Raw genomic sequence first — 53,747 nt, 5'->3', positions numbered from 1 at the left:
GATCCCCGCCATTACCGCTTGCTGGAAGCCCTCGGCACCCGGCCGCGCACCAGTTACCTGGCGCGCATCGAGGAGGAGGGCGCCGGCGATGAAGGCTGAGCCGCTGCTGCACGCCACCGGGCATTTCCTGCCAAAGGATTTGAGCGACCAGCAGGTGTCGCGGCAGGTGTTCGGGCCATTGCAGCAGTTCCCCCGGCGCGTTGCCTGGCGCTGGATGTTCGGTGTCGGCCTGGTGTTGTTGCTGGTGTACCTGGGCTCGGTCGTCGTGCTGCTGGGCAATGGCGTGGGCATGTGGGGCAATAATCAGCCGGTGCATTGGGGATTTGGCATCCTCAACTACATCTGGTGGCTGGGGATCGGCCACGCGGGCACCTTTATCTCGGCCTTGCTGTTGCTGATCGAGCGGCCCTGGCGTCATACCCTCAACCGGCTGGCGGAGCTGATGACGCTGATGGCGGTGATCTGCGCCGCGCTATACCCGATCCTGCACCTGGGCCGTCCCTGGCTGTTCTACTGGACCATGCCCTACCCGAATGAAATGGGCTTATGGCCGCAATTCAAAAGCCCGACGGCCTGGGACATGTTTGCGATCCTGTCGTACCTCACGGTGTCGGTGCTGTTCCTGATGGTGGGCGCCATTCCGGATTTTGCTAGCGCCCGTGACCGGGCCAGCACGCCGCTGCGCCAGACGGTCTATGGCTTGCTGGCGCTCGGCTGGCGTGGGTCGCAACGGCATTGGGCGCTGTGGCGGCGCACCACGCGGGTGCTGGCGATCCTCGCGATACCGCTGGTGTTTGCGGTGTCGAGCGGCTATTCGTTTTTGCTGACCATGGGCACTCAGAGCGGTTGGCATTCAACCCTGTTTCCCGCCTATTTTGTGGCCGGGGCGGTGTTTTCCGGGTTCGCCCTGGTGGCGCTGCTGGCGATTGCCGTGCGCTGGTTGCTGTGCATCCAAAGCCTGATCACCCCACGCCATCTGGACATGCTCGGGCGCCTGTTGCTGGCCACCGGCTGGATGACCACCTATGGGTACCTGGCCGATCTGTTCATGCCGTTCTACAGCGGTGACGCTCATGAAATCGAGGTATTGCTTGCGCGCATCAGCGGCGCGCATGCCTGGAGTTTCTGGTTGGCGATCGTCTGCAATGTCGGGGTGCTCCAGGCGCTCTGGTGGCGAAACGTGCGCCAAAGCCCGCCGCGATTGGCACTGGTGGCGCTGGCCGTACTGGTGGGGATGTGGGCCGAGCGTTTCATGCTGCTGATCCCGCCGCAGATGCGTGATCTGCTGGTTTCCAGCTGGGGCGATTTCACGCCGTCCCTGTGGGACTGGACGCTGTTTATCGGCAGCTTCGGGGTGTTTCTGGTGCCCTATAGCCTGTTTCTGCGCTATGTGCCGATGGTCTCCGCGTTCGAGGTCAAGCAGGCGCTGCATCAGGAGCGCGGCGATGGCTGAGTGCCTGGGTTTACTCGCGCGGTTCCCGGCGCCCCAGCCCCTGGTGGATGCCGCCGTGTGCGCGTGGGACCTGGGTTATCGGCGGCTGGATGCCTTCGCGCCGTTTGCGCTGGAAGCCTTGGAGCCGGTATTGGCGGTCGACGCCAGGCGAGTAGGGCGCATGGCCTGCCTGGGCGCCGGACTGGGCATCGTCCTGGCGCTGGTGATGCAGATCGGTTCGGTGTGGGCCTATCCCTTGAACATCGGCGGGCGACCCTTGGTGGCGTTGCCTTCATTCGCCGTGGTGACGTTTCTGTTTGCCGTGGTGTTTGCAGCTATGGCAGCCGTGTTGACGTTGTTGCTGTGCAGTCGTCTGCCGCGCTTGCATCATCCGTTGTTCGGCGTCGAGGGGTTTGAAGGGGCCAGCGATGATGGGTTCTTCTTGTTTATCGATGCGCGCGACCCGCTGTTTGACGCACACCAGACCCACGCCTGGCTGGCCGAACGCGCGCAGAGCGTGCAGCAAGTGGCGCCATGAATGCCTGGCCATGGGCATTGAGCCTGGTGCTGCTGTGCAGCGGCTGTGATGACATGTCACGCCAGGCCAAGGTACTCGAACAGCGCGCCGGCGCGTTGTTTGGCAATGGCCTCAGCAGTCGCCAGCCTCCCGCCGGCAGTGTGGCGCGCGGGCAACTGCAACGTGAAGCGCTTGCCCGCCAACGGCCGGCCCTGAGTGCGGACTTGCTGACACGTGGCGAGGCGGGCTATCAAACATTCTGCACGCCGTGCCATGGCCTGAGCGGGCTCGGCGATGGGCTGGTGGTGGGCCGTGGTTTTCCGGCACCGCCGTCGTTTATCGAACCGCGGTTGCTGAACGCCTCCGATGACCAATTGATGCAGGTGATTGCCGACGGACGAGGCTTGATGTACGGCTACGCGTCGCGCATTCAGCCCGATGAGCGCTGGGCGATTGTCGCCCACTTGCGTGTGCTGCAGTTGAGCCAGCACGCCAACCTGCAAACGCTGCCGCCGACTGTGCGCCAGGCCTTCGAGGAGTCCGGCCAATGAGCCGGTGGTGGCTACTGGCTGCCGCCATCTGCCTTGGCGTGCTTGGTGTCTGGCAGCCTGCCTGGGTCGGTGCGGGCGTCCTGGCGGCAGCGGTCAATGGCAGCAATGTCGCGCTGGGTTGCCTGCTGCTGGCGTTGTTGACGCGTCTGGTCAGCGGTCGCTGGCAGCCGTTGCTGGATCCCGGCAGCCGCTTGGGTGCAAGCGCCGTGCTGATGATCATCCCGATGCTGTTGCCGGTGCTGGTCACGATGCCCTGGGTGTACCCCTGGTTCGATCAGGCGGCTCCGGGTTTTCGTGGCCTGTGGTTATCGCCGTGGTTTTTTGTGTTACGCACTCTGGTGTACGGCGGGCTTGCCTGGGTGTTGCACGGCTGGGTGGGTAAGCGCAGTGCGGCGGGGTTGATCCTGTACGCGCTGGTGGCGAGCCTGGCCGCCGTGGACTGGCTGATGTCGTTGCAGGCGGGGTTTGTCTCCAGCGTGTTCGGCCTGTTGTTGATTGCCCGGCAACTGCTCGACGGCCTGGCCTTCGCCGGGCTGTGTGTGTTGTGCTGGAACGTGGTGCTGCTGCCCGCACGCCAGTGTGTGCTGTTGCGCGGTCTGCTGGTAAGCGCCTTGGCGTTCTGGATCTACGTGCAGTTCATGCAGTACCTGATTATCTGGTCGGTGGACCTGGCGCATGAAACAGACTGGTACCGCGTGCGCGAGACGGGTGGGTGGGGCGCACTGACGGCGCTGTTGGTCGCCGGGCAACTGGTGTGCCTGGTGGTACTCGCGTCGCCATGGGGCGGGCGAATGAATGTGTTGACGTGGGGCTGTGCGGCGATCTTGTTGTCGGGGGTTGTCGAGTCGATGTGGATCAGCCTGCCGTCGATTTTTCCCGACGCTACCCTTGGCATGCTCCTCACCGCGGTGCTGTGCCAGGGGGTATATGCTGCGGGCTTGTTTGCCGTGTGGCGGCGGCAGTGGCAAAGGAGGCGCCATGACCGCTGAATACCAGCCCAACGATTTTGACGGTAAAAAAGCTGCCCGGGTAATGGTGCTGCTGGGAGTGGCCGTAACCCTGAGCCTGGGCGGCCTGGCCTGGTTGTTGAGCGGCTACCGTCAACAGGTGCAACAACCGCCGATGAGCACACTGGAACACCAGCGCCTATTGCCCCCTGAGCCGCGTCTACAAGCTGATCCCCGGCAGGCGGGTGAGCGGCAACTGGCCCGCCAGCGTCTGCACCTGGACAGTTATGGCTGGGTCGACCGTGAGCATCACATCGTGCACCTGCCCTTGGCACAGGCCCGGCAATTGCTGCTGGAGCGAGGCTGGCCTGATGAGCATTGAGCGCCTGCTGCTGGTCGTCGCACTGGTGTGCTGTTGGCTGCCGCAAGCGGGCGCCGCGCAGCCATTCGACCCCTTTACCGCCGCCGGAATCGACACGGCGCACGTCGGCCGTTCCTTGGCGCTCGACAGTCGCTTCACCGACCAACAGGGCCGCTCGGTGCGTCTGGGCGACCTGCTCAAGGGCCAGCCCACATTGCTGGTGCCGTTGTACTACCGTTGCCCGAATGTCTGCGGGGCGGCGCTCTCGACCCTGTTCAGCCAACTGGTCAACCAGCCTTATCTCCTGGGCCGTGACTTCCAGGTGATCGCCTTCAGTTTCGACCCCCGCGAAGATGTCAGCGCCGCCCGGGAAGAGTTGGCCAAGCTCAGCCAGCACTGGCCAGCACTGGCTGACGAACCTGGCGTGCATCTGCTGACTGGCGATGCGTCGGCCAGCCAGGCCCTGGCGGACTCGATCGGCTTCGGCTATCGCTTCGACCCGCAACAGCAGCAATACGCCCACAGCTCGACAGTCGCGGTGGTAACGGGTGACGGGCGCCTGTCGCGCTGGCTCTACGGCCTGGGCTATCAGCCCAGCGACCTGCGCCTGGCATTGACCGAGGCCGGGCAGGGCAAGTTGGGGGCCATCAAGGAACAACTGTTATTGCTGTGCTACCACTACGACCCGCAGAGCGGCACCTACAGCAGCCGGATCATTCTGCTGCTGCAAGTGGCAGGCGTGGCCACGGTGCTGGTGCTCGGCCTGCTGATTTTGCGGGCGGTGCGGCGCGAACGTCGGGAGGCGCGATGAACGAACACTTTCTGCGCCTTTGGCCGGCACAAGCCTCGGACTACGCGGTGTCGGTTGATTGGCTGGTGATCGGCTTCGCCGCCATGATGGCGCTGTTCGTGGTGCCGGTGTTCGTCGCGCTCTGGGTGTTTATCTGGCGCTATCGGCGGGGCCGTCCCGCCGACCGCGACCATCGCCCGCAAAGTAATCTGCCTATCGAGCTGGCCTGGATCATCCTGCCGTTCATAGGTTCGCTGGTGGTCTTCCTGTTGTCGGCGCGGCTGTTTTTCATCGCCCGCACGCCGCCGGAGGATGCGCTGGAAGTGCAGGTCACCGCGCGCCAATGGATGTGGAAATTCCAGCACCAGGGCGGTCAGCGGGAGATCAACACCCTGCACGTGCCGGCCCGGCGCCCGGTGAAGTTGACCATGATTTCCGAAGACGTGATCCACAGCCTGTTTTTTCCCAGTCTGCGTATCAAGCAAGACGTGTTGCCGGGGCGCTACAGCATGTTGTGGTTCCAGGCCGAACACAGCGGCACCTACGAGGTGTATTGCGCCGAATACTGCGGCACCGACCACGCGGCAATGCTGGCGCGCCTGGTGGTGCTTAACCCCGCCGATTACGAGCACTGGCTGGCAGACAACGGCAGCAGCGCCGACCTTGCCCGTCAGGGCGAGACCCTGTATCGCCAATACGGTTGCGCCAGTTGCCACGACTCAGGCAACGCGCCGCCGCTGGCCGGTGTGTTCAACCGTTCGGTGCAACTGGCCGACGGCAGCCAGGTAAAAGCTGATGAAGCCTACCTGCGCGACAGCATCCTTTTACCGCAAAAACAGTTGGTAGCCGGCTATCTGCCGATCATGCCGACCTACAGCAATCTGTTGGATGAAGAGGCCGTGCAGCGGCTTGTCGCTTACCTGCGCGAACTTCCGGAGAAACACCAATGAGCCAACCCAGCTATTTGCATGCACAGGGCCTGCGGTCATGGTTGCTGACCCGCGATCACAAACGTATTGCGGTGCTGTACATGCTCACCGTGACCTTCTTTTTCTTTGCCGGGGGGCTGGCGGCGAGTCTGATCCGCATCGAACTGGTCACGCCGGAAGGGGATTTGCTCACCGCCGATGGGTACAACCGCGCGTTTACCCTGCACGGGGTGATCATGGTGTGGTTTTTCCTGATTCCGTCGATTCCGAGCGTGTTCGGCAACTTCCTGGTACCGATCATGATCGGCGCCAAAGACATGGCCTTTCCGCGCCTGAACCTGTTCAGTTGGTACTTGCTGCTGGGTGGCGGCCTGTTCACCTTGCTGGCGCTGCTGCTCGGCGGGGTGGACACCGGCTGGACCTTCTACACGCCGTTGTCGACGATGTTCAGCAACGGCCATGTGGTGGCGGTGATCTGCGGCGTATTCATTGCCGGGTTTTCGTCGATCTTCACCGGCGTCAATATCATCGCCACCGTGAATACCCTGCGTGCGCCGGGCATGACGTGGATGCGCTTGCCGCTGTTCATCTGGTCGATGTACGCCACCTCGATCATTCTGGTGCTGGCCACGCCCGTGCTGGCGATCACCCTGGTGCTGGTGGCCGCCGAGCACCTGTTCAACATCGGTGTGTTCGACCCGAAACTGGGCGGCGACCCGCTGTTGTTCCAGCATCTGTTCTGGTTCTACAGCCACCCGGCGGTGTACATCATGATTCTGCCGGCCATGGGGGTGGTCAGCGAGTTGATCACGGCGGCAGGGCACAAGCGCATTTTCGGCTACCGCTTTATCGCCTGGTCCAGCGTGGCGATTGCGGTGATCGGCTTTCTAGTGTGGGGCCATCATATGTTTGTCGCCGGGCAGTCGATGTATGCCAGCCTGGTGTTCTCATTGTTGAGTTTTCTGGTGGCGATTCCGTCGGCGATCAAGGCCTATAACTGGAGTGCCACGCTGTACAAGAGCGACTTGACCCTGCATGCGCCGTTTCTGTTTGCGCTGACGTTTATCGGGTTATTTATCGTCGGCGGCGTCACCGGGCTGTTCCTCGCGCTGCTGGCCGCCGACCTGCATGCGCATGACACCTATTTTGTGGTCGCGCACTTCCACTACATCATGGTCGGCGCCGCCGTGGCCGGGTACTTCGGGGCCTTGCATTTTTGGTGGCCGAAGATCACCGGCCGTCTTTACTCGCAACTGTGGGGCAAGGTCACCGCGATCCTGATTTTCTGCGGCTTCAACCTGACGTTTTTCCCCCAATTCCTTTTGGGTTACCTGGGCATGCCGCGTCGCTACCACAGTTACGACCCGGACTTTCAGTTCCTCAACGTGATGTCATCGGCCGGCGCATCGATCCTGGCGCTGGCCTACGTGTTGCCGTTTTTCTACCTGCTCGGCTCCCTGCGCTGGGGCGAGCGGGCGCCGATCAATCCCTGGGAGGCGGCCGGGCTGGAGTGGCGCGTGGCTTCGCCGCCGCCGCTGCACAACTTCGAAGCGCCGGTGACGGTGGATTTCGAGGCCTACGATTATTCCCCAGGGGCCCGCCGTGATCCGCTCTGACGAGAGGCCCGCCGACCCGTTCGTGGCCTGGGCCCAGCAACGCGAGGCCGCCCGCCTGGGCATGTGGCTGTTCCTGGCCAGCGAAGCGATGATGTTCGGCAGCCTGATCATGGTGGCGTGGTTCTTTCGGCTGCGTCATCCGAGCGGGGTGGCGGAGGCCGTAGCGGGCCTGCATTACCTGTTGGCGACGGGCAATACAGTCCTGTTGTTGACCAGCAGTTTGTTGATGACCCTGGCCGTCAGCGAGCCGCGCCGGGTGCGCTGGTGTCTGCTGGGTGCGGCCGTATTGGGCGTGTTGTTCCTGGGCTGCAAGGGTGTTGAATACGGCCTGGAGATCCACGAAGGCGTGCTGCCCGGCTTTAGCGATCACTCAACCTGGCAGACGCCGTCGGCGCAGTTGTTCATGAACCTGTACTTCATCACCACGGCGTTGCACGGGCTACATGTGTTGATCGCCGTTGGCCTGGCCCTGTGGCTGTACAGCGCGTTGAAACGCGACCGGTTGGCACCTCATCAGGGCGCGATGCGCCTGGAAATGATCAGCCTGTATTGGCACCTGGTGGACGGGATCTGGATCCTGTTGTTTCCCACTCTCTACCTGGTGGGGCGTTGAGATGAGCAAGGCGGGCGCGTTGAAAGTCTATGGGGCGCTGCTGCTGTTGCTGGCCGTGCAGATACTGTGCGTTCGCTATCAGCCCCGGTTCGGCAGCGTGATCATGCTCGCCGCCGCCGGCCAGTTCCTGCTGTTGTTGCTGTTCTATTTAGGGCTTTACCGGCACCGCGGCTGGGTACGCCTGTTTGGATGGGTGTACCTGCTGTGGTTGCTGGTAATGGTGGTGTTCATCCTGGGTGAGTCGGCGACGCGCTGAGCCGCACCGGCACCGATTTGGCGGCCGGCACCTTGCTGCGTTCAGCGTGGTGCCAGAGCGGCACCAGCGGGTTGCATTCGGGGTAGTACGCCGCGGCGCAGCCTTCGGGAATGTCGTAGGCGATGATTTCGAATGGCCCGACCTGGCGCTTGACCTCCGGTTCGATGGCAGTGGTCAACATCACCTGCGCGCCGGGCATGAAGCCCAGGCGCACGATGTCGTTGCAGTGCATGAAAATCACCTCGCGCGTGCCGCTGACCCCGCGAAAGCGATCGTCATAACCGTAAATGGTGGTGTTGAACTGATCGTTGCTGCGCAGCGTCATCAGTTGCAGGACATCCCGTGCCGGTTGTGCAAGGTTTACGTCGTCATCTTCGGCCAGGGTCACGGGCTTGACGAACTGCGCCTTGCCGCTCGGAGTCAGCCACTCGCGCTGCGCGGCGGCAATTGGGCGATGGAAACCGCCAGGCTCGGCCATACGGCTTTCCATGTCGTGGAAGATCTGCGGGTAGATCTGCCCGATAGCCGTGCGGACCTTGGCGTAGTCGGTGCTCCAGGCCTGCCAATCGATGTTGCAGGGGTGGGAGAGGGTGGCGATGGCCAGCCCGGCGACGATGTTGGCTTCAGCGCGCACGTGTGGGCCGACCGGCTCGCTGCTGCCTCGCCAGCTGTGGATGCATCCGGTGCTGTCTTCGGTGGTGTAGGTTTGCACCACGCCGTCCTGCCGGTCTATTTCGATGCGACCCAGGCATGGCAGCAGCCACTGGTGACGCGCCGGCAGCAAGTGCGTGCGGTTGAGCTTGGTGGCGACTTGTACGTTCAGGTGCAACCCTTGCCAGGCGGGCTCCATGCGTGAGGTGTCCGGAATTGCCCGCAGAAAGTTGCCGCCCAGGCCGACAAAACCGCGCACCTGGCCGCTGAGAATTCCTTCGCACGCATCCACCGTGCACACGCCCATTTTCTCTGGCACCTTGAAGCCGAAGTGCTGCTCGATCAACTCCGCCGGTACTTTTTTCGGGTCTTCGGTAATGCCCACCGTGCGCTGGCCTTGCACATTGGAGTGGCCGCGCACCGGGCAGATCCCGGCACCGGCCTTGCCGATATTGCCGCGCAGCAGCAGCAGGTTGACCAGCATCTGCACGTTGGCCACGCCGTGTCGATGTTGGGTCAGCCCCATGCCGTAGACGAACATCACGCGTTGGCTGTGGGCATACACGGTCGCGGCGGCTTCCAGTGCGCCGCGCGTCAGCCCGCTCTGATGCTCCAGGTGTGCCCAAGTACAGCCACGGACATAGGTGGTGAAAGTTTCGAAGCCTTCGGTGTGGCCGGCGATGAAGTCATAATCGATTACGGCCGGGCTGCCTTGTTCGGTAGCGAGGTCATCCATTTCCAGCAACGCCTTGGCGATACCGGTGATCGCTGCCGTGTCACCGCCGATTGCCACCTGATGGTACTGGGTGCTGATCAAGGTCGAGTCGGGCGTAAGCATTTCCGTGGGGGACTGCGGGTTGACGAAACGCTCCAGGCCGCGTTCGCGCAGGGGGTTGAAGGTGATGATGGGCACATCGCGGCGACGCACGTCCTGCAGTTGATGCAGCATGCGCGGGCTATTGCTGCCGACATTCTGGCCAAAGAAAAACAGGCAATCGGTGTGCTCGAAGTCTGCCAGGGTCACGGTGCCTACCGGCACGCCGATGCTTTCCTGCAACCCTACCGAGGTACTCTCGTGGCACATGTTGGAGCTGTCGGGCAGGTTGTTGGTGCCGTAGGCGCGCGCGAACAACTGGTACATAAACGAGGTTTCCAGCGACGCCCGCCCGGAGGCATAGAACACCACGCTGTCGGGGTCCATGGCTTTGAGTTGGGCGCCGATTTCACGGTAGGCCTCTTCCCAGGAGGTTTCCCGGTAATGATCAGTGTCGGGGTCGTAGCGTAGCGGGTGGGTCAGGCGGCCATGCTGCTCCAGCGCATAGTCGGGCCAGGTACGCAGGTCGCTGAGGCTGTGTTCGGCAAAGAACGCCGGGTCTGTCTTGAGAGACGTTAGTTCCCAGGCGGTGGCCTTGGCGCCGTTCTCACAGAACTCCAGCGCATGGGGATGGCCGGGCTTGGCCCAGGCGCAACTGACGCACGCAAACCCGTCGGGCTTGTTCTGTTTGAACAGCGCGGCGGGCGCCTTGGCCAGCGCTTGTTCGCGCCACAGGATCTGCATCACCGACTTGGCCGAACCCCAACCGCCACAGGCATTGGTATAAGGCTGGAAATGGCTTTTGGGGTAGATAAGCATCAGGCACTCCCGGGTCTTGGCTGAATACAGTTGGGACGGGCCGGTAGACGCAAAGGTTCGAGTGGATTCGTGGGTGGAAGATGCCGTTTGTCAGTGTTGCTCGATATCAAGTGAACCCACGGACATCGGCGGTCCTCCACACCCCTGTGTGCTTTGAACAGACAGCGAGGTGGGTAACATGAAAGCAATCAGGATTGAGCAGTTTGGCGGCCCCGAGGTCATGCGGTTTTGTGACGTCGAGGTGCCGGAGCCTCTGGCAGGCGAGGTGCTGGTCAAGAATTTTTTCGTGGGCATCAACCCTGTGGACTACAAGATTGCGAAGGTCAATACCCGGAGGTCAAGCAGGACAAACTTCCGCTGACCCTCGGTCGTGAAGTCGCCGGCCTGGTAGAAAAAGTCGGGCAGGGCGTCAGCGATTTCAAGAAGGGCGATCGGGTGTTTGCGATGATTGGCGCCGACGGTGGCTATGCCGAGTATTCGCGGGTACCGGCGGTGCATCTGGCGCGTATTCCCCAGTCACTGGATTGGCCGGTTGCGGCCGGCGTACCGCTGGCGGGCCCTGGTGGAGCACGGACAGATCGAGCAGGGGCAGAAGGTGCTGATCCATGGCGGGACCGGCGGGGTGGGCCACTTTGCCGTGCAGTTTGCCAAGGTCAAGGGTGCCGAGGTATACGCCACCGCGTCCACCGAAAGCCTGCCGTTCTTGCGCGAGCTGGGCGTAGACCACGTCATCGACTACAAGACCGAGCGTTTTGAGGACATTTGCAAGGGGTTTGACCTGGTGATTGATTTGATCGGCGGCGATACCCAGGCGTGTTCGTGGCAAGTGCTGGGGGAGGGGGGGCGGCTGGTGTCGACCCTGACGACGCCCGACGCCAGCCACCCGCAGGCTACCGGCAAGACTGGCGCACGGTTTACCGCTGCGCCACGTGGCGAGGAGCTGACAGAGATTGCCGGATTGATCGATGCCGGCAATGTGCAGGTCTATATCGCCAAGGTCTTCGAGCTGGAGGCTGCGGTGCAGGCCCTGGTTTATCTGGCCAATGACCATGTGCACGGCAAGGTCGTGCTGCCTATCAGTGATTGAGGAGGCGTCATGAACGAACCATCCAAACCCCGTACGTCGGGGGATGCCGGGCAAAAGGTGCGTCCCGATACGGCAAAGCGCAACGACAAATCGGAGGACCCGACGGTCGACCGCCCTTGGGAGGCGGACGTCGATCAAGGTGGCGTCGCCCCTGGCGGGCCTTCAAAAGACCCTGAGTCAGGGGCGTGATACCTGGCCGGGCGTCAGCCCTGTTTTCGACAGGGCTGGCAGCTACTTTCGCTTGGCGCGGTGAATGCGCATCCACTCTTGGTAAGCGGCGGTGCGTTGCGCATCTGCGACTTTCTTAGCTTCGATAAAGCGCGCCCACGTCTGCGCATCGCCGCTGTAGGACTCGATGATGTTGTACGCTCGCGCATCCAGTCGGTCGGCTTCGAAAAACATCTCGTTATTTCGCGCGACTTCATCATCCCGTGCTTGCTTATTGGTATAACCAAGTGCCTGGCTGTTCATCATGTAAGACCCTCCGCCCATTGAACCTGTGTCGCGCCGCTCCAGCGAACATGGGTAATGCCGTATTTTTCCGCCATAGGTTTAGAGACTCGCTTGAGGGTGTGTTGGCCAAATCTGGGTATGACGGCGACACCTGCATCGCAGCTGGCCCAATGCCAAGCCTCGGCATTGTTCATTTGCGATGCGCGCACGATGAAGGACTTCGGTTCACCGTGAAGCTGATACTCGATAGTAAATAGATTGTTTTGTTTCATGAGGCCTCCCTATGCTCATGAATTACAGATATTTGACGTCAAGGAAAATTCAGAAAAGTTGTCCGACAATTCGATGGGTGAGCGCCGGCGCTTATCACCCCTCAATCATCTACTGTAAACGTAACCCACCCGGGCGCATTCGTGGGCCGCTCTATATCGACGATGACGCCACTCACGGTGGAGCCATCGGGCAAATTGACCGCGACAAAGTTGGGATTGCCCGGACAATCCAGGGGCTTGTCGAAGTCCAAGCGCGCAATGGTCGGTTTTCCACTGCTGCTCATTTGGATGTTTACTGAATCATTCAAGCGTTCATCTGATAGTGTTCCCAAATGGCGCGAAGCAGTAATCACACTGGCAATACCTTGGAAGTCGTAAGACATGCTGATTTACCTCATTTAAACGGGGCGGCTGCCCCCGATTTCAGTTATGCGGCTTGTTGTTTGCCGATTGCTTGCGCGCAATGACCACACCGGCGAGTAACAGCACTGCGCTTGCTGCAACCAACCAATAAGGCGAACGGCGTGTTTGCCGCCACCCGCCTTCAATGCGGCGCTCACCGCTGGCGGGTGTAAACAGGTTGCCCGACGAAGTCGCTGAGTGAGGAGCCCGTTGCAAGGCGGTGCGGGTGAGCCAGCCTGATACCTGGGGAAAGGCTGGCAGCAACAAATGCGCGATTCGAGCGATGGTTGCGGCGGCCCCCACAGTCGTGCTGTTCCTCGGTTGCAGCGCGCAAGCGACCATCGCCCGCGCCACCTGACGCGGATCATAGACGGGTGGCGGCGGCGTCAATGCGTGGCCGGTAAAATTTGCGCCATCGCGAAAGCCCGGTGTATCCATCACGGCGGGATAGATGTCGCACACGTGGATATTCGGGTAGCCGACCAATTCGCCGCGCAGTGCTTCGGTCAAGCCACGCAGGCCATATTTACTGGCTGAATACGCGGCAGCAAAAGGCTGGGCGACCCAGCTTCCCAGCGAGAGTGTATTGATCAGAATCCCGCTTTTTTGAGCTTTGAAATAGGGCCACGCCACGTGGGCGCCACGCAAGTAACCGAGCAGGTCCGTTTGCAGCACTTGTTCGTGTGCTTCCAAGGGCGTGTTTTCGAAGCTGCCGACGGCCCCTACACCGGCGTTATTGATCCAGATATCGATACGCCCATTTCCGAAGGCTGCAGCCTTTTCCGCCAATGCGTGCATTTGGTCGCCATGTGTCACATCGGTTTTAACCGCGATCGCCTGCGCGCCGCGCACAGCACATTCCTCGACCACTTCTGCCAGCGCCTTTTCATCACGAGCCGCCAAGACCAACCGGGTACTTTGTTCTGCGAATGCGTGAGCAGCAGCACGACCTATGCCGCTTGAGGCGCCGGTGATCACCACCGTTTTGCCGTGTAACTGGCCATTGTTTTTTTCCATTGCAGGTGCGTGTGCAGGCAAATCCTCGGGCACATGAACAGGTATCGGATGGAGTTTCAAACGGGCACCGTCGGCCAGTACGAGGGTAAGGTTTTCGACGGTGCCAGCGACACGGTCCGGGAATACCGGCTCGCCTAAGGCGTCGAGCTCGTCGTAAATAAATGTCTGGCCCTCAAGCCACCCGACAGCCGTCAACAGTTCAGTACCGAGGTAATATTTCCCATCCAGGAAAAAACCGCAAAAGCTCCTTGTTCGCTCCAGGCTCTCTACTGCGTATCGTTCGCCAGGACTCATTCCGGTTGCTGAATCAATCATCATGACATCCTCCTATCTCTGGTCTTGCGATAGAGAAGGGCCAGCAAATGATCGTTCAATCCAAATGACTGAGTGGTGCGTTCAGTGCTGATGGGCCGTTACAGTAGGATCGGTGATCTGAATAACGGTGCCCTGTTGCCATGCGTCCGCACCCGGTGCGATGGGTGGCGCAACTATATCGATGCGTGTCTTCTTCTTTTCGGTGCTGTCGATACCCATCCGCTTATCTCGCTCGGCGACCATCCGAGGGTCGGCCTGGCCATCGGTGGTAAACCCCATCATCAGTTGCGGCGCACCCAGCGGCAGGCGTTTGTTGAGATCGGTATGCCAGGTATGCCAAGTCTTACCGTAGGTATGCACCAGTTTTTCCATCAACGCGTGCTCCGGCACTTCGGGGATTCCCGGCGCGACCAGTTGTCCTGATTTCACTTCGTGCACGTGGCTGTGCCACAGCGCCTTTTCAGGGGTAGGCAGTGAGGTGAATAACTGCTCGCTAATGATGTATTCCACGCCCATCAACTTTGCATCCTTGCGATTGCCGTCGTAGATCACGCATTGAATCACCTCTTCATTGAGAATCGCGCAGTAGTGATGCGCTTCCATCTGCATCTCAGGATGGCCGTTATAAAAGTGAAAACCGTCCAGATAGGCGTTCAATGCATCAACAGGCGCACGAGATTGGAGCAGGGCTGCTCCGGCTTCCAGGGTTCGGGTAGATGGAGCAGTGGGTTTACCGGGTGCCCCCACGTTCGAGGGAGAATCATTGCCAGCGCAGGCGCTTAACAGGGTAAAGGTTGCCGCCAAGGAGCATGACTTGGCCATTCTGGCTGTTTTGGTAATCATTGTCGTAGGTTCCATCCTCTTGCCTTCTCTCAAGCGAAATTTGGGAAAGTCATGTTCAACTCTGTAGACGTTGGAAAACCTGACGCCGTGCACGTTCAAAACACTTTCGCTTGAACATTGATTGATTTGAAAGGTCGTTTTTGGAACAGGGTAATAGCGCAATCGCTCGCGCCCAGGAGCAATTATCATATTTGTCGCCGCTTCTATCGTGGAGTACCTCAAACGCAACCGACTGGTTATTACGACGGCCGAATCTTGTTCCGCGGGAAAAATTATCACTTTGCTTTCGGAGGTCGACGGAGGTGGGTCATGTATTGAGAGTGGTTATGTCGTCTATTCGCCAGAAGCGAAACAGCGGCTATTAAAAGTACGCGCGGGCACCATAAATACTTTTAATCTCACGAGTTGTGAGGTTGCTTGGGAGATGGTTCTCGGGCGCTGGACGACAGTCCGGCAAATGTAGCCATCGCGACCACAGGCATACTCGGTCCGGATATGATCGATGGGATACCTCCTGGAACTGTTTGTTTCGCCTGGGCCTATCGAATAGGGCGGGGTCTGAGCGTGTTCAGTCGAAAGGAACGGTTCATGGGCTCGCGCCAGGAGGTCCAATTGGCGGCATCCCTCCATGCCCTGAAATCATTGCCGCATTTTCACCAGCTAGCGATGGCGGGTGAGGGCACTTAGCGATCTCTGACCCACAGCCTGCGGAAGGCACCTTGATCGCCCGTTACTGGCCCTTCATCAGGAAATGGTAGCTGTTCGATATTCCTCAACTGCGCCGGGGTGGGCGCCTCGCGGCAAATATCCGCATGCTGGCCTGGCGGATAGGCGCCTACTACGAGAAAGTCTTTACTGGCGCTCAGACTGCAATGCCCGGTGCCTGCCGGCAACAGCAACACATCGCCTGTACTCACGTTCAGAACCTGCACTTGCTCGCCACCCAGCATCAGCTGATGCATAGCCGCTTGCGACACCTAGCACTTCGTGCCTCTGTGTATGGTAATGATGATAGCTGTAGATCCCGTCACGCCACTGAGGTGGCCAACCTTGGCTGGCGAACATTGCTTCAAAGAGTGCCGCAGGGTCGTCGAAGGGCTTGGAAAGTGCCTCTGAATAAAAAAGTACGGGCAGGTCCGGGTTATTGGGCACCGTATCACCGCGCTTAAACATAAGCGGTATTGGCGCAGCTGTACCATTCTCAAAGCCGTTCATATGGGATGCGCCATTTGAAATCCGGTTATTGAGCTGACTGCCACGTCCACTGCCCGCCGTCTTTCTCACAATCGATTTTGGCTTGCTTAAGGTCCTGTGCGGCATAGTGATAGGTCACCACCCCAGCGTTGCTGGGAAGCATCGCGCCTGCGTGGCCAGGAACTTTGGCGGTTGCATGAGGATTCGCAAGTGCCTCCTGTGTGAGTGTTGCCTTGCAACTGGCCGTATAGTCGCCGGCGCATTGAGCGATCTTGGTTTTTTTTGTGTTCATCATGTCCTTGTTTTCGTTGCTGCACGACCAATCGATAGCGTCGGAAGGCACGCCTTCGTACGTGTAGCAGGTGTGCTGTTCAACCACGGGTACTTGATCGCTCTGAGAGTGCGTGTAGACATCACACGCCGCAGCCAAGGCGTTTGAAAAGGTAAAGCACAACATCAAAAACATGGGTAGACGCAGGTTCATGATTGTCATCTCCACGCAGCGTTCACACTGTCGGATTCAATTGAATCGACTCATATAGGAGCAAATTCTTTTCTCTTCACAAGTGGGAGGGTGCAACGATAGATAAAGTTTTAACGCTCTGCATATCCCTCGACGAGTGGCGTGCAGCGCTATCCACCAATGCTGAATATGGGGGCTTTGGGGTGATTGTGTTTGAACATTCAGGTCGGCGACGCTCTCACATGGAAATAGGCGAAAAGACAAACCCTGCTCCAAACAGGATGAGCATTATGAGCCACTTACCCCAACGACCCGAGCTCAAAGCTTGGTACAAGGCGTTGAACGACTACGAGTACCGCGCCAATTCTCCGGATGCTTACCACCGTGCTCTGCTGGACGGTGCCAAAGCGCTGTTAAGCGGCGGTGTCATTGATTGGGACCAATGTGAGGAACTCAAAAAGCTGGCTGATTCGGTGCATGCCCAGGCCTTGCTGGAAGCTAAAGCCCACCTGAAGCGTGACCCCTCGGCGTAACAGCAGCGGCAGGCGCAAATTCCAGCTTCTCCCCCATCACGACTAAGGCTATGGGTCGACGTCCAACAGCAGCTCCCCGCTGGGAAGTTTTTCAATGTGGTGCACCACCCCACGGTAGGGGCCGCCCTCCCATTCGAAAGTAAGTGTGTGGGCGTGTTGTAGCTCGCTAGGCCACGGCAGTGCGAGTTGCAGCTGTAATCCAGACGCTTTGGGCATTATGCGTGCTCTACACTCGCTTGCGAGTGGATTCACTCCGAACAGCGTGTCCACTAGGTATTCAATTTTGATTGAATGCATCGTCGCTTCAGTAGAGTTCGGCATATGAATTCCTGTTTATTACCCTACAGATGAACGCCTGGAAGACTGTCTCGATATGACCATTTCTTCCAGTATTTCCCGTATGAGCCTATTGATTCCTGATTCCCCGTGATAGTGGGCGCGATTTATATTGGCGATGGTGAACTGATCAGCATCGTGCGCCGTCACGGTCACCGAAAGGCTGCCGTCGGGATTGAATGCACAGTTAACTGCGCAGTTAGGAAGTCGAGCGGAAAGGGCTGCTTCCACCTCCACTTTGGTTAGCGTGTCCATCAGTTCTCCGGATTAAAAGCCTAAACATGACAAGGCTAGTTCAGAATGCCGCGGCGTAAATACTGGCAGGATAATGGAGCTCCGAAACGTTCCTTTAGATGGAGCTGCTCTCGCTACGATAGATTCTTTAAACCTTCCTTATCCGGGCGGTGTCGACTGCTGGGCACACGTCGCGAGGTAAGGGAGAGAAAATGATAGGGATCGTGATACCTGCTCATAACGAAGAATGCTATATCAGCCAATGCCTTGAGTCCGTACTCCTCGCGGTTGCACACCCGTCGCTAAAAGATCAGTTGGTCGAGATACTTGTCGTCTTGGATGACTGCTCAGATAGCACGGAGGCAATGGTCGCGGCAATGGGCGTACAGTCGATTGGTGTCTCCTTTCAAAACGTGGGTAAGACGAGAGCTGTAGGTACTGAGCAGTTACTGAAAGCTGGTGCACGGTGGCTTGCTTTCACGGATGCCGATACCGTTGTACCACCCGATTGGCTAGCGCGTCAGATTGAGTTTGACGCTGACGCGGTGTGTGGAACAGTTGGGGTCGACAGCTGGAGAGAATACGGCGAGGCGGTTCGCACTCAATACCTGGCGTTGTACCAGTTCATCGAGAACCATCGCCATATCCAAGGGGCCAATCTCGGCTTGAGTGCCGAGGCTTATCAGAACGCTGGTGGGTTCAAGCATTTGATGGCGCACGAGGATGTTCAACTGGTTGCAGACCTCGAGACGATTGGAGCACGTATTATCTGGACAGCCACCAATCCCGTGCTCACCAGTGCACGCCGGGACTACAAGTGCCGGGGTGGATTTGGAGATTATCTGGCTTCCCTTATGCCTCCCAATACCGACAAAGGTGTCGAGCCGTCCATAGGTTCAGATTCTGGCCTCGGGGCTGGGTGACCTGGTGGATCTGATTGATTGGGTGCAATGGCCCGCCATGATAGTGACTGTCATGTCAGCTTGGTATATCGGTTCTCAACAACCGCGCCGACGCATGATTGCCTTTTGGGGGTTTATCCTCAGCAACGCGCTATGGGTTATCTGGGGATGGCACACAAATGCTTTCGGATTGATTGTGCTCGAGTGCATTTTGCTTGGCATGAATGTTCGTGGGTTCAGGAAAAATCAGCGCGGTCGCCAGGCCTCCGAATGAATCGCGCCTACTGATTCTGAAAGTTCTTTTTAAACCCACGTAGGTTCATCGAGCAAAGACAGATCTGCAGCACGATCAGTGCGTAGGCCTCCGCATAAGCCCCCCAAATGACCCATAGGACATTACTCAAAATAAAACAGAAGAACCCGGCCATTCTTCTCGCGGGGCGTTGAGACCCGATAAGCCACGCGGCGATCACTGTCACTGCCATGGCGGGCCACTGAACCCAATCCAGATAACTCAAGCCAACCTCTCAATCTCTATCGATAAAAAAGAGAGGGATACGAGGGCGAATAATTCAGTTTTTTTGAGCGATTTTGAGAATGTACCGCTCGTCAGACATGCCTCGAATTTCTTGAACATACGATTTGCTCTCTCGGACAGATTAAACATGTGCTGACGAAAAATACCTTTCGTCTTGCCTCTGGGAGAATGCAATGAAAGCCATCGTTTACAATGGCCCCCGTGACGTCAGAGTGCAAAATGTGCCGGACGCCAAAATCGAAAAACCTACGGACGTTCTGGTGCGGGTGACGGCCACTAATATCTGCGGATCTGATCTGCATATGTATGAAGGCCGAACCTCTTTCGAAACCGGCAGAGTGTTTGGCCATGAGAATCTGGGCGAGGTCGTTGAAGTAGGCACCGGCGTAGATCGAGTCAAGGTAGGAGACCGTGTATGTCTGCCATTTAACGTCGGCTGCGGCTTTTGCGAAAACTGTGAAAAAGGCCTGACCGGATTCTGCCTGACCGCTAACCCAGGTAGTGCGGGCGCGGCCTACGGATTTGCTGATATGGGGCCTTATCAGGGAGGGCAGGCAGAGCTGCTACGGGTACCGTATGCCGACTTCAATTGCCTGGTGCTGCCCGACGACGCGCAAGAGCGTGAAGAAGATTACGTCATGCTGTCGGATATCTTCCCAACGGGCTGGCATGCAACCGAGCTGGCGGGCCTCCTTCCTGGGGAGAGCATTGCCATCTATGGCGCCGGCCCGGTGGGTTTAATGGCCGCCCACTCAGCAATGATCAAGGGCGCCTCTCAGGTGTTCGTGGTCGACAATCATCCCGACCGCTTAAAGCTCGCCGCTCAGATGGGTGCTACGCCCATTAACTCGCTTGAGAAAGAGGCAGTGGACCAAATCTTAAATCTGACTCACGGCAAAGGCACCGATCGAGGATGTGAGTGTGTTGGTTATCAATGCTGCGACCGCCACGGTCATGAAGCCAATCACCTCACTATGAATAACCTTGTTGCCTCGACAAAAGCGACTGGGGGTATCGGAGTCGTTGGTGTGTTCGTACCTCAGGATCCCGGCGCTAAAAATGAACTCGCCAAAGAAGGCAAGATGGCCTTCGATTTCGGCGCTTTCTGGTTCAAGGGGCAGCAGATTCGAACTGGGCAGGCTAACGTCAAAGTCTACAACCGTCGCTTGGCCGAGCTTATCCATCATGGTCGCGCAAAACCTTCTCAGATCATTTCTCATCGCCTCAAGCTCGCCGAGGGCCCAGGTGCCTATAAGCACTTCGACGCACGTGACGATGGCTGGACGAAGGTCGTACTCAAGCCAGCAGCATAAAATGAACAGCCAACTTTTTGCCGGCCCGCATCGGGCCGGCGTCCTCTTCTGAAGGAAAGTCTAATGCTCTTCGGGGGAGTGCGTTAACAGGAGTTCTCTGGCACCGCAGCGGTGGTGCAAAAAGAGTAGAGCGCCCGGACGTATGCAGGCTCGCGCTTGAAGATGGATTTAATAACGTAGGTTTAGAGCGGTGTGACGATCGGTTTTGAGATCTCGCGCTGTATTTGAATCACTCGTCAGTAGGTAAACGATTATGAAAAAGTTGAGTATGTGCTTGGGCTTTTGCAGTGTATTCATGCTTCATGGATTTTCTGACAGCGCCGATAATGCAACGAAAGACAACTCCAGTGGTACCAAGTCCTCTGTACAGATGCAGGAAGGAAAGGCCGGCGAGAGCAGGCAATAATTGATGGCCCAGGCAGTGGTGAACCGCTGGGCCAAAATCCTTCTATGACAATAGAATGGTGATTCAGGTTGATTGCCTGATTTGTATGGGCGCTGCCCAGCTCTTGATGTGTCCTTGCTAAGAATGAGCTGGTTTTACCGCGAAAACGGCTAGCCTTGGCGATGATTTTCCGGAAGCCGTTCATCGGTCGGCCCGAACGTGGTGGGGTTTGGATAATCCACACGTGTAGGCAATGTGCTCAGCAACTAAGAGGATGCGATCATGCCGCGTGGGGATAAAGATAAGTACACCAATAACCAAAAGCGGAAAGCGAAACATATCGAAGATAGCTACGAGGCTAAAGGGGGGCCCGAAGCTGAAGCAGCAAGTCGTGCTTGGGGAACAGTTAATAAACAGTCAGGTGGCGGCGAACGGAAGGGTGGCTCTGGACAGAAAACCACCGAGGCAAAAAAGGCTAAAGCCTGAGAGTCATCAGCCCGGCAAGCTGTAGCAACGCGAAAACGTGCCCTGCGTACTGATCAGCGATTAGAGGATATGAGCAAAAATGAGCTTATGGAGCGAGCTCGTAAATACCGAATAGCTGGCCGTTCGACTATGCGTAAGACCGAACTGATCGAGGCGCTGAATGATGTGAGTTAAGGACTTAACTGAAGTGACCACGTGGTATGAGCGGTGCGACCAGATGAATTCACGTTGGCCGCTTCGGTGTACCTGCGCTGGCTGGCCAAGTTTCCACCTCAGGGCCCACCGGTCCTAGGACAGGTCGGCTTGCAATAAACAAAAAACCTCAAGCTGAGCCCCCTAACTCAGGAATAACGGTCAATGAAGGTCCGAAAAACCACTAGATATGTTGAGTAAGTTTAGGCGAGCGGAAAATCCGACTGTTTTCAACAGAATCTTCCGAAAGCTGCAGCTTGCCACGTCACATGTTTTCAGAACTTTCCGAAAAACATCTGGACATGGCTCTAGGACGGAATTTCTGGTCTTAAGAAGTGGAAATATACCCCCAAAAATACCCGCGATACCCCCAGCAGAATGCGCGATCGAGAATGTCGATTTCTGACAACTGTCAAAGTCAGGCCAGGCGGCTTGCACCCTACCTGCCAAGCAGTCCGATGCAACAACCTTGCAGTGCTGGCAGTCATACGCTTTAACCGTCCTCGGAAAACGCTACCATGCCCATCGAGATCGAACCAACACGAGCCTGTGAGGAGCGCCGCGCTGGCAGAGAGCCTCGTCAGGCTGGAACCTGTCCATGGATAGGATCTGGCAAACAATCCAGGCCGAATTTGCCGATATTGGTGATGAGCGCGAAATCGTGCGAATCCTCGTACGCTTGGTGATGGCTGCCGTGCTGGGCGCCGTTCTGGGTTTCGAGCGCGAGCACAAGGGCAAGTCCGCCGGGGTGCGCACGCACATGCTGGTTTCGTTGGGCGCGGCGCTGTTCGTGCTGGCACCGAGCATGGCAGGTGCCGATGCGCAGGCGCTCAGCCGGGTGATTCAGGGCATCGTTGCTGGTATCGGCTTTCTGGGTGCGGGCACCATTCTCAAAGGCAATGGCCAGGACACCAGTCATGTCAAAGGCCTGACCACAGCTGCCGGGTTATGGATGACGGCTGCCATCGGTACGGCAGCGGGGATGGGACGCGAAGCCACGGCGCTGGTCAGCACGGTGCTGGCGCTGTTGGTGCTGGGCACTATGCCTTTGCTGGTGGACAAGGTTGAAGGGCAGGACGAAGAAAAAAAGAAGGAGGAGGGCAGGAAGCACTGAGAGGCGTGAGTCGCCCCCGGTAAAGCCCATCTTTTCCTATTCAGACCGACGCTGAGCCATTAAGCCGCTCGATCGCATCAATCAAGTCGTCATAACCCACCGGCTTGTTCAAGTGGCGGTCAAACCCGGACTGGCGAGACTTGTATTGGTCAGCGCTTGCGCCATAGCCTGTCAACGCGATGGCAGGGATGTAGCGCAGATGCTCCAGGCCGCGCAGCGCCCGGATCAGTGCATGGCCATCCATGCCAGGCATGCCGATGTCGGAAATGATCACGTCGTAACGCGCATCTGCCGCCGACTGCAGCGCCAGTTTCGGGTCGCTGTAGGCATCGATGTCGGCATCTTCCATCAACAGCAATTGTTCCATCACTTCCAGCACATCGACTGAGTCATCCACCAGCAGGATGCGAACCCCTTTCAGCCGACCTTCTGATGGCAGCACTTCGCCCTGCACTTGGGGTTGCTGGGCGTACGCGCACAAAGGTAGTGTGATGATGAACCTACAACCCTGGCCTATTCCGGGAGACTCTACACTGACCGTCCCACCATGGGCTTCTAGCCTATCGGTAGGGCCGGTGGCGAGCCGCTGCTCTGACGGCCTGACTTGGAAATCCGGATAAACCTTCGCGGCGCTGCGCAGTCAGTTTCAGTAAGGGGCCCGGATACTCAAGAGGGCCAGGGAGGTGGCTGATGAAACTTTTCTGTCTGCTGCGGGGCTGCCAATGGCGCAGCCTGGTGGTGTGTGAAGTCGCCGGGCTTCACTGCCAGTGTTGCGAACTATGTGGCGCGCTGCGCTACAGCCAGCTCGGTCAACCTTTCAACGTGTAGGAGCGGACCATGGCCCGGTCAATCTGGAAAGGCGCGATCAGCTTTGGCTTGGTGCACATCCCCGTCTCTCTGAACACCGCAGTGCGCAGCGAGCGTGTGGACTTCGACTGGCTGGACAAGCGCAGCATGGAACCGGTTGGCTACAAGCGGGTGAACAAGGTGACCGGCAAGGACATCAACAAAGAGCACATCGTCAAAGGGGTGGAGTACGAAAAGGGCCGCTACGTGGTGATCAGCGAGGAAGAAATCCGCAAGGCCAGGCCCGAGGCGACCCAGACCATCGACATCTTCTCGTTCGTCGATGCCGGCGACATCCCACTGCAACAGTTTGACACCCCCTACTACCTGAGCCCCGACCATCGTGGCGGCAAGGTCTATGCCTTGCTGCGCGAGACCCTGCACAGCACCGGCAAGGTGGCCTTGGCCACCGTGGTGCTGCACACCCGCCAGCACCTGGCCCTGCTGCGCCCGCTGGAAGATGCACTGGTATTGATCACTCTGCGCTGGCCGGAAGAGGTGCGCGGGCTGGATACGCTGGAGCTGGACAAGAGCGTGACCGAGAGCAAGGTCGACAAGCGTGAGCTGGAAATGGCCAGGCGCCTGGTGGAGGACATGAGCGGGCAATGGACGCCGGATGATTACCATGATGCGTTTCGCCAGACCATCCTCGACCTGGTGGAGGAGAAGGCCAGCAAAGGCAAGATTGAGACCGTGGACAAAGGCGAGGGTGCGACGGCAGAGAAGGGCGCCGACATCATCGACCTCACCGAACTGCTCAAGCGTAGCCTCGGCGGCAAGACCAAAGCGAAAAAAACGGCGGCCAAGCGACCGCGCAAGGCTTCATGAGTTACGCAAGCGGCCCCTCCAGCCCCTTCAGATAGTCCCAGAAGCCGTGGCGAGCACGGCTGTCCACCCGGCTGCTGATGGCCACGCTGTGCGCCGCGGTCCAGACAATCTGTGCGCCGCTGGCTTCGAGGGCCAGCACCAGTTGCACATCTTCATGCACCGGCAATGGCTGGAAGCCGCCCACGCGCTCGTAGGCCTTGGCGCATACGCCGAGGCTGGCGCCATGGATATGCCGATGCCCGTCACGTGCCTGATAACGGCTGCGATACAACTGGCGTAACGCTGCGTTCTGCCAGGGCTGCCAGCGTTCGATGTGCACCGTGCCGCACACCGCGTCCGCGTGCCATTGCAGCTGTGACACCAGCCAATGCCCGGGCACTCGACTGTCGGCGTCGGTGAAGGCCAGTCACTGGGCGCCGCGCTCGATCATCCACGCCGCGCCCAGGCGCCGGGCAATGCCGACATTGCCAGCCTCCAGTTCCAGGGTATGCACGCCAAGACGGCGGGCGATGCGCGCGCTGGCGTCGACACAGCGATCGAGCACCACCAGTACCTCGATTGCAATGCCCGCCGTTTCGGCTTGGGCCACCGCCTGCTTGACGGCGGTAAGGCAGTGCCCAAGCCGACGGGCTTCAGTGTGAGCGGGAATTATGACGGCGATCATGGGCAGGTCTCGTCGAGGCCGACGACACTGGGCTGACATGACCAGGTACTCGAGCAGGAAGTCTGCCTCCTCGTGGCGCAGCAACGGATATAGCGACAGATGCCGGGCCAGCAGGGCGTGCACCTCGCGGCCATCCTGCGGGCAACCGGCGATGGGATGGCGCCAGTGGCAGGCCAGTAAACCGCCGTCATACGCCAGGCTGGCCACCGATTGCTCGATCACCTGCAGCCAGTCGGTTGGGTTCAGGTAGTAGCCGATCTCGCTGAGCACGAGGTCGAACTGCCCACCTAGCCAGTCGCCCGGCAGGTGACCCTGTTCGACGTAGGCATGGCCTACGCCTGCCAGACGCTGGCGGGCCAAGACCACGGCCGTTGCGTCGATGTCCTGGCACAGCCGGTCGGCACAGCGCTCGGCCAGCAAGAGGCTCAGTTCGCCGTTGGCACAGGCCGCTTCGAATATGCGTTCATAACATTGCCGCGGCAGGCTGGCCAGGTCGCGCTTGCGCCGTTCGTACCAGCGGGTACGAAAAGCCCAGGGGGCATCGCTGCCGGCATACAGGTCGGCGAAGTACTGCGCATCAAGGCTCATGGCGACTCCACTGATAGGAAGATCAACTCGAAGGGTTGCATCATGCAGGCTTGAAGCTGTACTGGCACAACCGGTGGGCGATCACCATCGGGCTGCAACTGGCTGGCATGGGCGGCAAGGGCTTGGCGCTTGAGCGCCAGATGCGCATCGCGCAGCTGCAGACGGTGGGCCCGCGGCCAGGGCAAGCGAGGGTCATCGGGGCTTGCCCAGTGCCAGGCCCAGACCGGGACCTCGGGCAGTTGTACACGCCTGGCTTGTGCCGCCTGGACACCGGCGCGCCCTGCTGCTTCGTGGTCGCAATGGCCGTCGCCGCGCCATGTGGTCAGCAGCAGGTCGCCAGGTTTGAGCAACTGGTTCAGGTGGTTGACGAGGAAGGCCTCATCATTGGGCAGGTTGCCATCCTTGAGATTGAGGCGCCGCCAGTCGAGGCGGTTGACGTCCAGGCCAAGCAGTTGCAGGGCGTGGCGGCTTTCCAGTGGACGCTGATGACGCAGGCGGCGCTCGGGCCATTGCGAGGAATGCGGGTGGCTGCCCTCGCCATTGGAGGCAGAGATCAGCAGCACGTCCTGTTCTCGTCCGTGGAAGCTGGCCAGCACCCCGCCGGCCATGAGGATTTCGTCGTCCGGGTGCGGCGCCAGTATGACCAGGCGCCTTCCGGGTGAGCACAACTGCTCAAGCAGCATCCAGCTGGCGCGGGCCAGCTGAGCAGCTTGCTGCCAGGCGCTCCACGGCGGCCCTTGCGCAGCCTGTATCAAATTCTGGCTCATAGTTGCCATGCTCCCGTCGGCAAGCCGGTCAGTTGTCGGCCCAACTCGTCCAGGTCGCGCTCGCGTGGCTCTGGCGCAGGTACGCCGGCAGGTCGGCACTGAGCCTTGCGAAATGGCTGCTGCGACAGAACGGTGCGGCGCCCAGCGCCCGGCCCACATGCTGGATGACCTGCTCGACCGCCCGCTCGACCTGGGCGCGGGTGCGTCGCACCTCTAAGCTTGCGTCATCCTGAGGGTGGAGGTCGATCCACGTGGCGCATTCGCGCAGGGTGGCACGGGCAACGTACAAGGCCGCATTGACTGCGCCCAGATGCGCATCGGCATGCGGGTCGCGCCGGGGTTTGCGGCACTGTTCGCGAAGGTGGTCCGCCAGGGCCTCGGCGGCGCCATACCAGCAAGCGGCGATACTCGCGCCGCCTTGCCAGAAGCCAGGCCGGGACAGGTACTGGCCGGGCGAACCGATGGCCAGCCCTGGCGAGTATCCGAATTCGATGACGACACTGCTGGTGGCGGCCATGCCCACGGCCTGCCAGTGTTCGGCCAGGATGCGCTGGCTGGGGTGATGCAGTTCGATGACCACCAGTTGAGGCTGGTCGCCCTCCCAGGCGGTCAGCAGGGCATGGTCGATCTGCAGCGCGCCCGAGCACCAGGCCTTGCAGGCGTACGCGTTCACCTCGCCGCTCGACGATATAGGCACGGGCATCCGGCGGCTCGGCGGCCCACACGCCCCAGATGCCGTTGCCGGCCTGCTGGGCGGCACCGCATTCTGCGAGGATTGCCAAGGCGTCGGTATGGCCTTCATAAAGTTTGGCCAGGCTGAGATCGCAACCGGCGACTCGCGCCAAGGCCCGCTATCGCTCCATGGTGCAGCCCTGGCCGGGCGACGGGAGTACGTCGAGCCGTTCGCCCTGCAAGGCCTGCATCAGTTCTATTAGCGAAGCGTCGCGTTCGATGGCCTGCGAACGGTGAGCGAAGCGGTGTAACAACGAATCGAATTGGGTCAGTTCCATCATGCAATACCCAACTGCTTGCGCATACGTAACGTTATCGACTGGCGGGTCTTGCCCATTTCGGCCCACGGATCGTCGACCTGTGCAAGCCGCGTGTGAAGGTTGCCGATGTTCCACTGGTTGGAACCCTTGAGCTGGCTCAGTTCCTCACGCCAGATCGGCACCGACACCGGCAGGCTCTCGCGGGCCCGCAGCGAGTAGGCGGCGACGGTGGTGGCACCCTTGCCGTTACGCAGATAATCGATAAAGATCCGCCCGACCCGGTTCTTCGGCCCGGACACGGCGCTGAGACGATCAGGAAACAGCCCGGCCATGTGTTTGACCAAGGCATGGCTAAAGTCCTTCACCTCGTCCCAGCCAGCGCGTCGGGTCAACGGTACGACGAGGTGCATGCCCTTGCCGCCGCTGGTCTTCAGAAACACCTTCAGGCCCAGTTCGTCGAGCAGGGTAAGGGTCAGCTGGGTGGCCTCTAGCATGGCTTTCCAGGGCAGCGCCGGGTCAGGGTCCAGGTCGAGGACAAAGCGGTCGGGTTTATCGAAATCCTTGGTGGTGGCGTTCCAGGTGTGCAGTTCAAGCGTGTTCATCTGCACCGCGCCCAGCAGGCTGTCGGCGCGGTTGAGCACCATAGCCGCCTGGCCGGCCTGTGCCTTGCTGTAGCTGAGCACCTTGGGGATATGCAACTGGCCGGCATTTTTTTGGAAAAAGAGCTCGCCGCCCAGGCCATCCGGCGCCCGTACCAGGGCTACAGGCCGATCCTTGAGCTGTGGCAGCAGCCACTCGGCGACCTGAGCGTAATACTGTGCGACCTCGCGCTTGGTGGCGCCTGTGGTTGCGTCGACCACGCGGTCGGGGTGGGTCAGGCGCAGGGTGCCCAGGGCTTCGGATTCGGTCTGTGCTGCGCGCTTGGTGGGCATTGCTCGCTCCAGGTCAATGGCGGTGGCAGGTTTATCGTCACGCAGGCCGTGGAACACCGAGTGGCGTACGATGCCCTCGCGGGTTATTTGCGCATATGCGACTTCTGCCAGCAGCTGTGGCTTGAGCCAATGCACGTCGCGGGTTTCGGCACCGGTGGGTGGTTTGGGCAAGGGCGATTCGTCGGTCCGCAGCGGCTTGAGGCGGGCGTGAATGCTATCCAGGGTGGCAGCGTTGAAACCGGTGCCGACCTTGCCGGCGTAACGCAGCTGGCCGCTGCCGTGGTCGTGCAGGGCCAGCACCAGGGCGCCGAAGCCGTTGCGGCAGCCTTCGGGGTCGGTATAGCCGACGATCACGAATTCCTGTCGCTGCTTGCACTTGAGCTTGACCCAGTCGCTACTGCGCCGGCCAACGTAGGGGCTGTCGGCACGCTTGCCGATCAGACCTTCGAGTTCCAGCCGGCAGGCGCTGTCGAGCAGTGACTCGACGGGCTCCTCAAAATCGGCGGAATACCTGAGTACCTGCGATGCATTGCCTTCCAGCAACCGGGCCAGGGTTGCACGGCGCTGTTGCAGCGGCAGTGCCCGCAGGTCCTCACCGCCCAGCCAGGGTAGGTCGAACAGGTAGTAGGTGATGCGCTCGTCATGCTCGATGTCGAAGGCGTTCTGCAAGGCCTGGAAGTCGGCCACGCCGTTGTCGTCGACCACCACCATCTCGCCGTCGAGCCATGCCGAGTCGAGGCCCAGTGCCTGGAGCGCCTCGACCTGCCGTGGCATCTTCGCACTCCAGTCGTGGCCATTACGGGTTAACAGGCGTACGTCGTCTCCGTCGATACGCGCCAGGATGCGGTAGCCGTCGAACTTGACTTCGTAACGCCAATCGCCGCTTGGCGGTGAGTCGACCAACGTGGCCAGTTGCGGCTGGAGCGTATGCGGCAGGGCTTTGCGGCCGATTTTTCGCTTGTGCCTGACGGTGTTCGCCTTGGCCGGACTGCGCGGGGGCAGGGTGCGTTCGCTCAGCACGCTGTCGGGCAGGGCCTCGACAATGCTGTAGTCCGTTTCACTGCGCGCCTGTCCGTCATGGGACTTGACCAGCATCCACTGCTCTTTCTTGCCGGCTAGGTGGGTGCGGAACAGGTTCCAGACCCCCGACAGCTTTTCGCCCTGCAGGCGAAAGCGCAGCTTGCCCTTTGCATAGGCTTCGCGTGGGTCGCTCTCGGGCTCCCAGACACCCCGGTCCCAGACGATCACATCGCCGGCGCCGTAGTGGCCTTCGGGGATGCGCCCTTCGAAGTTGGCGTAGTCCAGCGGGTGATCCTCCACGTGCACTGCCAGGCGCCGAACCTTGGGATCCAGTGAGGGGCCCTTGGGAATGGCCCAGCTCTTGAGGGTACCGTCGAGTTCCAGACGAAAATCATAGTGCAGGTGGCTGGCATCGTGCTTCTGGATGCAGTACTGCAACGCATGGGTTGAGCGGGGGCGGGCGCGCTTGCCTGCCGGCTCGGGCGTGGCATTGAAATCGCGCTTGCGCTGGTACTCCTGCAGGGGCTTGGCCATGACGGGCTCCGGAAGAGGTCGCGGGTCTCAGGATTGGGAGGCGGCGGTGGCGCTAGGAGTTCAAAAAATGCGAGAGGTGGGGGGCTGGCAGAAACTCTGAATCATTTGCCGCCGGGCAGGGTCGACCGGGTGTCCACAGATGGAGAACGTTCATGTCCACACCTGATGACCCAAGACTGCCTATTGAGTTCGACGACACCGAGGACCGCATGGGCAGCGTCCACGAGCTGGATTTCAGCGAACGCCGCGATGAACGCCAGGGGTATGTCGGCGACGAACGTCCGGCGCGGGAGCTTGCCGAGTACTACCCGCCCCGACGTGTCGCCGAAAGCGGCATGACCGGCGGCGAGGCGTTGAGTGACAGCCTGCACGAGGACAATGTCACCCTCGATGACCTGAGCCCCGATACGTTGCTCGATGAGACCGGTGCCCGCGAGCCGGATGAGCCTGGCAGCGGCTGCCCGGCGGACAAGGCCTTGCGCCAGGTGGAGGCCCACGAGATCGGTGGCGGTTTCGGCCTGTACGAGGCCAAATTGGCCCGCTCCGCGCCGCTGGACGGCGAGCCGTGGACCGATGATGTTGTACCCGATGACGAAGGGAGAGAGCCGAAATGAACGAGCAATGCTGTTCCTGCAACCATTGTTTTCGCACCGTGTTATTGTCCAGAATGGTAAAGCCTATTGCTGCGAAGCCTGTGCGACGGGCCATCGCAACGGCGAGCTCTGTCGGATGAGCGACTGCAAGTATGGTGAGTTGGCTCAGTCGAAAGAGCCCAATGTCGATAATGCACTGGATGAAGCATTCCCGGCGAGTGACCCGATTTCGCCGTGAGGCCCAGTGGCTTACAGATGTGAGACGGGAGGGCGACAGGACGTCGTTCAGATCATGTAGAAACTCACCCGTCACGCATCTGGTTTGGGTTACGCCCTCAATGGGTCTGCCAGATCCCGTTGTTGCGTTCGCAGTCGCTGCGGGCCTGGCCCAGGCTGGGGGGGTCGTAGTAGTAGGTGATGATCCGCGCATCCTTGGGTAGAGCAGGTCGGGTAGCGGGTTCATCACGCCCAGCGGCATCGGGGTTGGCCAGTGTCTCCTGCGTCAGTGGCGCGATACAGCTGCCAACGCTGCCGTCGGGGCAACGTTCCACCCGACGCTTCTCGCTGTTCAACATCTCCTTGCTTTCATTACTGCACGACCAGGCAATCGCCTCAGCGGGCATGTTGCTGTAGCTGTAACAGGTGTGTTGCGGCACCGGTTTGACCGCCTCGCTGGATGAGCGGGCGACCACGTCGCAACCTTAGGCTAACACCTGCCCGCTGCTCAGGGTGCCCAGCATTTCTATGTACAGAGCGAATCGCATGATATACCTCCCGGGCACCAGGGCCCGTCAGCGCTTGTCGAGGGCTGCCCCGGCCTGTCTGCGCAAGGCCTTTGCACGCTTTTCGAGGATCAGGTAGGTCACCACCGCCAACAGCAGCGGGATCAGGTAGTATAACGTCCGATAGCCGAGCAGTGCGGCAACCAGGGTGCCTTGGCCTAGCTGGCCGTGGAGCAGCGCCAGGAATACGGCTTCCAGTACGCCGAGCCCGGCGGGAATGTGCGCGACCACCCCGGCGACGCAACTGATCAGCAACACACCCAGCACCGAGGGATAGAACAGCTCAGGCGGCAACAGCAGGTGAATCAGCGCTGCCATCAGCGCCCAGTTGCTTGCACCCAGCGCCACCTGGCATAGCGCCATACGCAGGCTCGGCAGGGTGATTTCGTGCCCGCGCAGCGCCCACGTGCGCCGCTTGGCGAAGGCGCAGGCGCACAGGTAAGCCAACGCCACCGCTACCATCAAAACGCCGATCAGGCGCAGGCCGCTGGCACCCACCCCCAGCTTTCCGGCAGCTTGACGAAGCCTAGGGCGAATACCGTGCCGGCCACCAGCAGGTAGCCCATCCAGTTGGTCAACAGCCCCAAGGTGAGAATGCGGGTGATGGTTGGGTTATCCAGGCTCAGCCGGCTGTACAGGCGATAACGCAGGGCAACGCCACCGACCCAAGTGGTGAAGTTAAGGTTGAACGCATAGCAGACGAACGCTACCGGCAGCACCTGCCGGGCTGGCAGACGGTGGCCGGTATAGGCGCGGGCGAGCAGGTCGTAACCGGCGAATACCAGGTAGCTGCACAGGGCCAGCAGCAACCCCAAGGCCAGGGTCGAGGGCCGGTACGCCACCAGCGACTGGCGGACTTCGTTCCAGTCCAGGTTACGCGCCAGAGTGAACAGCAGTGCGGGTATCAATACCAGGAACAGCACGGTCAGCAAGCGTTTGCCCCAGGTCTTCCAGCGTGAAGTGGCCATCAGGTCTTGCCCCCCTGGTAGTCGGCGGGGGCCTCGCCGTCGGCTTGCAGCGACTGCAGGCGCTGCCGGTGCGCCGGAAACCAGCCGGCGATCCGCGGGAAATAGCGCGTGATGTGGAAGCCCAGAAAGATCAGCGGAGCACGCCACCAGTAGCCGCGCACCATGCGCTCCAGCGTCACGGTTTCGCAGTACTCCCGGCTAAGTTCGGTCAAGTGCTGGTACAGCTGTTCGTTGAACGCGGGGTCGCGGATCAGCAGGTTGGCCTCAAGGTTGAACGACAGGCTCAGTGGGTCGAGGTTGCTTGAGCCAACGGTGGACCAGTCGTTGTCCACCAACGCAACCTTGCCATGGAGCGGCCGCTGGCAGTACTCATGGATGCGCACGTCGTCGCGCAACAGGTAGTTGTAGAGCAGCCGCGAGAGCGCACGCACCCAGCGCATGTCCGGTTGCCCCTGGAGGATCAGCGTCACCTCGACCCCGCGCCGGGCGGCGTTGCGCAATTCGCGCAGCAAGAGGTAGCCGGGGAAGAAATAGGCGTTGGCCACGACGATTCGTTGCCTTGCTTCACGGAAAACTTGCAGGTAGCAGGCTTCGATATCGTTGCGATGGCGCTGGTTGTCGCGTTCCACCAGCACGGCGCTGGCCGTGCCTGAAGCGATGCCGCCCGGCTGAACCCTGCTGGCGGCATCCAGCACCGGTGCGAGCATGCGGCAGGAAGAAGCATGCACCTGGGCCACCACCGGGCCGACGACCTCCACGGCGTAGTCCTGCTTGGCCTGTGGACCGAAGTCACCCAGGTGGTCGGCACTGTAATTGATGCCGCCGATGAAGGCGCGTTGCCCGTCGATCACCAGGATCTTGCGGTGCAAGCGGCGAAACAGGTTGGTGCGCATGCCCACCAGCCGTGGTTGCGGATCGAACGAATGGACCCGCACCCCGGCCTCGGTCATCGACGAGATGAACTCGTCAGGCAGGTCGGCGGTGCCGTAGCCGTCCACCGCCACCTCGACCCGCACCCCGCGCCGCGCGGCATCGATCAGGGCTTGGCGCAAGGGTTGACCGACCTTGTCGTCGTAAATGATGAAGGTTTCCAGGAGGATTTCCTGGCGTGCCTGGGCCATGGCCTCGAATACGCGGGAGTAATACTGCTCGCCGTTTATTAGCAACTCGACGCGGTTGTCGTCGCACCAAGGCTGCTTCATAGCGTCACCTGCGCCACCAGCGGGGCATGGTCGGAGAGGTGGGACCATGGGTATCTGGACAACACCCGTGCTTCGCAAGCTTGTGCGTTACGCAGGTAGATGCGGTCCAGCCGCAGCATCGGCAAGCGCGCTGGAAAGCTGCGTGCCGGCTTGCCGAAAGCCTCCACCAGGTGTCCCGACAGCCGCGCATCTGCTTTCAGGCGCCAGTCGTTGAAGTCGCCGGCGACGATCACGGGCTTATCCGGCGGCAGGCTGTCAAGCAATGCCAGCAGCAGGCCGACCTGACGCTGACGATGCTCTTCACGCAGGCCCAGGTGTACGCAGACTGTGTGCACCTGTTCATGGCCCGGCACTTCCAGCTGGCAATGCAGCAGGCCCCGTTCTTCGTTGCCACGGACCGAAACATCCAGGTTGTCATGGGCACGGATGGGGAACTTGGACAGCAGGGCGTTGCCATGGTCGCCATGGGGGTAGACCGCATTGCAGCCATAGGCGAATTGCGGCCACATGCTGCCGGCGAGGAATTCGTATTGGGGTGTCTGTGGCCACTTAGGATAGCGCTCGGCATGGTGTTGATGACTGCCATGCACCTCCTGAAGAAACACCAGGTCGGCGCCGGTCGAGCGTACCGCCTCGCGCAGCTCGGGTAAAATGAAGCGGCGGTTGAACAGGGTGAAGCCTTTGTGCACATTGAGGGTCAGTACCGTCAGGCGATGTACGGCGGTGACCTTGTCAATGATGCAGCGGGGGGCGGGCAGTGTCGGGTTCATAGCGGCTCCTGCGGCTCGACGCCTAGTTCGGTCACCAGCTCGCCGTCAAGGCCTAGCTTGTCCAGCAGGCGGCGGGCATCGTAGGGGGCATGGACTTTCTGGTCGTTGTCGAAGTAGCAGTAAACGTCACGGGAGTTGCGTTTTGCCGGGGCGCGGCGCACCACACGCTGAGCATCCTCAGGCTGGCTGCCCGCAGCCCAGGCTTGGATGCGCAGGCGCCAGCGGCGCAGCGCCCTGGCCGTGTAGCCGCTGCTGTACAGTTCGACATCGCCATGCAGGCGCAGGTACACGAAATTGGCCGTGATCTCTTCCACATAGGGCCATTTGCCGGCGGTGTCGGCGACCACCAGGGCAACCTTGTGCTTGCATAGCAGGTTGATGAAGGTGTCGCAGAGGAAGCTGGGGTGGCGGATTTCCACGGCGTGGCGCAGGCGCGCATTACCCGGCACGGCAGTGCTCCCGTTGCCTTGCAGGCGTTCGGCGGCGTGGCGCGCAAAGCTGCGAGCGGCTTTGCGGTCGCGTGGCAGCTTGGCCAGAAAGTCGCTGAAGCGCTGTGCGTCGAATTTCAGGTTTGGGGGAAACTGCCACAGGAAGGGGCCCAGCTTGTCACCCAGCAGCAAGGGGCCCGATGCGAAGAAGTTGGCAAGCGCCTCGTCGATTTCGCGGAGCCTGCATACGTGGGTGATGTAGCGCGGCGCCTTGACCGAGAACACGAATCCCTGCGGTGTCTCGTCACGCCACTTGCCATAGCGCTCGGGGGTTTGCAGTGCGTAGAACGAACCGTTGATTTCGATACTGTTGACTGCCCGCGAGGCAAATGCCAGCTCGTCGTCCTGGCGCAGCCCCTCGGGGTAGAAATTCTTGCGCCATGGGCCATAGCGCCAACCGGAAATTCCAATGCGGATCTCACTCACCATAGCCCCCTGCGCTCCTGTACTTAACAGTAGCGACAGGCAGCTGGACCAGATTGTTCAGCGGGATTGACGAGTGGATGCCATGCAAAAAGGGGAACTTTACCGTAGTTGCAATCTTCCACCGGATGCCAGGGTTCCACTGAGGTACACCATGAAGGAGGCTCAGCCATGAAGTTTGATCGGTTTGCACAATGGCTAGCCAACCACAGCGGGCGGCCGTTGACCTTCGTTATTGCCTTGATGTTGATCGTTCTTGGGCGTAAGCGGGCCTCTATTTCATTTCAACGACACATGGCAGCTGGTTATCAATACGTCGACCACGATCATCACATTCCTGATGGTGTTCCTGATCCAGAATACCCAAAACCGTGATAGCGACGAGTTGCACATAAAACTTGACGAACTATTGCGCACTACCCAGCGGGCGCACAAGGCGTTGCTCGACCTTGAGGATATAGGGTCTGCTGAACTCGATGCGCTTCGAAAGCGATACCAGCAACTGGGGGAACACGACGAAGCGGGGCCGGACAGGGAGGACTCCCATTGACGTGGTCAAGATCAAGCCATGGCGTTGTTCAGATATGGGCAAGGCCGTGACGGTGAACAAACCACACTTCTCACACTTCGGAGACTGGATGATGAACAAACCCGACGATCAGCGGCAGAAAGGCCCCCATTCTTCCGATCATTCAACGACGGATCAGGACCTGGGGTTCGATCCGGACTCTCCGGAGCTGGATGACCCTCAAGTGGACCCGCAAGGCCCCGCGAAACCACCCAGGGACGTGGAAAAAAAAGTGTAAGCCTGACTACCGTGGACGAATGCCTGCCGCACCTGCATCCATCTGTTGCCCCGGCTCGTCTTCCCCAGCTTGACATGCCTGCCATTCCGGGGCAAACGGCGCGGGCTTGTTGAACTGGCAAACTAGTTGTTTGCCAGTTCATGGGGCAGGAAGCTAGCCAGCAAGGGCTTTGATCAATTGCTCGCTGAAGGCGGGGATGTCATCCGGCTTGCGGCTGCTGATCAGGTTGCCGTCCACCACTACCTCTTCATCTACCTAGTGGCCACCTGCATTGCGGATATCATCCTCCAAGGTCTTGTAACTGGTCATCCGTTTGCCCTTGGCCAATCCACTCGATACCAGCAGCCAGGCACCGTGGCAGATTACCGCCAGTGGCTTGCTGGGCGAGTTGTGGCTGTTGACCAGTTTCTGGGCGCCAGGTATCAGGCGGATGGTGACGGAATTTTGTACCCCACCCGGTAGTACGATGGCATCGTAAAGGTCGAGGGGGCGCTGTCGAATGTCGCGTCCACCGCAAACTAGTCGGCCGGCTTGTCATGGTTCCAGCCGCGGACAGTGCCTTCCTTGTCACTCAGAATGTCGACCACGGCCCCGTTTTTCTGCAAGGCTTCACGAGGTCCGGTCAACTCCACTTGTTCGAAGCCATCGGTGACCAGAAAGGCTACGCGCTTGCCACTCAGTTTTGCACTCATCGTTCAATCTCCATTTTCGCCAGGTGTGGATGTGGGACGTCTCGGAAGGGGTGAGAAGTTCCAATGCACTACTTCAGCGGTAGGGAGGCTGACCGACTGACAGTTGCGGTTGAACATTGCGCAGCGCTTGGGCTCTCACTAGCAGGGATAGAACGAGGTGGCCGTCATGAGCATCGAACGCAGCATTCCTGAACTTGAAGCCTGGTACGCGCAGTACGACGACATCAGCTACCGGCGCGAATCGCCGGATGCTTACTACCATGAACTGGTTTGCACCGCCGAGGCGCTGCGGGACGATGGTTCCATTGACTGGGATGACTGGTTGGCGCTGAAGGCGTTGGCCGACGAGGCAGATATTCGGGCACTGGAAGATGCCGTGCAGGCTCACGTGAGTGACCCTGACGCATGAAAGCGCTGAAGATCGCCACCTTCAATATCAATGGCATCCGCAGCCGCCTGCCCGTAGCGCGGATCAGTTCGTCGAGCTTCACGTGGATGATGTCGTTATCCCGGTTTTAGGTGTTCTGAATCAGAAAAACCATCAGGAATGTGATGACGGTGGTCCACGTGTTGACGATAAGTTGCCACGTATCTTTGTAGTGAAACCAAGACCCAGATGCAGCCCACATGGCAATCAACACCACGGCGATCAAAAAGGTGTTCGGTTTACCGGCGTGGTTGGCGAGCCATTGGCAAAACTGGGCGAATTTCATGACGTAATCTCCACTGCGATCTAGAGGGTTTGACGGCAGCGGAGTGCTGAAATTTTTTTTACATTTCCCGAGGTATTGGGTGAATTCACTAAGTGCAGCGGAACGCCGTTGCGTGCCGGAAAGTCAAAAAAATACTCGAAAACTTTCCCTAGGCTTCTGCGCAGATGACCTTCATCGTCTGGTTCGCCATGCTGGGCGCAGTCTTGCTGCTGCTCGCACTCTCATCCTCCTACCTGCGCTGGATCCCTGTGACCTCGTCTGTAGTGTGCCTTGCCCTGGGTATCGGCCTGGGTACATCGGGGCTGGGTTTTCTTCAGCTGGATTTGAGCAAGTCGAGCGGGTGGATGGAGCACCTCACAGAGGTCGCGGTGTTATTTTCGCTATTCTTCAATGGTTTGAAATTGCGCCTGCCTTTGCACAACCGCCGTTGGTGCAGCGCCTTTTTTCTAGCGGGGCCGGTGATGTTGACGTGCATTGCTGGGGTAACGCTGGTGCTGCATTACGGCCTGAACTTGGGTTGGGGAGTCTCGCTACTGATCGGGGCGATCCTCGCACCCACTGACCCCGTTCTGGCAACCCTGGTGCAGGTGGTTGATGCACAGGACGATGATCTTGTCCGTTTCAGCTTGTCGGGTGAGGCAGGGCTCAACGACGGCGTGGCGTTTCCCTTCGTCATGCTTGGACTGTTCCTGCAACAGGACAATGGACAGGCCTGGTTCAGTGACTGGTTGCTCAAGGACATGCTGTGGGCAGTAACCGCAGGCCTGTTGCTTGGCTACTGGATGGGGCGCGGCCTGGGCAAGCTCACGCTGTTCTTGCGTCTGCGCAACGACGACAGCACCGTCTCGCCCAATGACTATCTGGCCCTTGCCCTGATAGCGTTGGCATACGTGAGCGCCGAGTCGATACAGGCTTATGGGTTCCTCGCAGTGTTCGCTGCGGGCCTGGGTTTGCGGCAGGCGGAGGTTCAGACCGCCAATAGTCCAGAAGAGCCGGCTGCTGAACATTTGGTACAGCCTGTGGTGGGGCACCAGCACGTGGCACCGGAGCTAGCCGTCAAAGGCGATGTGAAAGGGCTCGACGACTCGCAGGTAGCAGCGGGGATCATGTTGGGTGACATGCTGGCTTTCGGTAGCCTGATCGAACGGGCAATGGAAGTATTTCTGGTGACCCTGCTCGGGGTAGTGCTCATTGAGCATTGGGACTGGTGGGCAGTGCTGGTTGCCGGCGCCTTGTTTTTTGTCATTCGCCCCATCAGCATCTTGCTGTTCCCGGCTCGAGGAATGCTAGATATCCGCCAGCGAAGGCTTTTAGGGTGGTTTGGCATCCGAGGTATCGGCAGCTTCTACTACCTGTTCTATGCCCTGAATCATGGCCTGCTTCCTACCTTGGCCGAGCAAAGCATCAACCTGGTGCTGTCAGTGGTGGCGTTGAGCATTATGCTGCATGGGTTGAGTGTCCAGCCGCTCCTTGCCAGATACGAAGCGTCGAAGGAGAGGATCTCCTGATGGCTGCAACTGAAATGTGCCAGGGCAGTCCATTTAAGGCAAAGAGGTGTCTACGAAACCCGGGGCTATTCACCCTGAACAAAACCAGCTCGAATACGTGTGCACCTTAGTCTGTGATCACCTTCAGACCAAACTGATGGATTATGGAATCACTTCAGGCCCTCAGCTCGCCTTTCATATCAACTCTGTCCGAATGGAGAAAGATTTCTCGGCGTATCTGCAGAACGCAATCGACACTAACCGAACGGGCACCACTGCGAGCGAAGCGCTCAACCTTCGTCTCAAGTTTATCCGTAACGTCCTGTGCTATCGCCTTCCTCGTGATTTTATGGCCATAAGCAAGATCCAGGCGGATGTCTTCACCCAGCGCAATATTGAGCCAGGAGGCTTCAGCTTCTTCTCTGAGCAGATGGAGAACCTTTTTCACGATCCCTTACTGACGGCGCTGGACGAATATGGGATTCCCACGCAGGTCTCGACGCGTATTAAGAGTTCAATTCTTCCATCTGACAACTTGAATGACCTGCTGAACAAGTTACGACACTTGGCGATCCGCCTGGATGGGATGCAGCTGTCCCCGTTTGAGCGAAGTATTATGAAATGGGCGATTGCCGAGATGTAGCTCTAAGGCGCTGGCAGGGAGCATCTGCAGGGTCAAAGAGTGGTGCGTTCGGCTTCGACTTGTGCCCTGTGAGATGTATTTAAATCGTTGAGCTGGCAATAGGGACTGACGCGCAGTGCGCAATCCTTCGCCTGGTTGCCTGAGTCGAGTCTGGGATGTTACGGACCTTTAAGATTTTTCAATTTTTAAAAAAATATTGTCTGGAGGCACCGGCGTAGCTTCGAATAATAGTTTTGGTTTTTCTAGCAAATAGCCCTGGAGTTTTCCTTTCTTCCGAGGACCTTCCACCTGACAGACCCAAATATTTAAACCATTGTCGCGTTTCCTGTGGACCTTCAGTTTCTCAAACTGCTTCTGCACCCAGCGCCATTCTTCGATTTCCTGACAGGCGCCCTGCGAGATACCGGGGAATTCCTGCGTATAGCGTTGAAAGAGACCAGGCGTGACCAGAAATACGCTCCCAGCCACCGTGTGGATTTTAGCCTTGCTGTCGTTGATGATCAGCTTGTGGCTGAGAATGCCTTCCTTGACCCAATTCAGGAACGCCTGGCCTGGTCTATGCGATTGATGCGTTAAGGTTTGGACAGCACTTTCTGGCGGTACGTCACGGGCCTCAGGCTCTTCCAACTCGAACCTGTCCAGCAACGTGCCGAGGTAATCAGCATCCTCTATCGCCATGGGATCCGGTTGCGGTTGGCTTTGACCTGATTCTGCACCGACTGTCTCGGGCGCTGGTGTTGGTAGCGGGGTGTCAGATGAGTGGTCATGAGCCACAATGTTCACCGTTCCGCTGAACGACATAGGCCGGTCTTCGTCTCCCCAAATCAGTGCCGGCTGAAGGCGCAGAAAAGTGAAACTCTGCTGCCAGGTTCCCTGTGTCACAAGCGCGTTCCAGATGGCTTTACCTTCCGGGGTGGACTCGACCAGTCCATACGATTGCAGCTCGTCGAACACCGCGAGGTTGGACGAGGGAATGCCCTCAATTGATTGCGACAGCAAATAGGCTCGCAGCTTGTCCGTGACCGTCTTGCTCACGAGCCAGAGTGCGTCTTGAGTCAACCAAGCAGCCGCACCCGGCTGGTTGAGTTTCAGCTCGTGCAGAACCAGATGACGCAGTCCGCTGATCAAGTGATGTTGCAGCGAATGAATCGGCGCTTGCAGCGCCTTGCTCGGGTTACCACCGATGTTCTGTGCGGTGGAAACACGGTCTGCCTGCATCACCAACTCACCGAGCACGCCGGCACGTTCGTACTGGCCCGCCAGGACATACAGCAGGCTGGCCCACAGTGGCGGAAATCCACTGAGCCAGTCCAGAATCGGACGGTCGAGAATCTGTGTGTAGAGCAAACCTGCAGCGGCGCCGTGCAAGTGATAGTCACGACCCTTGATGTAACGAAAACGGTAGGGCTGATCCAGGGAGCCCTGCCAAGGATGCCAAACACGGCCATCCTGGCGTTCGACCCGCACGTCCACGGCGATCTTGCCGATGTCATGCAGCAGGGCGCCATAGGCGATGCCTGCCGACCAGGCATCGGTCTGGGCGGCTTGGTCTTCGGGCGCGGCGCCGGTGGGCAGTAGATATGACTGACGCAGTTTCAAACTGCAAGCGACCAGCTCCAGGCCATGGTCGAGCATGCCACCGAGGTACGCATGGTGGTGCGTCTCGCTGGCCGGGAGTAGCTGGACCTGTTCGGCGTAGCGATGGATTGGATTTAAATAGAGCTGGGTGAATTGGGCGTGGGAGAGGGCGGTGTACTGCCAGATGCGATCGAGCAACTGGCGGCGATGCTCCGCTGCTAACAAGCTGTGGGCCGACTCGATGGGCAGGTAACCTTCGGCGACGCTCACGGTCGGTGGCGGAAGGGGCTTCTGCCTTTTGTGGCGAAACAGACTGAGCATCGTGACCTCCGGGAAGTGACTGGATCAGTGGCCTTTTAGCCTTTTCGGGTAGGGCTCTTACCCTTGAATCCCCATTCCCTTCCGACCCTTACCCATCCTTTTGGTGCGTGTCCTTTTGTGCGGCAATCGGAATATTGATACGGCTAGACATCGTCTTGTTGGAGGGCTGGTACGGAAAAGACAAGAGTCGGTACACTGCGGTGCGAATTTTCTCGGGGCTTGCCATGAACCTGACAGACGCCACGCTGGTTTTGCTGCTTGCGGCACGTATCCATGGGACAGACGAAGCCGTCAGAGCCTCGGCGAAGAGCGTGGTCAAGAAGTTGCCGCGCAGTAAGCGCGATCTGATCTACAAGGTGATCGACAGCCGGAGTCCCCTCGAGCTGCTGGATTTTCTGGCGCAGAACCTGGATGCGGAATGACAGGCTGATGGTGTGTGCGCCTCTCTTGTTCTTTGCGTCAGGATCCCGCGGCATGGAGCTTTTCTTCTGAGCATAAAAAGGGCCCAACTCGCGTTGGGCCTTGTGTCGCGTTTGCAACGGTGAGATATCGATTAAGCTCCATCGTTCATGCAAGGCGAGTCATCCAAGACCGCTTGCTTCAGTTGCTGCTCCAGGTTGAGTACATACTCCGAGGCGCTGCGGGCGTGACCACTTGCGCGGAAGATCGCACGTTTGTCAGCCTTGAGCAGGCCGAGCCAGGAGTCGATGTAGCCCTCGTGCCGGAGCTCTCCCGGTATGCCGGTGTAGGCACATAAAAACGCAGCGCCCATTTCGGCGATCAACTCTTCAAACGCGTAGCCTGGTGATCCGTACGGACAGGCTGACGTCACGCCTTCGCGCTGTAACCGAGCGTGATGCCCGGTCCAGTGCGTCAGCTCATGAAGTGCGGTGGCGTAGTACCCGCCTTCCTCATGAAATTGTGCTTTTGTCGGCAGTTGGATGAGATCCCTGATCGGGTGGTAAAAGGCTTCGTCGGTCGGCCGATGAACGATGTGTGCACCTGAACTTAACAGCAAATTTTCCGCGGCGCTGTTGGGCTGGAAGGGATCACTCTGTTCCGTCTCGAACAGGGTTTCATTGAGCATTTCGAGCCCCTCCGTTTGCTCGATGTTGAACAGAAAATGTGTCCTGAGAATGCCGAAGTGAGTGACCTTGGGCTGACCGTTTTCATCGAGTACGGGTTGGCCTAACTCGGTCTGTTCCTCGCGCTCCATCGGCTTGTAGAGCACCGCCAGTGTGCTGTGCTCACCCTTACGGATGTGCCCGCCAGCCTTTTTGGCTTGATTGAAAGTCAGCCAATGATCTTGAGTAAACCCCTGCAACCTGGCCTCGGCCCAGAGCAACGGTAAATTGATCCCAGAATAGGGACGCCGCGTGATGGCGTTGATGGGGTAGGGGTGATGATGACCGACGTCAGCTGAGCCACTTGAGGACCAGGGTTTGATCCAGGGAGCAACGCCTTGGTCTAATGCGGTAACGATCTTGTCAGTCACGTCTTGGTAGATATCGCGCATGGCTATTTCCTCGAGAGAAAAACGGAGGAACGCCGTGCCCGTCGGGGAGGGTTCCCCGATTGGGTGATGTGCTGGATTGATGCAGGTCTTGCATGCCGTCCGAGTGTGGAGGTGGGCGCCGCCAATTGCGCTTAGCGCTTGTGGTCTCCTGCAAGCGCTATCAGCAAGGCGCCAGGCTGACCCGGCTCTTGGAGTAGGCTCAGACTCAATTGCAGCAACGGGTCGTGGTCTAAGTGATCGGTTGGTTCAATGTGGATTATCTCGAACAGCACGTAGGGCTTGTTTGGATAGGCCAGATGGGCTTCGAAGGCTGCGCGCAGTACGTGGCTCAACCGATCGACCTGCAGCTTCTCAGCGTGATCGGATTGCTCGAGCAGTACTGCGCGTTGCCACGCGCCAGGGGTGAACACGATGGGCAACCGAAGGGTGTTCAGTGTTTCCGGTGTAAGTGTGTCGGGCATGGTATGTCTCCGTTGAAACGTGAAGAAACCTGTCCCGTGGGGGAAAAGATTTCCCCGCAGTGGGTTGAAGAAAATCAAGAGGATTTCCCTGACGAGCAGAGCTCGAAAGGCGCTCAGGAGTGCAGTAGGCGTTCATCACCGTAGAAACGGTCACCGTGCGAGCTACCGAACGCTAATCGCACTAGGGGAGAACCATCATCGAAGTGACGTAGCCTTTAAGGTTCTGGCTACCTGGGCGGGGTGCTGTCGATAACAGCGATCCGTACCTTGTATTTAGCCGGACGATTTATACGGGTCAACCTCCAAAGAGACGCTGTTTCACGGGGCTTGTCTTCTGTCTTCCAGTCAAGATTTTTCGGCTGGGCAAACTGATAAACGGTCAGGTACGGACCGTTTTCAGTAGTAGGCTGTTACTCCTGTCTCAACCATGAAAACGCTCAGCAGAGGGCGAGACCATGCCGACTCAGAACCCTATTCAGAATTCACGTGCCCACCGCTGGGCATATACCTGTGGCATGTCGATAAAGCGCGTGTATCGCAATTTGAAAGCGTTTGAGTCCCGCGTGGCTGAGTGTGCGGTGACGGCAGGATTGCCCGCGGGTAAATTACTTGTTCGCGGGAGCTTTCTGATTGCCAAAATGGCAATGATCGGAGGGCTGCTCTTTATCTGTTTCTGGCTGGCCGCTTCTGTTGTGGTGGTGATCGCTGTGATTGCCCTTCTGCAGTCCAAGGCTGTCATCGACACGGATTTTGAAGAGGGCAATCCAGGTCCTGACTACCTTGGGGCTAACTCCTATCTTGGCAACTACGATGACAATGGCCATTACATAGGTCATTTCAAATCATCTGATAACGTCAGGTAAGCTTCTTCGTAGCACCAATCAACTGATCCGTTCCTTTGCCCGCGGCACCATGCGCGGCTTTGCTTGCACCACCTAGCATCCCCTCAAGGCTGTTGCCGATTGAGTAGCCAGCCCAGCTCATGGCGACCAAAAACAGTCCAGGCAGCACCAAGAACATCGCCCCCATCACATACTCGATCACCTGCGCGGTGACAGTCCCATCCATAAACCCGGATGTGGGCAGCGATAACAGCACTTGATTGGACGCCGAGACCTGGTTGTACAAGGTATCGAGCATGCTGGAGTCGACCCAACGAGCCAGTTCCCACCAGAAGCTCAACATGTGCAGCGTGAACAGCGCAAACGTCACGGTCATGACGGTCTTCAGCTGATAGGTACTCACCAACAGAATCAGCGGCAAGCTGATGATGACGCCCATGATCAGGAAGGCCTGCACCATGGGCAGGGCAGCGCGTAGCGCATTCATCGCCGGGAAGTTGCTGAAGGAGCCGAGGGCCAACCCGGTATTGGTGGCCAGGTTATTGAGCCCCTGATTGATCGAGCCGCCTCGGGCACTGGAGCCATAGTCCTGATACACCTGTCCAGGCGACATGGACATCGATTGCTGGCGCGGACTGACCAGCTCACGCAGGGTGGCATCCTCGATCTCGTTGCTCGAACGACCAGTCAACCAACCTTTCAGCTGAGTCAGCAGCGAGGGATCGACCTGCTGGATCAAGCGCTCGCGCAACCCAACACCGCTATCACTCCACCACTGCTTGCAGGTGGGGTAGCCCGCGCCATTCTCCAGCCGCGGCAAGGAAACATCGCGGCTGTCGTCATACGGCCAACTGACTCGCGGTGTGCGTGAACGATCGGTGTCGTAGTAGCCGGGCGTGTCGAGAAAATAGCTTGAACCGATCCAGGACGCGTCGTGACTCTGTACCTTATCCAACTGCGGACGGTTGGTGAACAACCGAGAACGGGAAAAGCCATAGCAGTCGCGAGTGAAATCGGCGACTTCCTGCAGCAGTACCTGGCTGTCGATGCGCGAACTGTCGATCTCCATGCGCATTTGTCGGATATCTGGTGCGCAAGGGATGGAGGCGGTAGCCGCCGCGGTCACGCCTTTGCTCAAGGCATGCACCAAAAACCACCAGATCGGCACATTGGCGGAGCGTTCGCCGATGGTATTGAAGGTGGTCCCCCAGGCGGTTTCCGCCGGCTTGGCGACACTCACGCCGCAGCGCTGGCTCGCCGCATCATCGAACGCCATTGAGGCGAGGCTCAACGGAAAGACGGGGGCGCAGCCAAATAGCACGACGATGTAGGCCAGCCACAACCGGTTCTCGATCCGCGGCACCGAGAGCAGTCCCTTGTTGCCTTCATCCGCGCCTTGCTGACGGGCAGACAACCATTCCTGCAAGATAATTGCGCCAAAGGGCGCGGCGAATAGCCCGGTGTCGGACAGGGCACTCCAGAGCCCGTTGTTGATGATCCAGGCCAGCAGAGAGAGGTAAAACTCCAGGTAGCTGTTGGTGCTCATGAGCATGGTGGTGACCTCACACTCGGGTGAGTTCGACGCAGGTAAAGAGCACGAGCCCTAATACTCCAATGCGTTTCACGCGCAGTCGATGCTGTGGTCGATGTCGGTAGCGCCGAAGCAGATCCCACCAGAGCGCAAAGAGGGCGGCGTAGAGCAGGGCGCGCCACCACCGCAGATAAGGTCGTACGGATTCGATTGCCTGCTGCCAGACCTCGAAACTACCCAGCGCAGTGTGGCCGATCCAGGCGACCAGTGCGGCGGTGAGGATCATCACCGCGGCAATCCCCAGACCTGAAAGCAGAGTGAATAGCGGTGAGCGTTTCATGGCTCACTTGCGCCTAGCGTCAGCATCATTGAGTCGGCCCGGCTCAGGGTCGCCTTGCTCGACGGTACGCGAAGCATCGGCACCACCGGCATGCCGATCGAGCACCAGGCTGGCGGTATTGGTTGCGAGCATCTGCCGGACCTGCAGCTCGGTTTGTAGCAGACGTATTTCGCGCTCCAGGGCGTCGATATTTTTCGTCAAGGCTGTCTCGGCCGGCTCGGCTGAAGCGATGTTCGGTTCGTGACTGCCCGCCAGCAGGGTGCGCAGTAGCAGCAACGCTTTGTCGAGCACGCTGGACAAGGCTGTCTCACTGGCCAGGCGGCGTGCCAACAGATCTTGGTCAGGATCGTCGCGCAGGGCTTCAATCACGCCACGGGTCACCGGCAGCATCGGGCTGGAGGCTTTCGCCAGGTTGTCAGGGGTAGGCCGCAGTAAGCCCGACAACAGCCCTTGCAGGGCCTTGAGACGTTCGCTGTAGGCCTCCTGGATCAGCGGCGTTAACCCACTGCCAGCGGTAGCACGCAGGGTTTCGCAGGCGTCGCAGGTCGTAACTTCGCTCTCGCCCAACACCCGAACGGCCCACTCGGATTCCTCCTGGGGCGAAGCCCAGGTCTGGCAAATAGCCCCACCCAGGCAATCGTTAACACTGATCGAGGCACTGTCATCCACCGAACGGTTATGCAGCAGGTTATAGCCCGCGCGCACCACGTCGGAAGTCACTCGTATGGGCATCTGCCCATTACCTCCAGCCTTCGAGCCGCCGACCCAGGACACGCCATTGTTGCCGTTGCGGGCCTCGGTGTTTTTCACCGCAGCCACCGCATCGCCACCGGTTTGCTCCAGGTTGCCCTGCATCTCCTGGTTCTTGGCCAGCGCGCCCCAGCCGGCTTGACCGACCTTGTCCGCCATCTTCTCGGCCATGGCCTGGCAGGTCAGCTTGGATCGGTCGAAGTCGATGCGACCCTGCATAACGCCGTTACTCAGCAACTCATAGAGGCCGGGATTGGCGCGCTGGATGATCAACGCTGGCAGCGACATTACCGCTTGGGTCGCGTTCTGCACGATGCTGCTCATGATCTGCTGGAAACCTTCGGTGGCGCCGTTCAGCTGGTTTTGCAGGGTGTTGGTGAGACTCATGTTTCCGCACATCATGTTCGCTCGCCAAGACCCGCCGACACCGAGACCACTGGGTCGGTAGAGCGAACTCGGTGAGCCGACTGCCGAGCCGCCACCAATGGTGTACATGACTCGGTCGTCAAGTACTTCGCCTTGAGTACCCAGGCGGTAAACGCCCTCGGCGGCGTGGGCATGCGTGGCCATCGCGAGCAGTCCACAGAGCAGCAGGCTCTTCACGGCAAGCCATGGTCGCGCGAGAAGCCGGTTCATGAAGCACCGCCTTCGAAGTCGATGGCGAACAGGAAGGTTTGTCCTTCACGTTTGCAGCAGCTATAGGGGCGCCATAGCGACCAGGCGTAGCCGCCATCCGCGCTCTGTACCGGTTCGCTGGGGAAGATGGCGCACGTGGGCTGCACCTGAGGGTAAAGCAATTGCCATTTGTGAGTCGAAGTGTCGTTTTCAACGGTCGGGCCCGGCGGCCAGTAGCCGTCGCGTTTGGCAGGCGTCAGTGGTACGTACACATGCGGCTGCCAATTGCGGGTAATCACATCGCCGGCCCGTTGCGCCATGACGGCGGCCGCCTTGAAGTCGTCGGGCTGTACCAGAAAGCCCTGCCGGGGATAAACGTTGCCCCACATGTTTCCCGAAGCCTGACGACCAATTTCACGGAGCCCCGGCATGAGCGACTCGGGGTAAAGACTTTCTGGGATGCCATGGCGCCAGGCCAGTGAGTCCAAGGTGCTCAGGTAGTAAGGCATGAATGCAGTTGCAACACTAGCGCAGGCATAGCCGGATTGCGAAGCCAGTTGTGTGGCGGCCCAACCTCCGGGGTGGCCGATGCCATCAACGTTCTTGAAGCGGGGTAGGTTGTCACGCTGGGTGTTCGGCGTGATCAGGTTGCCGCCACCTTCCGCACCACTGATGGGAGAGGAGAGGGTAGCCATCTCGGCCCAAGGGTTATTGCCGGTGGTGGCGTAGCTCGAGACCACCAGTTCAGGAATGAAATGACGAACCTTGGTCGAGGTTTTGACTGTGCAGCCGAAGGGCGTGCAGAGGAGCCAGAAACAAATGCCGACGACCCTGTAGTCGAGACAGTTTGGCGAAAGCACGGAAGACGTGATGCTGACGGTGTCCAGCGCCACGCTTGGGCCGCACGCCAGCAGGATGCTCAGCGCCAGGGGCCGTAGCTTTGTGGGCGAGATTGACGAGCAGGCAACAGGCATGATCCAGGCTCTCGGTGTATGGCCTGGGCAGGTTCGATTACGGACTGAAGATTGTCAGGGGAAATTATGAAGGCGGATCTATCGGATTTGTGAGCCGTGAGACTATTATTTGACGTGAAGGGCGCTGCGCAGAGTATCGGGTTCTGCAAGTAGCTGATCTGTGGTGATTTCGAGAATATTGGCGAGCTTGCACAGGACCAACAGCGACGGATTGCCCGTGCATCGTTCGATTTGACTGACGTAGGTGCGATCCACCTCGGCCATGAGCGCGAGCTGCTCTTGGGTAAGGTTTTTCACGCGTCGCATCAAGCGGATGTTTTCCGCCAGTTGCAGACGAAGGTGTTCGTAGTCTTGAGCCATGCGCGCAAATTGCGCCTTGAGGGACTCTCAATCCACGGGATATAGTCTACATTGGCATTGATCTAGGCCATTTGATGCTCATGCCTGTTATCGAGCGTTCATTTGGCGTGGTTAAGCTTGTCAAAGTTGGCCCCAACGTCTAACAATAAATCAGAAATCTAGGGTGTGTATGGACGAAATCTACATTTCAATTCCGGCGGCGGATGGTTGCTCGGGCCTTCTGACACCCTGGGGCAACGAGTTTGCCCCGATGATCGAGCGTGGCGTGCAATGCGCTCAGGCTTGGCTTGATACGCCCGGTGAGATTCCCCTGTGGTGGGAGCTGGCGCAAACCCGCAAGACCTTTCCTGTCGGTGACTGCCAGGATGCCTTCGAAGCCGGATTCTTGTTGAGGATTCAGCAGCGGCTCCGGAGCGTATCGCAATAACCGATCACTCGCTTTAGAGCGAGAGGCCTGAATAGATTCCCCTATGCGGGTTCTATTCCTCGCGCTCTATCGATCCGTTCAGCTACCCGATACGCCGCTTCCAACTCAGAGCAGCCGTTCTCCTGCATCAGTGTCCAGCGCTCAGCTTTTTCCTCGGGCTCCGTCATGGCCAGGGCGAGATAGAGGCTGGGCGGTACGGCTCGAAACAGCGTCTCGAGCTTTTTCGACAGCACCACTCCCTCGGTGTATTTCCCCGGCTCCTTACTGGCGGAGAGCAGCAAGGCTTTCTGCGCTGGTGAAAGCTTTTTGAAACGGGCGATCTCTTCGATTTCCGCGGGCGGCATGTTCAAACAAATCCACCATTCGATCATGTTGAGCATGGTCTGCGCAGCCGTGGGAAAGTCAGCAAGGTTTTGCGTCGCTAGCCAGAACCATGCGCCGAGCTTACGCCACATCTTCGTGCCCTTGACCACGAATGGCGCCAGCAGAGGGTTTTTGGTGATGATATGGCCCTCGTCGGTGACCATGATGATCGGCCGTCCCAGATACTGATCGCGCTCGGCGATGTTATTCACAGTGTTCATCAGGCTGATGTAGCTGATGGACATCTGTGCCTCGTAGCCTTCGCGGGCATAAGTGGCCAGGTCGACAATGGTCACATCGCTTTCAGGCCAAGGCGTGCCTTCGCGATCGAACAGTTCCCCTTCGAAACCCTGGCAAAACAGGTCGATGGACTCGCCCATTTCCTGGGCGCGCTCACGACGTTTCTCCGGTAAATGCGGGTCGGCGGCGACGCGCAGCAAGGCGTCGCGCACGTCGCGAGTCAGCACCTGGCGGCCCGCATTGACGCAGGTCTGCGCCGCATCCAGGATGCACTCGCGGATCAGGCTGCGGTCGGCTCGACTCAGGCGGGCTTCTTCCTTGGGCTCGCCGCCGGTGATCATCAGTCGAGCGGTGATTTCCAATTCACCGAGAATGTCGCGCTGGTCTTCGCGACTGGTTACGACCTCATCGTCCAGCTCATCGATCGACAGACTGGCTACCTGGTCCGGCTGCTCGACCAGGCGCCAAGCGTCGGCGAACGGTGCGAGACTGACCGAGGCGCCAGGTTTCAATTGGACCTTGTTGACCGACAGGCCCTGTCTCGCAAAGTAGTCGCCCTGTAACCCGAAGGAGTTTCCGGCCTCGACGACAAACAGACGAGGGCGGTACACCGCCATGACCTGCATCAGCAGGGTGACCAGGGTCGCCGACTTGCCTGCACCGGTGGGGCCGAACAACAGCAGATGACCGTTCATGGCCCGATCCAGGCGTGACAGAGGGTCGAAGCTCAATGGCGAACCGCCGCGGTTGAACAGAGTGATGCCCGGGTGACCTGTGCCCGTGCTGCGGCCCCACACCGGAAGGAGGTTTGCCAGGTGCTGTGCGAACATCAGGCGCGTGTACCAGTTGCGCATGTCTCGGGCCGGGTTGTAAGCCATCGGCAACCAGCGTAGGTAGCTGTTGCAGGCGGCGACTTCATCGCCTTCGCGTACCGGCTGCAGCCCAGCACCCAGCAGAGCGTTGGCCAGGCTGACCGAGCGCTGGTGCAGTTGCTGCTCCTCGTGACCGCGCACGTAGAACGCCAGCGTTCCGCGGTACAGCTTGTGCTGGCGACCAATGATCGCGCGAGCCTCTTCAACATCTTGGCGGGTCTGGGTCGAGGCCAGGTTTTCACCGATGGCTTTGCGCGTCAGGCGGTTCAACTGATCCTCGAGTACATCCTGTGGTTTGACCACTAAAGTCAGACTCATCACCGTACCTTCGGGTAACTGGTCGAACAGGGCATTCACCGCGTCGCCTTTGCGGGTTTCGCCAGTGAGTTGACCAATCAAGGGCGCTCGGCGCAGCTTGTCCACTACCATGACTCGATGGGGCTGATCGTCAAAAAACCAGAGTCCATGCTGCACATCTGAACGCGGTTCGTTGAAGAACAGTCGCTCGGCAAAGTCGTGGTCGAAGGGCAGTGCCAGCGACTCACCGTCGCCACACTCCGGGTAGGCCACGCGGCGGTAGAAATCCTCGGGTGCCTCATCGGTGAGCGTGGGTGCCGGATTGAACCAGGGCAATAACCAGGCATACAGACCTCGGCCATCGACTCGCGTCGATTGCACCCCGCAAGCTTGCAACGAAGCCACGATACGTTCGCCAGCCTGATGCAGGGATTGCACGGGGGTGAGACCCTTCTCCTCCGCGTCAGACTCAAGCCAGCGATAGACTACCAGGCGCACCCGGCGGTCGTTACCGCGCCAGGGTAGGCGCGTCACTACCTTATCTTCAAACAGACCACCGGGCTTGGCGATGGCCTGCAGATGGCGGCGAGTAAGTTCCAGGTACGCTCCGGTGAAGACCGTGCCTCGCGCGCTGTCCTGAATATAATCGGTGAGCCGGGTCAGGCAGGGGGTGAAGTCGTTGTCGTCCTGGCAGAAAAACTGCGCCACCCAAGGCGCTTGATCCAGCTCGTCAAAGCTATCCTGCAGGGCATCCTCAAGTGCATCGCGGGCCGCCATCAACCAATCGGGTTCGCGCCCTTCGGTACCGATGGGCAACAACTCGAACACCGCGCCCACCGAGCGATTGTCATCCAGCAGAAAACACTGCTCGGTGTCGAGGTACTCGACCCAAGGCAGGTGATCGGTGAAGCTGGGGTTGTGCGCATAGAGTGCAGCTTCATCGGCCAAGGTGGCGTGAGGACGCGATGGGTTGCGCCAGGCTTTCCATGCAGAAGTGCGGTTCCCCGAGTCGCCGCTACGCACTACAAGTCTTCCTGACGTTCACCCGGCAATGCGTACTGCACCCGTTGGTAGAACGGAAAGACGGTCGAGTAACCCGGAACTGGTGCCTGCTCTGTCCCACTCAAATGTGGGTACACGTACAGCACCAGATCGGGATTGGGCAGGCGCGGGAACAGGTTGCGGATCTCGTTCGCCGCAGTGCGCGTGTACGGCTCCTGGAGAGACGCGGAGAAATCTGCTGGAGCCAACGGGCGGCGTAACTGCTGTCGAGCCTCCAGCAGTTGCTGCTGAGTGCCTTGCGAACCGGCGCCGTTCCAGATGTCCAGCATGGTTTGCTCGCCATGGGGCAGCAGCATGTCCTTGTCGGTGGAACACCCCGCCAGAACCCAGCAGAGCACGCTAATCCAGGTCAGGCAGAGAGGCATGGTCTTTTTCATGGCGAACGCTCCGGCCCTTGGGCTCGTAGTCGATGGTGATCTCATGGTCGAGGTGCAGCGCGACCTGTGCGGCCGGTGGCACGTACACGGCCGCAAAGGCCTCGCCATAGAGCTTGTTGACCCACTCGCGGATATCGCTGACCCCGCCACTGAGAATTGAATTCAGCGCGCTGTTGCCCTTGCTGTTGGTGACCCCGAAGGCACTGCCGCCCGAACTGATCAAGCTGTTGTTGTTCTGCTCATCCCCGAGCAAGGCGGCGACACTCGCACCGGCCGCAGTGATCAGACTCTGGCTGCCGAGGTACTGCTGGGCGTTCGAGCGGCGCTCGCCGGCGATGCACGGGATGCCATACGGGTCGGACAGGTAACCGAGTCCGCCACGGATCTTGTCGGTGTTCGAGCTCTGGGTGGTGGAGGCAGTGCGGCTGGCTACCGCCTTCGGCTGAGGCACCGTGCGGATGGTGCCATCGGTAAACACAAAGGTGATTGACTCGACCTGTCCGCGTACGCAGGACAGGGTCCAGTCCCCGGACGCCGTGCCACTCATCACGGCACCTGCGACGTCCGGCAGGTCGATGCCGTTGGCAGTCAGATTCTCCGGACCGACCAACACCTTGAAGGGATAGGGATCATTCACTGTGCCATCCACCGGGACTCGGCCGATCAGCGCGGTCATGGCGACCGAGCCCATCAATGTCGCGTTTTCGGGAATGGTGTAGACCGGCTTCGCGCCTTCGGTACGATCAGCGTATCGCGTCAGGTCACGTTCACCCTGGGTGGCTGCACGTAGCTGTTTCTGGCTACGATCAATGGCGTTATCTTTCAAGCCTTCCAGTGAGTTGAAGGCAGTCGGCAGACTCAGTGAGGAGGAGGTCGTGGTTTTGCCTCGGGCATCGGTGGGCGGAGCATCCGAGGGCTCAATCCACTGTAGCGCATCATTGGTAGAGTGCCGCCCTTCGAACTGAGTGCCGTCGCCGGGCTCAAGCCCCAATCCGATCGGCATGTCCTTGCTTTTGCCAGCCAGCCCCGACAACTGCTCCTGTAATTGCGTCAGCAGGCCGCGAGCCTGACGACTGTCTTGTTCCGCTTTGAGTCGGGCCTCGTTGGCTTGGCGGCGGCCTTCGTCGACCTGCTGGGTCACACTGCCAAGCGCGGTCTGGATACGCGAATCGACACTGCTTTCCCGCTCGCGTAGGCGGTTGTTTTCCGTCAACAGCGAATCGTTGTGTTTCTTCAAACTGAGCATGTCACTGCGCATGGCCTTCACCTGGCCGACCAGGGTGGCGACCGTGTCGCGTGGGGTATCGCCCGCAATGCCGAGCGACTTGGCTTGCTCGGCGGATAACTGAAGGTTGCCCTGATCAACCGGCTTCTCAGGAGAGGAACTGCTGTCACCCGCAACCCAGGTTTTCAGGATGATCAGCACCACGGCCAGCAGCGCAGCCGGTACCAGCCATTTGAGCAATGCATTAGCCTTCATCGCCAGCACCTCGCGCAACGGGCAGGAGCAGCACGGCTTGCTCGAGGCTGGCACCGCGGGTGACAAGGTAGGCGATCGTGGTGTCTTCAGCGCTGCCGACAGGCCCGAGGAAAGCATGCTGGAAGGCCGCGGCGAACAGCTTGGCCTGAAGCCAGCGCGGATCGAGTTGCACCGTCGCTGAACCACGGTTGCGTAACTTCACCGCCGTCACCCAGTAATCACCGAGTC

The 53,747-nt window shown here is 59.4% G+C and carries 57 protein-coding genes and 11 pseudogenes (2 of these 68 running past the window's edge); 33 read left to right on the top strand and 35 right to left on the bottom strand.

The genetic code is table 11. From position 1 onward, the window contains the following. The 11 genes in view from LGQ10_RS04925 to LGQ10_RS04875 are tightly spaced (at most 1 nt apart) and all read left to right on the top strand, a layout consistent with a single transcriptional unit that may run on beyond the window. Positions 1-99, top strand: the final stretch of a protein-coding gene (locus tag LGQ10_RS04925) for a TAT-variant-translocated molybdopterin oxidoreductase (protein ID WP_226524841.1). The gene continues 2,775 nt to the left of window position 1, outside the view; 99 of the gene's 2,874 nt are visible here — the last part of the coding sequence; its start codon lies off the left edge, out of view; it ends in the stop codon at positions 97-99. After that, positions 89-1,453, top strand: a complete 1,365-nt coding sequence (nrfD, locus tag LGQ10_RS04920) for an NrfD/PsrC family molybdoenzyme membrane anchor subunit (protein WP_174395390.1) — start codon at positions 89-91, stop codon at positions 1,451-1,453. The genes LGQ10_RS04925 and nrfD overlap by 11 nt, the downstream gene beginning before the upstream one ends. Further along, on the top strand, positions 1,446-1,970 hold the full coding sequence (locus LGQ10_RS04915) for a DUF3341 domain-containing protein (RefSeq protein ID WP_033865883.1): 525 nt from the start codon (positions 1,446-1,448) through the stop codon (positions 1,968-1,970). The genes nrfD and LGQ10_RS04915 overlap by 8 nt, the downstream gene beginning before the upstream one ends. Beyond that, complete coding sequence (locus LGQ10_RS04910) at positions 1,967-2,500, top strand: c-type cytochrome (protein ID WP_027616414.1); 534 nt, start codon at positions 1,967-1,969, stop codon at positions 2,498-2,500. The genes LGQ10_RS04915 and LGQ10_RS04910 overlap by 4 nt, the downstream gene beginning before the upstream one ends. Beyond that, complete coding sequence (locus LGQ10_RS04905) at positions 2,497-3,489, top strand: hypothetical protein (protein WP_051550464.1); 993 nt, start codon at positions 2,497-2,499, stop codon at positions 3,487-3,489. Before LGQ10_RS04910 ends, LGQ10_RS04905 begins: the two co-directional genes overlap by 4 nt. Continuing rightward, positions 3,479-3,829, top strand: a complete 351-nt coding sequence (locus LGQ10_RS04900) for a hypothetical protein (protein WP_174395391.1) — start codon at positions 3,479-3,481, stop codon at positions 3,827-3,829. The genes LGQ10_RS04905 and LGQ10_RS04900 overlap by 11 nt, the downstream gene beginning before the upstream one ends. Then, positions 3,819-4,619, top strand: coding sequence for an SCO family protein (locus tag LGQ10_RS04895; protein WP_174395392.1), 801 nt, complete (start codon positions 3,819-3,821; stop codon positions 4,617-4,619). The genes LGQ10_RS04900 and LGQ10_RS04895 overlap by 11 nt, the downstream gene beginning before the upstream one ends. Further along, on the top strand, positions 4,616-5,548 hold the full coding sequence (gene coxB, locus LGQ10_RS04890; protein ID WP_174395393.1) for a cytochrome c oxidase subunit II: 933 nt from the start codon (positions 4,616-4,618) through the stop codon (positions 5,546-5,548). Before LGQ10_RS04895 ends, coxB begins: the two co-directional genes overlap by 4 nt. Then, complete coding sequence (locus LGQ10_RS04885) at positions 5,545-7,143, top strand: cbb3-type cytochrome c oxidase subunit I (RefSeq protein WP_027616417.1); 1,599 nt, start codon at positions 5,545-5,547, stop codon at positions 7,141-7,143. The genes coxB and LGQ10_RS04885 overlap by 4 nt, the downstream gene beginning before the upstream one ends. Continuing rightward, positions 7,130-7,756 carry a cytochrome c oxidase subunit 3 gene (locus tag LGQ10_RS04880; RefSeq protein WP_226524840.1) on the top strand — a complete coding sequence of 209 codons (627 nt, stop codon included), beginning with the start codon at positions 7,130-7,132 and terminating at the stop codon, positions 7,754-7,756. Before LGQ10_RS04885 ends, LGQ10_RS04880 begins: the two co-directional genes overlap by 14 nt. A gap of 1 nt (position 7,757) precedes the next feature. Then, positions 7,758-8,012, top strand: a complete 255-nt coding sequence (locus LGQ10_RS04875) for a hypothetical protein (RefSeq protein WP_027616419.1) — start codon at positions 7,758-7,760, stop codon at positions 8,010-8,012. On the opposite strand, the gene LGQ10_RS04870 is transcribed toward LGQ10_RS04875, so the two are convergent. Further along, a complete protein-coding gene (locus LGQ10_RS04870; protein WP_174395395.1) occupies positions 7,984-10,296 on the bottom strand; it encodes an FdhF/YdeP family oxidoreductase in 2,313 nt (770 codons plus the stop codon). The genes LGQ10_RS04875 and LGQ10_RS04870 overlap by 29 nt on opposite strands. A 178-nt stretch (positions 10,297-10,474) precedes the next feature. Here LGQ10_RS04870 and LGQ10_RS04865 point away from each other — a divergent pair, with 178 nt between their 5' ends. The 3 genes and pseudogenes from LGQ10_RS04865 to LGQ10_RS04855 all read left to right on the top strand — a co-directional run bounded on the left by LGQ10_RS04865 (position 10,475) and on the right by LGQ10_RS04855 (position 11,383). Next, complete coding sequence (locus LGQ10_RS04865) at positions 10,475-10,657, top strand: hypothetical protein (protein ID WP_226524839.1); 183 nt, start codon at positions 10,475-10,477, stop codon at positions 10,655-10,657. Continuing rightward, positions 10,654-10,749, top strand: a pseudogene (locus LGQ10_RS31500) (alcohol dehydrogenase catalytic domain-containing protein); the annotation flags it as partial. The gene LGQ10_RS04865 and the pseudogene LGQ10_RS31500, both read left to right, overlap by 4 nt. Before the next feature lie 13 nt (positions 10,750-10,762). After that, a complete protein-coding gene (locus tag LGQ10_RS04855) occupies positions 10,763-11,383 on the top strand; it encodes an NADP-dependent oxidoreductase (RefSeq protein ID WP_226524838.1) in 621 nt (206 codons plus the stop codon). Positions 11,384-11,614: 231 nt separating this feature from the next. Here the strand turns inward: LGQ10_RS04855 and LGQ10_RS04850 are convergent, their stop codons facing one another. The 5 genes from LGQ10_RS04850 to LGQ10_RS04830 form a co-directional block, all read right to left on the bottom strand. Further along, on the bottom strand, positions 11,615-11,854 hold the full coding sequence (locus LGQ10_RS04850) for a hypothetical protein (protein WP_174395468.1): 240 nt from the start codon (positions 11,852-11,854) through the stop codon (positions 11,615-11,617). Then, the gene (locus LGQ10_RS04845; protein ID WP_174395396.1) at positions 11,854-12,108 is read right to left on the bottom strand and encodes a DUF6555 family protein; all 255 of its coding nucleotides are present in this window, start codon (positions 12,106-12,108) and stop codon (positions 11,854-11,856) included. Before LGQ10_RS04845 ends, LGQ10_RS04850 begins: the two co-directional genes overlap by 1 nt. 101 nt (positions 12,109-12,209) lie before the next feature. Beyond that, the gene (locus tag LGQ10_RS04840) at positions 12,210-12,491 is read right to left on the bottom strand and encodes a hypothetical protein (protein WP_174395397.1); all 282 of its coding nucleotides are present in this window, start codon (positions 12,489-12,491) and stop codon (positions 12,210-12,212) included. Between the two features lie 40 nt (positions 12,492-12,531). Next, a complete protein-coding gene (locus LGQ10_RS04835; protein WP_174395469.1) occupies positions 12,532-13,842 on the bottom strand; it encodes an SDR family oxidoreductase in 1,311 nt (436 codons plus the stop codon). 81 nt (positions 13,843-13,923) lie between these two features. After that, positions 13,924-14,685, bottom strand: coding sequence for an OBAP family protein (locus LGQ10_RS04830; protein ID WP_174395398.1), 762 nt, complete (start codon positions 14,683-14,685; stop codon positions 13,924-13,926). 187 nt (positions 14,686-14,872) lie between these two features. On the opposite strand from LGQ10_RS04830, the pseudogene LGQ10_RS04825 reads away from it, so the two are divergent. Continuing rightward, positions 14,873-15,372 (top strand): annotated as a pseudogene (locus LGQ10_RS04825) (CinA family protein). On the opposite strand, the gene LGQ10_RS31405 reads toward LGQ10_RS04825, so the two are convergent. Both LGQ10_RS31405 and LGQ10_RS04815 read right to left on the bottom strand, forming a co-directional pair. Next, the gene (locus tag LGQ10_RS31405) at positions 15,369-15,647 is read right to left on the bottom strand and encodes a hypothetical protein (RefSeq protein WP_319003943.1); all 279 of its coding nucleotides are present in this window, start codon (positions 15,645-15,647) and stop codon (positions 15,369-15,371) included. The pseudogene LGQ10_RS04825 and the gene LGQ10_RS31405 sit on opposite strands and share 4 nt — an antisense overlap. Before the next feature lie 278 nt (positions 15,648-15,925). Beyond that, a complete protein-coding gene (locus tag LGQ10_RS04815) occupies positions 15,926-16,363 on the bottom strand; it encodes a hypothetical protein (RefSeq protein WP_138452273.1) in 438 nt (145 codons plus the stop codon). A gap of 269 nt (positions 16,364-16,632) precedes the next feature. Between LGQ10_RS04815 and LGQ10_RS04810 the strand changes: the two genes are divergently transcribed. Then, positions 16,633-16,875: a hypothetical protein gene (locus tag LGQ10_RS04810; RefSeq protein ID WP_226524837.1), complete on the top strand. Its 243-nt coding sequence runs from the start codon at positions 16,633-16,635 to the stop codon at positions 16,873-16,875. Positions 16,876-17,211: 336 nt separating this feature from the next. Here LGQ10_RS04810 and LGQ10_RS04805 read toward each other — a convergent pair whose 3' ends face one another. Next, on the bottom strand, positions 17,212-17,466 hold the full coding sequence (locus LGQ10_RS04805; protein ID WP_083221135.1) for a hypothetical protein: 255 nt from the start codon (positions 17,464-17,466) through the stop codon (positions 17,212-17,214). A gap of 191 nt (positions 17,467-17,657) precedes the next feature. On the opposite strand from LGQ10_RS04805, the gene LGQ10_RS04800 reads away from it, so the two are divergent. Together LGQ10_RS04800 and LGQ10_RS04795 are read left to right on the top strand one after the other, a co-directional pair. Beyond that, the gene (locus LGQ10_RS04800) at positions 17,658-18,368 is read left to right on the top strand and encodes a glycosyltransferase (RefSeq protein ID WP_174395399.1); all 711 of its coding nucleotides are present in this window, start codon (positions 17,658-17,660) and stop codon (positions 18,366-18,368) included. Positions 18,369-18,372: 4 nt separating this feature from the next. Then, positions 18,373-18,621 carry a hypothetical protein gene (locus LGQ10_RS04795; protein WP_174395400.1) on the top strand — a complete coding sequence of 83 codons (249 nt, stop codon included), beginning with the start codon at positions 18,373-18,375 and terminating at the stop codon, positions 18,619-18,621. A 7-nt stretch (positions 18,622-18,628) separates the two neighbouring features. On the opposite strand, the gene LGQ10_RS04790 is transcribed toward LGQ10_RS04795, so the two are convergent. Then, positions 18,629-18,832 (bottom strand): hypothetical protein, encoded by a 204-nt coding sequence (locus LGQ10_RS04790; RefSeq protein WP_045792439.1) that lies wholly within the window; start codon positions 18,830-18,832, stop codon positions 18,629-18,631. A 226-nt stretch (positions 18,833-19,058) separates the two neighbouring features. Between LGQ10_RS04790 and LGQ10_RS04785 the strand changes: the two genes are divergently transcribed. From LGQ10_RS04785 to LGQ10_RS04775, 3 genes and pseudogenes are all read left to right on the top strand, one after another. After that, positions 19,059-20,198 carry a glutathione-independent formaldehyde dehydrogenase gene (locus LGQ10_RS04785; RefSeq protein ID WP_174395401.1) on the top strand — a complete coding sequence of 380 codons (1,140 nt, stop codon included), beginning with the start codon at positions 19,059-19,061 and terminating at the stop codon, positions 20,196-20,198. A 667-nt stretch (positions 20,199-20,865) separates the two neighbouring features. Continuing rightward, a pseudogene (locus LGQ10_RS04780) lies at positions 20,866-21,243 on the top strand (Rho termination factor N-terminal domain-containing protein). A gap of 616 nt (positions 21,244-21,859) precedes the next feature. Further along, positions 21,860-22,375: an MgtC/SapB family protein gene (locus LGQ10_RS04775; protein ID WP_174395402.1), complete on the top strand. Its 516-nt coding sequence runs from the start codon at positions 21,860-21,862 to the stop codon at positions 22,373-22,375. Between the two features lie 40 nt (positions 22,376-22,415). Here LGQ10_RS04775 and LGQ10_RS04770 read toward each other — a convergent pair whose 3' ends face one another. Further along, positions 22,416-22,829, bottom strand: a complete 414-nt coding sequence (locus LGQ10_RS04770; RefSeq protein WP_226524836.1) for a response regulator — start codon at positions 22,827-22,829, stop codon at positions 22,416-22,418. Between the two features lie 236 nt (positions 22,830-23,065). Here LGQ10_RS04770 and LGQ10_RS31400 point away from each other — a divergent pair, with 236 nt between their 5' ends. Beyond that, positions 23,066-23,203 (top strand): PSPA7_2676 family Cys-rich small protein, encoded by a 138-nt coding sequence (locus LGQ10_RS31400; RefSeq protein WP_174395403.1) that lies wholly within the window; start codon positions 23,066-23,068, stop codon positions 23,201-23,203. 9 nt (positions 23,204-23,212) lie between these two features. Further along, entirely contained in the window at positions 23,213-24,049 is an 837-nt protein-coding gene (locus LGQ10_RS04765) for a Ku protein (RefSeq protein WP_174395404.1), read from the top strand. A 1-nt stretch (position 24,050) separates the two neighbouring features. Here the strand turns inward: LGQ10_RS04765 and LGQ10_RS04760 are convergent. From LGQ10_RS04760 to ligD, 5 genes and pseudogenes are all read right to left on the bottom strand, one after another. Next, a pseudogene (locus LGQ10_RS04760) lies at positions 24,051-24,713 on the bottom strand (glycosyltransferase). Beyond that, a pseudogene (locus LGQ10_RS04755) lies at positions 24,710-25,301 on the bottom strand (class I SAM-dependent methyltransferase). Before LGQ10_RS04755 ends, LGQ10_RS04760 begins: the two co-directional pseudogenes overlap by 4 nt. After that, positions 25,298-26,068, bottom strand: a complete 771-nt coding sequence (locus LGQ10_RS04750; protein WP_226524835.1) for a PIG-L deacetylase family protein — start codon at positions 26,066-26,068, stop codon at positions 25,298-25,300. The pseudogene LGQ10_RS04755 and the gene LGQ10_RS04750 overlap by 4 nt, the downstream one beginning before the upstream one ends. Continuing rightward, positions 26,065-27,081 (bottom strand): annotated as a pseudogene (locus LGQ10_RS04745) (acyl-CoA dehydrogenase). The gene LGQ10_RS04750 and the pseudogene LGQ10_RS04745 overlap by 4 nt, the downstream one beginning before the upstream one ends. After that, positions 27,078-29,546, bottom strand: coding sequence for a DNA ligase D (gene ligD / locus LGQ10_RS04740; RefSeq protein ID WP_174395406.1), 2,469 nt, complete (start codon positions 29,544-29,546; stop codon positions 27,078-27,080). Before ligD ends, LGQ10_RS04745 begins: the two are co-directional and overlap by 4 nt. A gap of 152 nt (positions 29,547-29,698) precedes the next feature. Here ligD and LGQ10_RS04735 point away from each other — a divergent pair, with 152 nt between their 5' ends. Together LGQ10_RS04735 and LGQ10_RS04730 are read left to right on the top strand one after the other, a co-directional pair. Beyond that, positions 29,699-30,160, top strand: a complete 462-nt coding sequence (locus LGQ10_RS04735) for a phosphotransferase system, HPr-related protein (protein WP_174395407.1) — start codon at positions 29,699-29,701, stop codon at positions 30,158-30,160. After that, positions 30,157-30,377: pseudogene (locus tag LGQ10_RS04730) on the top strand (metallothionein). Before LGQ10_RS04735 ends, LGQ10_RS04730 begins: the two are co-directional and overlap by 4 nt. Before the next feature lie 97 nt (positions 30,378-30,474). On the opposite strand, the gene LGQ10_RS04725 reads toward LGQ10_RS04730, so the two are convergent. From LGQ10_RS04725 to LGQ10_RS04705, 5 genes and pseudogenes are all read right to left on the bottom strand, one after another. Continuing rightward, positions 30,475-30,831, bottom strand: coding sequence for a hypothetical protein (locus LGQ10_RS04725; protein ID WP_226524834.1), 357 nt, complete (start codon positions 30,829-30,831; stop codon positions 30,475-30,477). A 99-nt stretch (positions 30,832-30,930) separates the two neighbouring features. Further along, a pseudogene (locus tag LGQ10_RS04720) lies at positions 30,931-31,889 on the bottom strand (lysylphosphatidylglycerol synthase domain-containing protein). Beyond that, a complete protein-coding gene (gene clsB / locus LGQ10_RS04715) occupies positions 31,889-33,091 on the bottom strand; it encodes a cardiolipin synthase ClsB (RefSeq protein ID WP_174395408.1) in 1,203 nt (400 codons plus the stop codon). Before clsB ends, LGQ10_RS04720 begins: the two are co-directional and overlap by 1 nt. Further along, positions 33,088-33,861: an endonuclease/exonuclease/phosphatase family protein gene (locus LGQ10_RS04710; protein ID WP_174395409.1), complete on the bottom strand. Its 774-nt coding sequence runs from the start codon at positions 33,859-33,861 to the stop codon at positions 33,088-33,090. The genes clsB and LGQ10_RS04710 overlap by 4 nt, the downstream gene beginning before the upstream one ends. After that, positions 33,858-34,778, bottom strand: coding sequence for a DUF72 domain-containing protein (locus tag LGQ10_RS04705; RefSeq protein ID WP_174395410.1), 921 nt, complete (start codon positions 34,776-34,778; stop codon positions 33,858-33,860). Before LGQ10_RS04705 ends, LGQ10_RS04710 begins: the two co-directional genes overlap by 4 nt. A 165-nt stretch (positions 34,779-34,943) precedes the next feature. Between LGQ10_RS04705 and LGQ10_RS04700 the strand changes: the two are divergent. Both LGQ10_RS04700 and LGQ10_RS04695 read left to right on the top strand, forming a co-directional pair. Then, positions 34,944-35,322, top strand: a pseudogene (locus LGQ10_RS04700) (low affinity iron permease family protein). Between the two features lie 91 nt (positions 35,323-35,413). Further along, complete coding sequence (locus LGQ10_RS04695; protein ID WP_226526087.1) at positions 35,414-35,578, top strand: DUF6021 family protein; 165 nt, start codon at positions 35,414-35,416, stop codon at positions 35,576-35,578. A gap of 153 nt (positions 35,579-35,731) precedes the next feature. Here the strand turns inward: LGQ10_RS04695 and LGQ10_RS04690 are convergent. Beyond that, positions 35,732-36,270 (bottom strand): annotated as a pseudogene (locus tag LGQ10_RS04690) (type 1 glutamine amidotransferase domain-containing protein). Between the two features lie 166 nt (positions 36,271-36,436). Between LGQ10_RS04690 and LGQ10_RS04685 the strand changes: the two are divergent. Continuing rightward, entirely contained in the window at positions 36,437-36,679 is a 243-nt protein-coding gene (locus LGQ10_RS04685) for a hypothetical protein (RefSeq protein ID WP_174395411.1), read from the top strand. On the opposite strand, the pseudogene LGQ10_RS31495 reads toward LGQ10_RS04685, so the two are convergent. Continuing rightward, positions 36,676-36,983 (bottom strand): annotated as a pseudogene (locus tag LGQ10_RS31495) (low affinity iron permease family protein); the annotation flags it as partial. The gene LGQ10_RS04685 and the pseudogene LGQ10_RS31495 overlap by 4 nt on opposite strands. 164 nt (positions 36,984-37,147) lie before the next feature. Between LGQ10_RS31495 and LGQ10_RS04675 the strand changes: the two are divergent. Then, on the top strand, positions 37,148-38,491 hold the full coding sequence (locus tag LGQ10_RS04675) for a cation:proton antiporter (RefSeq protein ID WP_183000278.1): 1,344 nt from the start codon (positions 37,148-37,150) through the stop codon (positions 38,489-38,491). A gap of 46 nt (positions 38,492-38,537) precedes the next feature. Then, complete coding sequence (locus LGQ10_RS04670; protein WP_226524833.1) at positions 38,538-39,113, top strand: hypothetical protein; 576 nt, start codon at positions 38,538-38,540, stop codon at positions 39,111-39,113. 168 nt (positions 39,114-39,281) lie between these two features. Here the strand turns inward: LGQ10_RS04670 and mobH are convergent, their stop codons facing one another. Then, complete coding sequence (gene mobH / locus LGQ10_RS04665) at positions 39,282-41,012, bottom strand: MobH family relaxase (RefSeq protein WP_174395414.1); 1,731 nt, start codon at positions 41,010-41,012, stop codon at positions 39,282-39,284. 224 nt (positions 41,013-41,236) lie between these two features. On the opposite strand from mobH, the gene LGQ10_RS04660 reads away from it, so the two are divergent. Next, positions 41,237-41,434 (top strand): hypothetical protein, encoded by a 198-nt coding sequence (locus LGQ10_RS04660; protein ID WP_174395415.1) that lies wholly within the window; start codon positions 41,237-41,239, stop codon positions 41,432-41,434. A gap of 131 nt (positions 41,435-41,565) precedes the next feature. On the opposite strand, the gene LGQ10_RS04655 is transcribed toward LGQ10_RS04660, so the two are convergent. Continuing rightward, positions 41,566-42,528, bottom strand: coding sequence for an ArdC family protein (locus LGQ10_RS04655; protein WP_174395416.1), 963 nt, complete (start codon positions 42,526-42,528; stop codon positions 41,566-41,568). Between the two features lie 131 nt (positions 42,529-42,659). Beyond that, positions 42,660-42,989 carry a hypothetical protein gene (locus LGQ10_RS04650; protein WP_174395417.1) on the bottom strand — a complete coding sequence of 110 codons (330 nt, stop codon included), beginning with the start codon at positions 42,987-42,989 and terminating at the stop codon, positions 42,660-42,662. A 455-nt stretch (positions 42,990-43,444) separates the two neighbouring features. On the opposite strand from LGQ10_RS04650, the gene LGQ10_RS04645 reads away from it, so the two are divergent. After that, positions 43,445-43,852, top strand: a complete 408-nt coding sequence (locus LGQ10_RS04645) for a DUF3742 family protein (RefSeq protein WP_174395418.1) — start codon at positions 43,445-43,447, stop codon at positions 43,850-43,852. Here the strand turns inward: LGQ10_RS04645 and LGQ10_RS04640 are convergent. The 5 genes from LGQ10_RS04640 to LGQ10_RS04620 form a co-directional block, all read right to left on the bottom strand. Beyond that, a complete protein-coding gene (locus tag LGQ10_RS04640) occupies positions 43,845-45,383 on the bottom strand; it encodes a conjugal transfer protein TraG N-terminal domain-containing protein (RefSeq protein WP_174395419.1) in 1,539 nt (512 codons plus the stop codon). The two genes, LGQ10_RS04645 and LGQ10_RS04640, sit on opposite strands and share 8 nt — an antisense overlap. A gap of 10 nt (positions 45,384-45,393) precedes the next feature. Further along, the gene (locus tag LGQ10_RS04635) at positions 45,394-45,702 is read right to left on the bottom strand and encodes a hypothetical protein (RefSeq protein ID WP_174395420.1); all 309 of its coding nucleotides are present in this window, start codon (positions 45,700-45,702) and stop codon (positions 45,394-45,396) included. 3 nt (positions 45,703-45,705) lie between these two features. Continuing rightward, positions 45,706-47,088 carry an integrating conjugative element protein gene (locus LGQ10_RS04630; protein WP_174395421.1) on the bottom strand — a complete coding sequence of 461 codons (1,383 nt, stop codon included), beginning with the start codon at positions 47,086-47,088 and terminating at the stop codon, positions 45,706-45,708. Continuing rightward, positions 47,085-48,041 carry a TIGR03756 family integrating conjugative element protein gene (locus LGQ10_RS04625; RefSeq protein ID WP_174395422.1) on the bottom strand — a complete coding sequence of 319 codons (957 nt, stop codon included), beginning with the start codon at positions 48,039-48,041 and terminating at the stop codon, positions 47,085-47,087. The genes LGQ10_RS04630 and LGQ10_RS04625 overlap by 4 nt, the downstream gene beginning before the upstream one ends. A 105-nt stretch (positions 48,042-48,146) precedes the next feature. Beyond that, the gene (locus tag LGQ10_RS04620) at positions 48,147-48,401 is read right to left on the bottom strand and encodes a helix-turn-helix domain-containing protein (protein WP_174395423.1); all 255 of its coding nucleotides are present in this window, start codon (positions 48,399-48,401) and stop codon (positions 48,147-48,149) included. 169 nt (positions 48,402-48,570) lie between these two features. Here LGQ10_RS04620 and LGQ10_RS04615 point away from each other — a divergent pair, with 169 nt between their 5' ends. Beyond that, a complete protein-coding gene (locus LGQ10_RS04615) occupies positions 48,571-48,828 on the top strand; it encodes a LasR-specific antiactivator QslA (protein ID WP_174395424.1) in 258 nt (85 codons plus the stop codon). A gap of 41 nt (positions 48,829-48,869) precedes the next feature. Here LGQ10_RS04615 and LGQ10_RS04610 read toward each other — a convergent pair whose 3' ends face one another. The 4 genes in view from LGQ10_RS04610 to LGQ10_RS04595 are tightly spaced (each overlapping or abutting the next) and all read right to left on the bottom strand, a layout consistent with a single transcriptional unit that may run on beyond the window. Continuing rightward, complete coding sequence (locus LGQ10_RS04610; RefSeq protein WP_174395425.1) at positions 48,870-51,623, bottom strand: conjugative transfer ATPase; 2,754 nt, start codon at positions 51,621-51,623, stop codon at positions 48,870-48,872. Then, positions 51,623-52,039 (bottom strand): TIGR03751 family conjugal transfer lipoprotein, encoded by a 417-nt coding sequence (locus LGQ10_RS04605; RefSeq protein WP_174395426.1) that lies wholly within the window; start codon positions 52,037-52,039, stop codon positions 51,623-51,625. Before LGQ10_RS04605 ends, LGQ10_RS04610 begins: the two co-directional genes overlap by 1 nt. Next, complete coding sequence (locus LGQ10_RS04600) at positions 52,002-53,519, bottom strand: TIGR03752 family integrating conjugative element protein (RefSeq protein ID WP_174395427.1); 1,518 nt, start codon at positions 53,517-53,519, stop codon at positions 52,002-52,004. Before LGQ10_RS04600 ends, LGQ10_RS04605 begins: the two co-directional genes overlap by 38 nt. Continuing rightward, positions 53,509-53,747, bottom strand: the final stretch of a protein-coding gene (locus tag LGQ10_RS04595) for a TIGR03749 family integrating conjugative element protein (RefSeq protein ID WP_174395428.1). The gene runs 574 nt beyond the window's last position; only the last 239 of its 813 coding nucleotides appear in the window; its start codon lies beyond the right edge, outside the window; the stop codon is at positions 53,509-53,511. The genes LGQ10_RS04600 and LGQ10_RS04595 overlap by 11 nt, the downstream gene beginning before the upstream one ends.

The sequence above is a fragment of the Pseudomonas sp. L5B5 genome, assembly GCF_020520285.1.
Classification (GTDB): Bacteria; Pseudomonadota; Gammaproteobacteria; order Pseudomonadales; family Pseudomonadaceae; genus Aquipseudomonas.
The sequence above is the reverse complement of the archived record's forward strand: the minus strand, read 5'-3'. Positions and strand labels throughout refer to the sequence as shown.

Bases quoted from the DNA above. Each gene is read 5' to 3' on its own strand.
- nrfD (WP_174395390.1), top strand. From the start codon at position 89: ATGAAGGCTGAGCCGCTGCTGCACGCCACCGGGCATTTCCTGCCAAAG.
- LGQ10_RS04915 (WP_033865883.1), top strand. From the start codon at position 1,446: ATGGCTGAGTGCCTGGGTTTACTCGCGCGGTTCCCGGCGCCCCAGCCC.
- LGQ10_RS04910 (WP_027616414.1), top strand. From the start codon at position 1,967: ATGAATGCCTGGCCATGGGCATTGAGCCTGGTGCTGCTGTGCAGCGGC.
- LGQ10_RS04905 (WP_051550464.1), top strand. From the start codon at position 2,497: ATGAGCCGGTGGTGGCTACTGGCTGCCGCCATCTGCCTTGGCGTGCTT.
- LGQ10_RS04900 (WP_174395391.1), top strand. From the start codon at position 3,479: ATGACCGCTGAATACCAGCCCAACGATTTTGACGGTAAAAAAGCTGCC.
- LGQ10_RS04895 (WP_174395392.1), top strand. From the start codon at position 3,819: ATGAGCATTGAGCGCCTGCTGCTGGTCGTCGCACTGGTGTGCTGTTGG.
- coxB (WP_174395393.1), top strand. From the start codon at position 4,616: ATGAACGAACACTTTCTGCGCCTTTGGCCGGCACAAGCCTCGGACTAC.
- LGQ10_RS04885 (WP_027616417.1), top strand. From the start codon at position 5,545: ATGAGCCAACCCAGCTATTTGCATGCACAGGGCCTGCGGTCATGGTTG.
- LGQ10_RS04875 (WP_027616419.1), top strand. From the start codon at position 7,758: ATGAGCAAGGCGGGCGCGTTGAAAGTCTATGGGGCGCTGCTGCTGTTG.
- LGQ10_RS04870 (WP_174395395.1), bottom strand. From the start codon at position 10,296: ATGCTTATCTACCCCAAAAGCCATTTCCAGCCTTATACCAATGCCTGT.
- LGQ10_RS04865 (WP_226524839.1), top strand. From the start codon at position 10,475: ATGAAAGCAATCAGGATTGAGCAGTTTGGCGGCCCCGAGGTCATGCGG.
- LGQ10_RS04855 (WP_226524838.1), top strand. From the start codon at position 10,763: ATGCCGAGTATTCGCGGGTACCGGCGGTGCATCTGGCGCGTATTCCCC.
- LGQ10_RS04850 (WP_174395468.1), bottom strand. From the start codon at position 11,854: ATGAACAGCCAGGCACTTGGTTATACCAATAAGCAAGCACGGGATGAT.
- LGQ10_RS04845 (WP_174395396.1), bottom strand. From the start codon at position 12,108: ATGAAACAAAACAATCTATTTACTATCGAGTATCAGCTTCACGGTGAA.
- LGQ10_RS04840 (WP_174395397.1), bottom strand. From the start codon at position 12,491: ATGTCTTACGACTTCCAAGGTATTGCCAGTGTGATTACTGCTTCGCGC.
- LGQ10_RS04835 (WP_174395469.1), bottom strand. From the start codon at position 13,842: ATGATTGATTCAGCAACCGGAATGAGTCCTGGCGAACGATACGCAGTA.
- LGQ10_RS04830 (WP_174395398.1), bottom strand. From the start codon at position 14,685: ATGATTACCAAAACAGCCAGAATGGCCAAGTCATGCTCCTTGGCGGCA.
- LGQ10_RS31405 (WP_319003943.1), bottom strand. From the start codon at position 15,647: ATGCATCAGCTGATGCTGGGTGGCGAGCAAGTGCAGGTTCTGAACGTG.
- LGQ10_RS04815 (WP_138452273.1), bottom strand. From the start codon at position 16,363: ATGAACCTGCGTCTACCCATGTTTTTGATGTTGTGCTTTACCTTTTCA.
- LGQ10_RS04810 (WP_226524837.1), top strand. From the start codon at position 16,633: ATGAGCCACTTACCCCAACGACCCGAGCTCAAAGCTTGGTACAAGGCG.
- LGQ10_RS04805 (WP_083221135.1), bottom strand. From the start codon at position 17,466: ATGGACACGCTAACCAAAGTGGAGGTGGAAGCAGCCCTTTCCGCTCGA.
- LGQ10_RS04800 (WP_174395399.1), top strand. From the start codon at position 17,658: ATGATAGGGATCGTGATACCTGCTCATAACGAAGAATGCTATATCAGC.
- LGQ10_RS04790 (WP_045792439.1), bottom strand. From the start codon at position 18,832: ATGGCAGTGACAGTGATCGCCGCGTGGCTTATCGGGTCTCAACGCCCC.
- LGQ10_RS04785 (WP_174395401.1), top strand. From the start codon at position 19,059: ATGAAAGCCATCGTTTACAATGGCCCCCGTGACGTCAGAGTGCAAAAT.
- LGQ10_RS04775 (WP_174395402.1), top strand. From the start codon at position 21,860: ATGGATAGGATCTGGCAAACAATCCAGGCCGAATTTGCCGATATTGGT.
- LGQ10_RS31400 (WP_174395403.1), top strand. From the start codon at position 23,066: ATGAAACTTTTCTGTCTGCTGCGGGGCTGCCAATGGCGCAGCCTGGTG.
- LGQ10_RS04765 (WP_174395404.1), top strand. From the start codon at position 23,213: ATGGCCCGGTCAATCTGGAAAGGCGCGATCAGCTTTGGCTTGGTGCAC.
- LGQ10_RS04750 (WP_226524835.1), bottom strand. From the start codon at position 26,068: ATGAGCCAGAATTTGATACAGGCTGCGCAAGGGCCGCCGTGGAGCGCC.
- ligD (WP_174395406.1), bottom strand. From the start codon at position 29,546: ATGGCCAAGCCCCTGCAGGAGTACCAGCGCAAGCGCGATTTCAATGCC.
- LGQ10_RS04735 (WP_174395407.1), top strand. From the start codon at position 29,699: ATGTCCACACCTGATGACCCAAGACTGCCTATTGAGTTCGACGACACC.
- clsB (WP_174395408.1), bottom strand. From the start codon at position 33,091: ATGAAGCAGCCTTGGTGCGACGACAACCGCGTCGAGTTGCTAATAAAC.
- LGQ10_RS04710 (WP_174395409.1), bottom strand. From the start codon at position 33,861: ATGAACCCGACACTGCCCGCCCCCCGCTGCATCATTGACAAGGTCACC.
- LGQ10_RS04705 (WP_174395410.1), bottom strand. From the start codon at position 34,778: ATGGTGAGTGAGATCCGCATTGGAATTTCCGGTTGGCGCTATGGCCCA.
- LGQ10_RS04695 (WP_226526087.1), top strand. From the start codon at position 35,414: ATGAACAAACCCGACGATCAGCGGCAGAAAGGCCCCCATTCTTCCGAT.
- LGQ10_RS04685 (WP_174395411.1), top strand. From the start codon at position 36,437: ATGAGCATCGAACGCAGCATTCCTGAACTTGAAGCCTGGTACGCGCAG.
- LGQ10_RS04675 (WP_183000278.1), top strand. From the start codon at position 37,148: ATGACCTTCATCGTCTGGTTCGCCATGCTGGGCGCAGTCTTGCTGCTG.
- mobH (WP_174395414.1), bottom strand. From the start codon at position 41,012: ATGCTCAGTCTGTTTCGCCACAAAAGGCAGAAGCCCCTTCCGCCACCG.
- LGQ10_RS04660 (WP_174395415.1), top strand. From the start codon at position 41,237: ATGAACCTGACAGACGCCACGCTGGTTTTGCTGCTTGCGGCACGTATC.
- LGQ10_RS04655 (WP_174395416.1), bottom strand. From the start codon at position 42,528: ATGCGCGATATCTACCAAGACGTGACTGACAAGATCGTTACCGCATTA.
- LGQ10_RS04650 (WP_174395417.1), bottom strand. From the start codon at position 42,989: ATGCCCGACACACTTACACCGGAAACACTGAACACCCTTCGGTTGCCC.
- LGQ10_RS04645 (WP_174395418.1), top strand. From the start codon at position 43,445: ATGCCGACTCAGAACCCTATTCAGAATTCACGTGCCCACCGCTGGGCA.
- LGQ10_RS04640 (WP_174395419.1), bottom strand. From the start codon at position 45,383: ATGCTCATGAGCACCAACAGCTACCTGGAGTTTTACCTCTCTCTGCTG.
- LGQ10_RS04635 (WP_174395420.1), bottom strand. From the start codon at position 45,702: ATGAAACGCTCACCGCTATTCACTCTGCTTTCAGGTCTGGGGATTGCC.
- LGQ10_RS04630 (WP_174395421.1), bottom strand. From the start codon at position 47,088: ATGAACCGGCTTCTCGCGCGACCATGGCTTGCCGTGAAGAGCCTGCTG.
- LGQ10_RS04625 (WP_174395422.1), bottom strand. From the start codon at position 48,041: ATGCCTGTTGCCTGCTCGTCAATCTCGCCCACAAAGCTACGGCCCCTG.
- LGQ10_RS04620 (WP_174395423.1), bottom strand. From the start codon at position 48,401: ATGGCTCAAGACTACGAACACCTTCGTCTGCAACTGGCGGAAAACATC.
- LGQ10_RS04615 (WP_174395424.1), top strand. From the start codon at position 48,571: ATGGACGAAATCTACATTTCAATTCCGGCGGCGGATGGTTGCTCGGGC.
- LGQ10_RS04605 (WP_174395426.1), bottom strand. From the start codon at position 52,039: ATGAAAAAGACCATGCCTCTCTGCCTGACCTGGATTAGCGTGCTCTGC.
- LGQ10_RS04600 (WP_174395427.1), bottom strand. From the start codon at position 53,519: ATGAAGGCTAATGCATTGCTCAAATGGCTGGTACCGGCTGCGCTGCTG.